The organism is Spirillospora sp. NPDC049024, assembly GCF_040649235.1.
Lineage (GTDB): Bacteria > Actinomycetota > Actinomycetes > Streptosporangiales > Streptosporangiaceae > Spirillospora.
This window is the reverse complement of sequence record NZ_JBEZFD010000013.1, coordinates 223,707-274,563: the sequence shown is the minus strand read 5'-3', so window position 1 is coordinate 274,563 and position 50,857 is coordinate 223,707. Positions and strand designations below refer to the sequence as shown.

Annotated in this window: 52 protein-coding genes (1 of these 52 running past the window's edge); 20 read left to right on the top strand and 32 right to left on the bottom strand. The window is 71.9% G+C overall.

Going from position 1 to position 50,857, the window contains the following annotated elements:
• Window positions 1-124: 124 nt before the first annotated feature.
• Together AB0C21_RS25055 and AB0C21_RS25050 are read right to left on the bottom strand one after the other, a co-directional pair.
• On the bottom strand, window positions 125-922 hold the full coding sequence (locus AB0C21_RS25055) for an enoyl-CoA hydratase/isomerase family protein (RefSeq protein ID WP_500207340.1): 798 nt from the start codon (window positions 920-922) through the stop codon (window positions 125-127).
• Window positions 923-926: 4 nt separating this feature from the next.
• Entirely contained in the window at window positions 927-1,829 is a 903-nt protein-coding gene (locus AB0C21_RS25050; protein ID WP_500207338.1) for an SDR family oxidoreductase, read from the bottom strand.
• 245 nt (window positions 1,830-2,074) lie between these two features.
• Here AB0C21_RS25050 and AB0C21_RS25045 point away from each other — a divergent pair, with 245 nt between their 5' ends.
• The gene (locus AB0C21_RS25045; protein WP_353820915.1) at window positions 2,075-3,139 is read left to right on the top strand and encodes an NAD(P)H-dependent amine dehydrogenase family protein; all 1,065 of its coding nucleotides are present in this window, start codon (window positions 2,075-2,077) and stop codon (window positions 3,137-3,139) included.
• 25 nt (window positions 3,140-3,164) lie between these two features.
• Here the strand turns inward: AB0C21_RS25045 and AB0C21_RS25040 are convergent, their stop codons facing one another.
• On the bottom strand, window positions 3,165-3,860 hold the full coding sequence (locus AB0C21_RS25040) for a DedA family protein (protein ID WP_500207336.1): 696 nt from the start codon (window positions 3,858-3,860) through the stop codon (window positions 3,165-3,167).
• Window positions 3,861-4,013: 153 nt separating this feature from the next.
• Between AB0C21_RS25040 and AB0C21_RS25035 the strand changes: the two genes are divergently transcribed.
• The 6 genes from AB0C21_RS25035 (at window position 4,014) to AB0C21_RS25010 (ending at window position 11,425) form a co-directional block, all read left to right on the top strand.
• Window positions 4,014-4,922: a glutathione S-transferase family protein gene (locus AB0C21_RS25035; protein WP_500207334.1), complete on the top strand. Its 909-nt coding sequence runs from the start codon at window positions 4,014-4,016 to the stop codon at window positions 4,920-4,922.
• A gap of 62 nt (window positions 4,923-4,984) precedes the next feature.
• Window positions 4,985-5,656 carry an AIM24 family protein gene (locus AB0C21_RS25030; RefSeq protein WP_149264174.1) on the top strand — a complete coding sequence of 224 codons (672 nt, stop codon included), beginning with the start codon at window positions 4,985-4,987 and terminating at the stop codon, window positions 5,654-5,656.
• A gap of 183 nt (window positions 5,657-5,839) precedes the next feature.
• Window positions 5,840-9,550 carry a multifunctional oxoglutarate decarboxylase/oxoglutarate dehydrogenase thiamine pyrophosphate-binding subunit/dihydrolipoyllysine-residue succinyltransferase subunit gene (locus tag AB0C21_RS25025; protein WP_500207332.1) on the top strand — a complete coding sequence of 1,237 codons (3,711 nt, stop codon included), beginning with the start codon at window positions 5,840-5,842 and terminating at the stop codon, window positions 9,548-9,550.
• 71 nt (window positions 9,551-9,621) lie between these two features.
• Window positions 9,622-9,798 carry a DUF6104 family protein gene (locus AB0C21_RS25020; RefSeq protein ID WP_168221026.1) on the top strand — a complete coding sequence of 59 codons (177 nt, stop codon included), beginning with the start codon at window positions 9,622-9,624 and terminating at the stop codon, window positions 9,796-9,798.
• A 48-nt stretch (window positions 9,799-9,846) separates the two neighbouring features.
• Entirely contained in the window at window positions 9,847-10,698 is an 852-nt protein-coding gene (locus tag AB0C21_RS25015) for a DUF4097 family beta strand repeat-containing protein (RefSeq protein WP_500207331.1), read from the top strand.
• A 4-nt stretch (window positions 10,699-10,702) separates the two neighbouring features.
• The gene (locus AB0C21_RS25010; protein WP_500207329.1) at window positions 10,703-11,425 is read left to right on the top strand and encodes a PadR family transcriptional regulator; all 723 of its coding nucleotides are present in this window, start codon (window positions 10,703-10,705) and stop codon (window positions 11,423-11,425) included.
• Window positions 11,426-11,473: 48 nt separating this feature from the next.
• Here AB0C21_RS25010 and AB0C21_RS25005 read toward each other — a convergent pair whose 3' ends face one another.
• The 4 genes from AB0C21_RS25005 to AB0C21_RS24990 all read right to left on the bottom strand — a co-directional run bounded on the left by AB0C21_RS25005 (window position 11,474) and on the right by AB0C21_RS24990 (window position 15,167).
• Window positions 11,474-12,442 (bottom strand): zinc-binding dehydrogenase, encoded by a 969-nt coding sequence (locus AB0C21_RS25005; RefSeq protein ID WP_500207328.1) that lies wholly within the window; start codon window positions 12,440-12,442, stop codon window positions 11,474-11,476.
• A 76-nt stretch (window positions 12,443-12,518) separates the two neighbouring features.
• On the bottom strand, window positions 12,519-13,271 hold the full coding sequence (locus AB0C21_RS25000) for an amino acid ABC transporter ATP-binding protein (protein ID WP_500207352.1): 753 nt from the start codon (window positions 13,269-13,271) through the stop codon (window positions 12,519-12,521).
• 68 nt (window positions 13,272-13,339) lie between these two features.
• Window positions 13,340-14,251, bottom strand: a complete 912-nt coding sequence (locus AB0C21_RS24995) for an amino acid ABC transporter permease (RefSeq protein WP_500207326.1) — start codon at window positions 14,249-14,251, stop codon at window positions 13,340-13,342.
• 4 nt (window positions 14,252-14,255) lie between these two features.
• Entirely contained in the window at window positions 14,256-15,167 is a 912-nt protein-coding gene (locus AB0C21_RS24990) for an ABC transporter substrate-binding protein (RefSeq protein ID WP_500207324.1), read from the bottom strand.
• A gap of 359 nt (window positions 15,168-15,526) precedes the next feature.
• Between AB0C21_RS24990 and AB0C21_RS24985 the strand changes: the two genes are divergently transcribed.
• Complete coding sequence (locus tag AB0C21_RS24985; protein WP_500207323.1) at window positions 15,527-16,717, top strand: NAD(P)-dependent malic enzyme; 1,191 nt, start codon at window positions 15,527-15,529, stop codon at window positions 16,715-16,717.
• 54 nt (window positions 16,718-16,771) lie between these two features.
• Here the strand turns inward: AB0C21_RS24985 and AB0C21_RS24980 are convergent, their stop codons facing one another.
• The 6 genes from AB0C21_RS24980 to sodX form a co-directional block, all read right to left on the bottom strand.
• Window positions 16,772-17,428 carry a response regulator transcription factor gene (locus tag AB0C21_RS24980; RefSeq protein WP_500207321.1) on the bottom strand — a complete coding sequence of 219 codons (657 nt, stop codon included), beginning with the start codon at window positions 17,426-17,428 and terminating at the stop codon, window positions 16,772-16,774.
• On the bottom strand, window positions 17,425-18,576 hold the full coding sequence (locus AB0C21_RS24975) for a sensor histidine kinase (protein WP_500207319.1): 1,152 nt from the start codon (window positions 18,574-18,576) through the stop codon (window positions 17,425-17,427). Before AB0C21_RS24975 ends, AB0C21_RS24980 begins: the two co-directional genes overlap by 4 nt.
• 80 nt (window positions 18,577-18,656) lie before the next feature.
• Window positions 18,657-19,160 carry a hypothetical protein gene (locus AB0C21_RS24970; RefSeq protein ID WP_500207317.1) on the bottom strand — a complete coding sequence of 168 codons (504 nt, stop codon included), beginning with the start codon at window positions 19,158-19,160 and terminating at the stop codon, window positions 18,657-18,659.
• Between the two features lie 92 nt (window positions 19,161-19,252).
• The gene (locus AB0C21_RS24965) at window positions 19,253-20,272 is read right to left on the bottom strand and encodes an ABC-2 membrane transporter-related protein (protein ID WP_500207315.1); all 1,020 of its coding nucleotides are present in this window, start codon (window positions 20,270-20,272) and stop codon (window positions 19,253-19,255) included.
• Window positions 20,269-21,159: an ABC transporter ATP-binding protein gene (locus tag AB0C21_RS24960; protein ID WP_500207313.1), complete on the bottom strand. Its 891-nt coding sequence runs from the start codon at window positions 21,157-21,159 to the stop codon at window positions 20,269-20,271. Before AB0C21_RS24960 ends, AB0C21_RS24965 begins: the two co-directional genes overlap by 4 nt.
• A 117-nt stretch (window positions 21,160-21,276) precedes the next feature.
• Window positions 21,277-21,681, bottom strand: a complete 405-nt coding sequence (sodX, locus tag AB0C21_RS24955; protein WP_500207311.1) for a nickel-type superoxide dismutase maturation protease — start codon at window positions 21,679-21,681, stop codon at window positions 21,277-21,279.
• Between the two features lie 182 nt (window positions 21,682-21,863).
• Between sodX and sodN the strand changes: the two genes are divergently transcribed.
• The gene (gene sodN, locus AB0C21_RS24950) at window positions 21,864-22,265 is read left to right on the top strand and encodes a superoxide dismutase, Ni (RefSeq protein ID WP_353820909.1); all 402 of its coding nucleotides are present in this window, start codon (window positions 21,864-21,866) and stop codon (window positions 22,263-22,265) included.
• Window positions 22,266-22,441: 176 nt separating this feature from the next.
• On the opposite strand, the gene AB0C21_RS24945 is transcribed toward sodN, so the two are convergent.
• The 13 genes from AB0C21_RS24945 to AB0C21_RS24885 all read right to left on the bottom strand — a co-directional run bounded on the left by AB0C21_RS24945 (window position 22,442) and on the right by AB0C21_RS24885 (window position 36,638).
• Window positions 22,442-22,801 carry a hypothetical protein gene (locus AB0C21_RS24945; RefSeq protein ID WP_500207310.1) on the bottom strand — a complete coding sequence of 120 codons (360 nt, stop codon included), beginning with the start codon at window positions 22,799-22,801 and terminating at the stop codon, window positions 22,442-22,444.
• A 59-nt stretch (window positions 22,802-22,860) separates the two neighbouring features.
• Window positions 22,861-23,340: a GNAT family N-acetyltransferase gene (locus AB0C21_RS24940; protein ID WP_500207309.1), complete on the bottom strand. Its 480-nt coding sequence runs from the start codon at window positions 23,338-23,340 to the stop codon at window positions 22,861-22,863.
• Window positions 23,341-23,349: 9 nt separating this feature from the next.
• On the bottom strand, window positions 23,350-24,585 hold the full coding sequence (locus tag AB0C21_RS24935) for an enolase C-terminal domain-like protein (RefSeq protein WP_500207307.1): 1,236 nt from the start codon (window positions 24,583-24,585) through the stop codon (window positions 23,350-23,352).
• Window positions 24,586-24,602: 17 nt separating this feature from the next.
• Window positions 24,603-27,689 carry a glycoside hydrolase family 38 N-terminal domain-containing protein gene (locus AB0C21_RS24930; RefSeq protein WP_500207306.1) on the bottom strand — a complete coding sequence of 1,029 codons (3,087 nt, stop codon included), beginning with the start codon at window positions 27,687-27,689 and terminating at the stop codon, window positions 24,603-24,605.
• 31 nt (window positions 27,690-27,720) lie between these two features.
• Window positions 27,721-28,551, bottom strand: a complete 831-nt coding sequence (locus tag AB0C21_RS24925) for a carbohydrate ABC transporter permease (protein ID WP_353820905.1) — start codon at window positions 28,549-28,551, stop codon at window positions 27,721-27,723.
• Window positions 28,548-29,519, bottom strand: a complete 972-nt coding sequence (locus AB0C21_RS24920; RefSeq protein ID WP_500207305.1) for a carbohydrate ABC transporter permease — start codon at window positions 29,517-29,519, stop codon at window positions 28,548-28,550. Before AB0C21_RS24920 ends, AB0C21_RS24925 begins: the two co-directional genes overlap by 4 nt.
• 3 nt (window positions 29,520-29,522) lie before the next feature.
• Window positions 29,523-30,782: an ABC transporter substrate-binding protein gene (locus AB0C21_RS24915; RefSeq protein ID WP_149264193.1), complete on the bottom strand. Its 1,260-nt coding sequence runs from the start codon at window positions 30,780-30,782 to the stop codon at window positions 29,523-29,525.
• Window positions 30,783-30,894: 112 nt separating this feature from the next.
• The gene (locus AB0C21_RS24910) at window positions 30,895-31,599 is read right to left on the bottom strand and encodes a FadR/GntR family transcriptional regulator (RefSeq protein ID WP_500207303.1); all 705 of its coding nucleotides are present in this window, start codon (window positions 31,597-31,599) and stop codon (window positions 30,895-30,897) included.
• Between the two features lie 34 nt (window positions 31,600-31,633).
• Window positions 31,634-32,578, bottom strand: a complete 945-nt coding sequence (locus AB0C21_RS24905) for an alpha/beta hydrolase (protein WP_500207302.1) — start codon at window positions 32,576-32,578, stop codon at window positions 31,634-31,636.
• Window positions 32,579-32,690: 112 nt separating this feature from the next.
• The gene (locus tag AB0C21_RS24900) at window positions 32,691-33,962 is read right to left on the bottom strand and encodes a DUF5005 domain-containing protein (RefSeq protein ID WP_500207300.1); all 1,272 of its coding nucleotides are present in this window, start codon (window positions 33,960-33,962) and stop codon (window positions 32,691-32,693) included.
• Window positions 33,963-34,045: 83 nt separating this feature from the next.
• A complete protein-coding gene (locus AB0C21_RS24895) occupies window positions 34,046-34,843 on the bottom strand; it encodes an SDR family NAD(P)-dependent oxidoreductase (protein WP_500207298.1) in 798 nt (265 codons plus the stop codon).
• Complete coding sequence (locus AB0C21_RS24890; protein ID WP_500207297.1) at window positions 34,840-35,880, bottom strand: DUF4432 family protein; 1,041 nt, start codon at window positions 35,878-35,880, stop codon at window positions 34,840-34,842. The genes AB0C21_RS24895 and AB0C21_RS24890 overlap by 4 nt, the downstream gene beginning before the upstream one ends.
• Window positions 35,880-36,638 (bottom strand): phytanoyl-CoA dioxygenase family protein, encoded by a 759-nt coding sequence (locus AB0C21_RS24885; RefSeq protein WP_500207295.1) that lies wholly within the window; start codon window positions 36,636-36,638, stop codon window positions 35,880-35,882. The genes AB0C21_RS24890 and AB0C21_RS24885 overlap by 1 nt, the downstream gene beginning before the upstream one ends.
• Before the next feature lie 104 nt (window positions 36,639-36,742).
• Here AB0C21_RS24885 and AB0C21_RS24880 point away from each other — a divergent pair, with 104 nt between their 5' ends.
• The 3 genes from AB0C21_RS24880 (at window position 36,743) to AB0C21_RS24870 (ending at window position 39,514) form a co-directional block, all read left to right on the top strand.
• On the top strand, window positions 36,743-37,660 hold the full coding sequence (locus AB0C21_RS24880; protein WP_500207294.1) for a sugar kinase: 918 nt from the start codon (window positions 36,743-36,745) through the stop codon (window positions 37,658-37,660).
• 601 nt (window positions 37,661-38,261) lie between these two features.
• A complete protein-coding gene (locus AB0C21_RS24875; RefSeq protein WP_149264894.1) occupies window positions 38,262-38,690 on the top strand; it encodes an ATP-binding protein in 429 nt (142 codons plus the stop codon).
• Entirely contained in the window at window positions 38,687-39,514 is an 828-nt protein-coding gene (locus AB0C21_RS24870) for an RNA polymerase sigma factor SigF (RefSeq protein WP_200842459.1), read from the top strand. The genes AB0C21_RS24875 and AB0C21_RS24870 overlap by 4 nt, the downstream gene beginning before the upstream one ends.
• A gap of 58 nt (window positions 39,515-39,572) precedes the next feature.
• Here AB0C21_RS24870 and AB0C21_RS24865 read toward each other — a convergent pair whose 3' ends face one another.
• A complete protein-coding gene (locus AB0C21_RS24865) occupies window positions 39,573-40,103 on the bottom strand; it encodes a hypothetical protein (RefSeq protein ID WP_500207291.1) in 531 nt (176 codons plus the stop codon).
• An 89-nt stretch (window positions 40,104-40,192) separates the two neighbouring features.
• On the opposite strand from AB0C21_RS24865, the gene AB0C21_RS24860 reads away from it, so the two are divergent.
• Window positions 40,193-41,134, top strand: a complete 942-nt coding sequence (locus tag AB0C21_RS24860) for a diacylglycerol/lipid kinase family protein (RefSeq protein WP_500207290.1) — start codon at window positions 40,193-40,195, stop codon at window positions 41,132-41,134.
• A 290-nt stretch (window positions 41,135-41,424) separates the two neighbouring features.
• Complete coding sequence (locus AB0C21_RS24855) at window positions 41,425-41,685, top strand: WhiB family transcriptional regulator (protein WP_149264896.1); 261 nt, start codon at window positions 41,425-41,427, stop codon at window positions 41,683-41,685.
• Between the two features lie 185 nt (window positions 41,686-41,870).
• Here the strand turns inward: AB0C21_RS24855 and AB0C21_RS24850 are convergent, their stop codons facing one another.
• A complete protein-coding gene (locus AB0C21_RS24850; protein WP_500207288.1) occupies window positions 41,871-43,535 on the bottom strand; it encodes a GAF domain-containing sensor histidine kinase in 1,665 nt (554 codons plus the stop codon).
• A gap of 68 nt (window positions 43,536-43,603) precedes the next feature.
• Here AB0C21_RS24850 and AB0C21_RS24845 point away from each other — a divergent pair, with 68 nt between their 5' ends.
• Both AB0C21_RS24845 and AB0C21_RS24840 read left to right on the top strand, forming a co-directional pair.
• Entirely contained in the window at window positions 43,604-44,776 is a 1,173-nt protein-coding gene (locus AB0C21_RS24845; protein ID WP_500207286.1) for an 8-amino-7-oxononanoate synthase, read from the top strand.
• 36 nt (window positions 44,777-44,812) lie between these two features.
• Window positions 44,813-45,616: a GntR family transcriptional regulator gene (locus tag AB0C21_RS24840; RefSeq protein ID WP_500207285.1), complete on the top strand. Its 804-nt coding sequence runs from the start codon at window positions 44,813-44,815 to the stop codon at window positions 45,614-45,616.
• Window positions 45,617-45,634: 18 nt separating this feature from the next.
• Here the strand turns inward: AB0C21_RS24840 and bioB are convergent, their stop codons facing one another.
• Both bioB and bioD read right to left on the bottom strand, forming a co-directional pair.
• Window positions 45,635-46,630, bottom strand: coding sequence for a biotin synthase BioB (gene bioB, locus AB0C21_RS24835; protein ID WP_500207283.1), 996 nt, complete (start codon window positions 46,628-46,630; stop codon window positions 45,635-45,637).
• Window positions 46,627-47,358 carry a dethiobiotin synthase gene (gene bioD / locus AB0C21_RS24830; RefSeq protein WP_149264900.1) on the bottom strand — a complete coding sequence of 244 codons (732 nt, stop codon included), beginning with the start codon at window positions 47,356-47,358 and terminating at the stop codon, window positions 46,627-46,629. The genes bioB and bioD overlap by 4 nt, the downstream gene beginning before the upstream one ends.
• A gap of 144 nt (window positions 47,359-47,502) precedes the next feature.
• Between bioD and AB0C21_RS24825 the strand changes: the two genes are divergently transcribed.
• The 3 genes from AB0C21_RS24825 to AB0C21_RS24815 are packed head-to-tail and all read left to right on the top strand — an operon-like array spanning window position 47,503 to window position 48,823.
• A complete protein-coding gene (locus AB0C21_RS24825) occupies window positions 47,503-48,255 on the top strand; it encodes a hypothetical protein (RefSeq protein WP_500207281.1) in 753 nt (250 codons plus the stop codon).
• A gap of 59 nt (window positions 48,256-48,314) precedes the next feature.
• Window positions 48,315-48,566, top strand: coding sequence for a type II toxin-antitoxin system Phd/YefM family antitoxin (locus AB0C21_RS24820; RefSeq protein ID WP_179833131.1), 252 nt, complete (start codon window positions 48,315-48,317; stop codon window positions 48,564-48,566).
• Window positions 48,563-48,823, top strand: coding sequence for a Txe/YoeB family addiction module toxin (locus AB0C21_RS24815; RefSeq protein WP_500207279.1), 261 nt, complete (start codon window positions 48,563-48,565; stop codon window positions 48,821-48,823). Before AB0C21_RS24820 ends, AB0C21_RS24815 begins: the two co-directional genes overlap by 4 nt.
• Here AB0C21_RS24815 and bsaP read toward each other — a convergent pair.
• Together bsaP and AB0C21_RS24805 are read right to left on the bottom strand one after the other, a co-directional pair.
• Window positions 48,820-48,999 carry a biotin synthase auxiliary protein BsaP gene (bsaP, locus tag AB0C21_RS24810; protein ID WP_500207277.1) on the bottom strand — a complete coding sequence of 60 codons (180 nt, stop codon included), beginning with the start codon at window positions 48,997-48,999 and terminating at the stop codon, window positions 48,820-48,822. The genes AB0C21_RS24815 and bsaP overlap by 4 nt on opposite strands.
• A gap of 53 nt (window positions 49,000-49,052) precedes the next feature.
• Window positions 49,053-50,414, bottom strand: a complete 1,362-nt coding sequence (locus AB0C21_RS24805) for an acetyl-CoA carboxylase biotin carboxylase subunit (protein ID WP_500207275.1) — start codon at window positions 50,412-50,414, stop codon at window positions 49,053-49,055.
• A 393-nt stretch (window positions 50,415-50,807) separates the two neighbouring features.
• On the opposite strand from AB0C21_RS24805, the gene AB0C21_RS24800 reads away from it, so the two are divergent.
• Window positions 50,808-50,857, top strand: partial view of a hypothetical protein gene (locus AB0C21_RS24800; RefSeq protein WP_500207274.1) — the 5' end (the start) only. Its footprint extends 904 nt past the window's final position; the window shows 50 of its 954 coding nt (coding positions 1-50); it begins with the start codon at window positions 50,808-50,810; its stop codon lies beyond the right edge, outside the window.

Sequence of the window (50,857 nt, the reverse complement as noted above, 5' to 3'; positions counted from 1 at the left end):
TGTCCCCCCGCCCCCCCCCCCCGCCCCTCCGCGGGCGGCCCCGGGGGGGGGGGGCGCTGGGTGCGTGTTGGCCTTTGGGGGGGGGGGGTTAGGGGCAACACGCCGCAAGTCGACGCGGGGATCCTCAGCGGTTCTTGAACTCCGGGCGGCGTTTCTCCAGGGTGGCCGTCATGCCTTCGGCGAGGTCCTCGCTGAAGAAGGCGAGGGTCTGGACGGCCGTCTCCGCCATGAGCTGCTGCCGCAGGCCGGGGACGTCCAAGGACGCGTTGAGCAGTTCCTTCGTACGGCTCAGGCCGTAGGGGGACCTGGTGAGCAGCTCGTCGGCGAGGGCCTGCGCGGCCGCCAGGTCCCCGCCCTCGGGGGCGATCTCGGTGATGAGGCCGAGGGCGTCGGCGCGGGCCGCGTCCAGGCGCTGCGCCCGGTAGGTGATCTCGGCGGCCTTCGCCGGGCCCACGAGGCGCGGCAGCAGCCAGGACAGGCCGCAGTCGCCGGCCGACAGCCCGAGGTCGACGAACGGGACGACGAAGCGGGTCGTCGGGTCGGCCACCCGCAGGTCGCAGGCCAGCGCCCAGGACACGCCCATGCCCGCGACGGGGCCGTGCAGCGCCGCGATCACCGGTTGCGGGATCTCCCGCAACCGCGCGGTGACCTCGCCGCCGCGGGCGATGCCCCGGTAGAGCCGCTGGACGCGCCCCTCCCCGGTCGGCTCGCCCGGGTCGCCGCCCTGGATGTCCATCCCCGAGCAGAACCCGCGGCCCGCGCCGGTGAGCACGACCACGCGGGTGGACGGGTCGCGCGCCAGCCCGTGGAGGACGTCGAGCATCTCCTCGGTCAGCGCGCCGTCGACCGCGTTCAGGCGCTCCGGACGGGACAGGGTGATCGTGAGCACCCCGTCCCGCCGGTCGAGCTCGATCCCGGCCAACGGCTCAGGACGTGAGCTGCTGGATCAGCGGGCCCATCTGCTCGCCCACGTTCCCGAACACGGTCAGCGGCTCGTTGGCGCTGATGGCCGCCCAGTTGTCCCGGACGTCCTCGACCGACAGCGTCGCCTTCTGCCCGTAGCCGGGGCCCTCCGCCACGAAGATCTTCGCGATCCGGCCGCCGCCGACCGTGTAGACCTGGCCGGAGTCCTCGACCGAGTCGTGGACGAGGTAGGCGACGAGCGGCGTCACCTGCTCGACGCCGAGCTTGTCGGCGAAATCGGCGGGCAGCAGGTCCTCGGTCATGCGGGTCCAGGCCACCGGGGCGATCGCGTTGGCCTTGATGTTGTACTTCGCGCCCTCCTGGGCGAGGGTCTTGGTGAACCCGACGAGGCCCATCTTGGCCGTGGAGTAGTTGGCCTGGCCGAAGTTGCCGAACAGGCCCGCGGGCGACGAGGTGTTCACGATCCGGCCGTAGCCCTGCTCGCGCAGGTGCGGCCAGGCGGCGCTGGAGACCAGGAACGAGCCGCGCAGGTGGACGGCGATGACCGCGTCGAACTCCTCGACCGACATGTTCTTGAACGACTTGTCGCGCAGGATGCCCGCGTTGTTGACGACGATGTCGACCTTGCCGAACGCGTCCAGCGCGGTCTTGACGATCGCCTGGGCGCCCTCGGGGGTGGCGACGTTGTCGGGGTTCGCGACGGCCTCGCCGCCGTTCTTCTTGATCTCGTCCACGACCTCCTGGGCGGGGCCGGCGGAGGCGCCGGTACCGGTCCGGTCACCGCCGAGGTCGTTGACGACGACCTTGGCGCCGCGCGCGGCGAGCTCCAGCGCGTGCTGGCGGCCGAGGCCGTGGCCAGCCCCGGTCACGACCGCCACACGGCCGTCGTAGCGCAGTTCCGACATCTCGTGTCTCCTCACATCGCACCGACTACGCCCCCAGGTAATCATCGGGGGGTTACCAGTGGTACCACTGAACCGAATCGCGCTCGGCCGCGACCCCCGGGGTTCCTTCCCGGCCGTGCGCCGGATCAGTCCCGCGTAGGGTGGGACGAGGGAGGAAGTTGCGGAGATCGCCGCAATTCTCCCGTGCCTGCCGCGTAGTCTCCTCACTCATCGACGCCGCCAGGAGCAACGGAGGTCCCGTCTCGATGAGCCTCGCCGACGCGTCCCCGTCCGGCCGCCGCCACCGCGTGGTCCAGTGGGCGACGGGCGCGCTCGGCCGCAGCGCGATCCGGGGCGTCCTCGACCGCGACGACATGGAGCTCGCCGGCGTGTGGGTGCACACCCCGGCCAAGGTGGGCGCCGACGCCGGGACGCTCGCGGGCCGCGACCCGGTCGGCGTCACCGCGACCGGCGACCTCGGCGAGATCCTCGACCTGGAGGCCGACTGCGTCGTCTACGCGCCGAGCCCCGCGCGCGACCGGTTCGCCGAGCTGGAGACGATCTGCGCGCTGCTGGCGTCCGGCAAGAACCTGATCTCCCTCAGCGGGCTGGTCTACCCGCAGGCGCACGGCCCGTTCTTCGTGAACGAGCTGGAGCAGGCCTGCAAGCGCGGCGGGGTGTCGGTGCACGGCAGCGGCGTCAGCCACGGCTTCATGGCCGACGTGATGCCGCTGGTGCTGTCGCGGCTGTCCCGCCGGATCACCCACGTCTACGCCCGCGAGTGCACCGACTTCGCCCGGCACCCGTCCTGGCGGATGGTCCACCGCGTGCTCGGGTTCGGCAAGGACGAGGAGGCGTACCTGCGCGCGCTGCGGCCCACCCGCGCCGCGATGCGCATGCTGTTCTCCGAGAGCCTGCACCTGATCGCCGCCGGGCTCGGCGTCGAGCTCGACGAGATCGACGTGGACGTCGACCACCGGCTGGCCGGCGCCGACCTCTCCACCGCCGCCGGACCGATCCCGCGCGGCACGGTCGCCGCCGCCCGCTGGACGTTCAGCGGCATCGCCGCCGGCCGGCCCGTCATCACCGTCGAGGTCGTGCACAAGGCCGACGCCGCGCGGATGCCCGACGAGTGGGGCCGGCCCGGGTACTCGCTGCGCGTGGACGGCCGGCCCTCGCTCACGCTGTCGGCCGGCGAGGAGTGGGTCTCCGACGCGGTCTCCGCGGCGTCCGCGCACGCGCTGAACTCCGTCCCGGCCGTGTGCGCCGCCGACCCCGGCATCCGCACCTACCTCGACCTGCCGATGATCACTGGCCGGATGCACCTCTGAGCGCTCCCGGCCTCGGGACGGCCGGTCAGGACGGCAGCGTCGACGCCGACTCGTCCGCTTCCTCTTCCTCGTCCTCGGCGGCCTCCTCGGCGGCCTGCGCCTCGGCCTCCTCGCGCGCCTCCCGGCGGTGCTTGCGGACGCTCCAGACCACCAGCGCGACGACGGCCGCGGCCGCCAGCCCGATCGCCAGGCCGCGCCCCGCGAGCTTGGCCGCGTGCTCGAACGCCGTGCCCGCGAAGAAGCCGCCGAGCGTGAACGTCACCACCCAGACGACGCCGCCGATGACGTTGAAGAGCAGGAACTTCGGATACGGCAGCCGCGAACTGCCCGCGAGGGCCGGCATGAGCGCCCGCAGCAGCGCCGTGAACCGTCCGATGAACACCGCGAACGCGCCGCGCCGGCGGATCAGGTCCTGCGCGGCCGCGACCTTCGCACGGTGTCTTCGCATCATCTTGACGTCCAGCAGCCGCGGCCCGTACTTGCGGCCGATCTCGTAGCCGACCGAGTCTCCCGTCACGGCGGCGAAGACCGCGATGACCAGCAGCAGCGGCAGCGACAGGACGTGCTGGCTGGCGAGGACGCCGCCGACCACGATCGCAGTCTCGCCGGGGAACACGAACCCGACGAACAGCGCTGCCTCGGCGAACACCAGCGCCGCGATGATCAGGTAGACCATCGCGGGCGGCAGGCCGTCCACCAGGGCGTTGAATTGCTCGAGCATGGACCCCCGCCACCTCGTCGATCCGCCGGGCCGGCCTCGCGGCCGTTTCACACTGGATACCGACGGTTATGGTAGCCGCGGGGTTCCCGGACCCGGATCGCCCGCAGGGGTCGGTCTCCGGGTCGTCCTCACCTACTCGAGAGGGAGACGGGCATGAGCGTGCAGGAGGTCGAGGGAGGCCGTTTCGTCCGGCAGGCGAACCGGTTCACCGAGCGGATCACCGCGGACGGGTCGAGCGGTCTGCCCGCCGAGCCCGGCAGGTACCGGCTCTTCGTCTCCTACGCCTGCCCGTGGGCCCACCGGACGCTCATCGTCCGGCGGCTGCTCGGCCTGGAGGACGTCATCGGCGTCGGGGTCGTCGACCCCATCCGGGACGAGAAGGGCTGGCGGTTCCCCGACCGCGACCCCGTGACCGGCGCCGTCTTCCTTTCGGAGCTGTACCTGTCCACGGACCCGGCGTTCCAGGGCCGCTACACCGTGCCCTGCGTCTGGGACACCGAGACCGAGCGCCTCGTCACCAACGACTTCCCGAACATCACCACGATGTTCGAGACCGAGTTCACCGCCCACCACCGCCCCGGCGCGCCCGACCTGTACCCCGAGGCGCTGCGCCCCGAGATCGACGAGCTGAACGACCTCGTCTACCACACCGTGAACAACGGCGTTTACAAGGCCGGCTTCGCCACCTCGCAGGGCGCCTACGAGGAGGCCTTCGACGCCCTCTTCGACACCCTCGACCGGCTGGAGGAGCGCCTGGGCACCCGCCGCTACCTGTTCGGGGACGAGATCACCGAGGCCGACGTCCGGCTCTACCCGACGCTCGCCCGCTTCGACGCCGTCTACCACGGCCACTTCAAGTGCAACCTGCGGCGCCTCGCCGACTACGGCAACCTCTGGGGCTACGCCCGCGACCTGTACTCGATCCCGGCGTTCGGCGAGACCACGAACTTCGACCACATCAAGCGGCACTACTACGTGACGCAGCGGAACATCAACCCGTCCGGCGTCGTCGCCAAGGGCCCGCTCGTGGACTGGACGTCCCCGCACGACCGGGGACGTTGACGGCCTCTGCCTCGTTATGCTGGCGCACCTCCTGTAATCCGCACGAGAGGCACGACCCGACCATGCGCAGCCAGTTCTTCGGCAACCTCGAGCAGGGCCAGCAACTCCCCGGCCACTTCGCCCTCCAGAACTCCAAGATGCTCCGGATCCACCTGAACGGCGACGTCCTCGCCCGCCAGGGGTCCATGGTCGCCTTCCAGGGCCAGATGGAGTTCGACTACGAGGGCGCGGGCGGCATCGGCAAGTTCATGAAGAAGGCCCTGACCGGCGAGGGCGTCCCCCTCATGCGCGTCAAGGGCCAGGGACTGCTGTTCGTCGCCAACGACGCCGACGACATCCACCTGTTCTACCTGGAGAACGAGGGGATCACCGTCAACGGCAAGAACATCCTCGCCTACGACTCGCACCTGCAGTCCGACATCCAGCGCGTCCAGGGCGCCGGCATCGCCGCGGGCGGCCTGTTCAACACCACCCTCCAGGGCACCGGCTGGGTGGCGCTGACCACGCACGGGACGCCCGTGATGCTCGACTGCGGCCGCGCCCCCACGTTCGCCGACGGCCAGTCCGCCGTCGCGTGGAGCACCAGCCTCCAGGTCGGCGTGAACCGGACCTTCAAGGCCGGCGCCCTCATCGGCCGCGGCAGCGGCGAGGCGATGCAGCTCGCCTACCAGGGCCAGGGCTTCGTCCTCATCCAGGCTTCCGAGGGCCCCACGGTCGCCCCGCACACGCACTGACCCTCAAGAGATCGCCTGGTAGATCTTGCCGAAGGCACGGCCCTGCCTTCGGCGGGTTCGGCCAACGCGGGGGGACGGCGGGGGCGGGCTTGCGACACGCTGGCATGGTTCGGGGGCAAGTGCGAGTAGCCTTGTTGCGTCTCAGAACTTACCTGCGAGCTGCGGAAGAGGGCGATCTCCGCCGTGTCGACAGAGTCGTCGCAAACAAGTGCCGACCCGAACATGACCGATTTCGGCGCCAACGAGTGGCTGGTCGACGAGCTGTACCAGAAGTACCTCGACGACCCGAACTCCGTTGACGAAGCCTGGTGGAACTTCTTCGCGGACTACCAGCCGGACAGCCGGCCCGCGTCCGCCACCCCCCAGGCCCCCGCCGACGGCGCGGCCCCGAGGGCCGCGAACGGCACCGCGGCCGCTCCGCCGACACCGCAGCCGCCGGTCGCGCCGCCGAAGGCCCCGGCCAAGCAGGCCGCCAAGGCGCCGGCCCCCAAGGCCGAGAAGCCGGCCCCCCCGCCGGTGCCGGCGGGGGCCGAGGAGGTCAGGCTGCGCGGCGTCGCCGCCCGGACGGCCACCAACATGGAGGCCAGCCTCGCGGTGCCGACGGCGACGAGCGTGCGCGCCGTCCCGGCCAAGCTGCTGATCGACAACCGCATCGTCATCAACAACCACCTCAAGCGCGGGCGCGGCGGCAAGGTCTCCTTCACGCACCTCATCGGGTACGCGATCGTCAGGGCGCTGACCGCGATGCCCGAGATGAACGCCGCGTTCACCGAGGTGGACGGCAAGCCGGTGCTGATCAGGCCCGAGCACGTCAACTTCGGGCTGGCCATCGACCTGCAGAAGGACGACGGCTCGCGGCAGCTGGTCGTGCCGAGCATCAAGGCCGCCGAGACGCTGGACTTCCGCCAGTTCTGGGCCTCCTACGAGGAGATCGTCCGCAAGGCCCGCGGCGGCAAGCTCACCCTTGAGGACTTCCAGGGCACCACGATCAGCCTGACGAACCCGGGCACGATCGGCACCGTCCACTCGGTGCCGCGGCTGATGCCCGGCCAGGGCACGATCATCGGCGTCGGCGCCATGGAGTACCCGGCCGAGTTCGCGGGCGCGTCCAGCGACACCCTGGCCCGCATGGGGATCAGCAAGGTGATGACGCTGACCTCCACCTACGACCACCGCATCATCCAGGGCGCGCAGTCCGGCGACTTCCTGCGCCGCATCCACCAGCTGCTGCTCGGCGAGGACGGCTTCTACGACGAGATCTTCGAGGCGCTGCGCATCCCGTACGAGCCGGTGCGCTGGGTCAAGGACATCTCCGCCACCCACGAGGACGACGTCGCCAAGATCGCCCGGGTGCACGAACTGATCCACGCCTACCGGGTCCGCGGCCACCTGATGGCCGACACCGACCCGCTGGAGTACAAGCAGCGCCGCCACCCCGACCTCGACATCCTCAAGCACGGCCTCACCCTGTGGGACCTGGAGCGCGAGTTCGCGACCGGCGGGTTCGGCGGCAAGCCGACGATGAAGCTGCGCGACATCCTCGGCGTGCTGCGGATGGCGTACTGCCGCACGGTCGGCATCGAGTACATGCACATCCAGGATCCGGAGGAGCGCGCCTGGATCCAGGAGCGCGTGGAGATCCCGCACGACAAGCCCTCGCGCGAGGAGCAGCTGCACGTCCTGCGCCGGCTGAACAGCGCCGAGGCGTTCGAGACGTTCCTGCAGACGAAGTTCGTCGGGCAGAAGCGGTTCTCCCTCGAGGGCGGCGAGTCGGTCATCCCGCTGCTCGACTCGGTGATCTCGGCGGCGGCGAAGGCCAGCCTGGACGAGGTCGTGATCGGCATGGCGCACCGCGGCCGGCTGAACGTCCTCGCCAACATCGTCGGCAAGTCCTACGGGCAGATCTTCGGCGAGTTCGAGGGCAACCTCGACCCGCGCAGCGCGCAGGGCTCCGGCGACGTGAAGTACCACCTCGGGGCGTCCGGCGACTTCGTCGCGAGCGACGGCTCGAAGATCCACACCGAGCTGGTCGCGAACCCCTCCCACCTGGAGACGGTCGACCCGGTGCTGGAGGGCGTCGTCCGCGCCAAGCAGGACCTCCTGGACGTCGGCGAGGCCGGCTTCACCGTCCTGCCGATCCTGATCCACGGCGACGCGGCGTTCGCCGGGCAGGGCGTGGTGGCCGAGACGCTGAACCTGTCGCAGCTGCGCGGCTACCGCACCGGCGGCACCGTGCACGTGATCATCAACAACCAGGTGGGCTTCACCACGGCGCCGGAGTACTCGCGCTCCAGCGTCTACGCCACCGACGTCGCGCGGATGATCCAGGCGCCGATCTTCCACGTGAACGGCGACGACCCCGAGGCGTGCGCCCGGGTGGCGCGGCTGGCGTTCGAGTACCGGCAGACGTTCAAGAAGGACGTCGTCATCGACATGGTCTGCTACCGGCGGCGCGGCCACAACGAGGGCGAGAACCCCTCGTTCACGCAGCCGCTCATGTACGACCTGATCGACGCCAAGCGGTCCGTCCGCAAGCTCTACACCGAGGCCCTGATCGGCCGCGGCGACATCACGGTGGAGGAGGCCGAGCAGGCCCTCCGCGACTACCAGGAGCAGCTGGAGCGGGCCTTCACCGAGACCCGCGAGGCCGTGAAGAAGCCCCTCGAACCGGGCTCGGTGGTGAAGCCGGACGTCGAGGAGCGCATCCCGATCGACCACGGCAAGGCCGGTTCGGCGATCCCGCAGGAGACCGTGAAGCGGATCATCGAGTCGCAGGTCAGCCTGCCCGAGGGCTTCACCCCGCACCCGCGGCTCCAGCCGATCCTGCAGCGCCGCGCCCAGATGATCGAGGACGACGCGATCGACTGGGCGACCGGCGAGCTGCTGGCGATGGGCTCGCTGCTGATCGACGGCCACCCCGTGCGGCTCGTCGGGCAGGACACCCGGCGCGGCACGTTCGGCCAGCGGCACGCGGTGCTGGTCGACCGCAGGACGGGCGAGGAGTACACGCCGCTCAAGCAGTTCGGGCAGGGCGTGTCGAAGTTCTACGTGCACGACTCGCTGCTCAGCGAGTACGCGGCGATGGGCTTCGAGTACGGCTACTCGATGACCCGCCCCGACGCGCTCGTCTGCTGGGAGGCCCAGTTCGGCGACTTCGCCAACGGCGCCCAGTCGGTGGTGGACGAGTACATCTCCTCCGGCGAGCAGAAGTGGGGCCAGCACTCGGGCGTCGTGCTGCTGCTGCCGCACGGCTACGAGGGCCAGGGGCCCGACCACTCGTCCGCGCGGATCGAGCGGTACCTGCAGCTGTGCGCGCAGGACAACATGACGGTCGTCTACCCGACGACGCCGGCGAACTACTTCCACCTGCTGCGCTGGCAGGTCCTGTCGAACCGGCACAAGCCGCTGGTCGTGTTCACGCCGAAGTCGCTGCTGCGGCTGAAGGCGGCCACGTCCCCGGTCGAGCAGATCACCGCCGGCGCGTTCCAGCCGGTCATCCCGGAGAGCGACCCGGCGATCGACCCGGCGGGCGTGCGGCGGGTGCTGCTCACCACCGGCAAGATCTACTACGACGTGGTGAAGGCCCGGCAGGCGGCCGGCGCGAACGACACCGCGGTCGTGCGGGTCGAGCGGCTCTACCCGCCGCCGGTCGACGAGATCAAGGCGGAGCTGGCCAAGTACCCGGCCGGCGTCGAGATCGTCTTCGTGCAGGACGAGCCCGCCAACATGGGCGCCTGGCCGTTCATGGCGCTGAAGCTGCCGCACCACATCGAGGGGCTGAAGATGTCGCGGGTGTCGCGCCCGGCGTCCTCGTCCCCCGCGGTGGGGTCGGCGAAGCTGCACCAGGCGGAGCAGGACGCGCTGCTCGCGCGCCTGTTCGGCGAGCAGAAGTAGCGGTACGGATTCGACCCGAGGGCTCCGGTGCACCGCGCCGGGGCCCTCGGGCTTCCATGGGGAGAGACGGCATGTACTTCACCGACCGGGGCATCGAGGAGCTGGTCGACCGGCGCGGCGCGGAGGAGGTCAGCCTGGAGTGGCTGGCCGGCCGGCTGCGCGAGTTCGTCGACCTGAACCCCGAGTTCGAGACCCCCGTCGACCGCCTCGCCACCTGGCTGGCCAGGCTGGACGACGAGGAGGACTAACGCGATATGTCTTGACATCCGGCAAACGCGACATATCGTGTTTACTGGATGCAAGCCTCGGACGAAGGGCACATCGCGATGTCGCGCTGGACGATCGACGAACCGACCACCCTCGACTTCGACGGCGTGGTCGCGCTGCGGGTCACGCTGATCGCGGGCAGCGTGTCGGTGCTCGCCTCCGACGAGCGCCCTTCCATCATGGTCGGGAGCGTCGAGGGCCCGCCGCTGGTGGTCACGCACGAGGCGGGGATGCTGGCCGTCACCCACGAGAAGCTCTGGGAGGGCGTGCTCGGCTGGCTGCGCAACCAGAAGGTCCGCGCGTCGATCACCGTGACCGTCCCGCGCGACTGCCCCGTCAGCCTCAACCTGGTGTCGGCGGACGCGGTGGTGACCGGAACGACGGCCCGCACGTCCATCAAGAGCGCCTCCGGCGATGTGACGCTCGACGGGGTGGCGGGCGCCATCGACGCCAACACGGTCTCCGGCGCGATCGAGGCGCAGGGGCTCGACGGGACCATGTCGTTCACGTCCGTGTCCGGCGACCTGACCCTGGCCGGCGCGTCCGTCGAGCGGCTGGCGGCCCGCACGGTGAGCGGCCGCATCGCCGCCGACGTCGACCTGGCCCGGGACGGCGCCGTCGAGGTCAACACGGTCTCGGGCGAGGTGGCGCTGCGCGTCCCCGCGTCCACCGGCGCGCAGGTCGCGCTCAACTCGGCCGCCGGGCGGATCGAGACGTCCTTCGCGCTCGACCGGCAGGAGCGCACCGTCTCGCGCGCCGTCACCGGCAAGACGGGGGACGGCTCGGGCCGCATCTCGGTCAACACGGTGTCCGGCGCGATCGCCCTCCTCGGCCGCGACGACGACGCGCCGGAGATCACCACACCCCGAATGGAGAAGTGACGACGTGAGCCCCGTCTTCGGCCACGGTCGCCTGCGGCTGTACCTGCTCAAACTGCTGGAGGAGAGCCCGCGGCACGGCTACGAGGTGATCCGGCTCCTGCAGGACCGGTTCCTCGGGGTCTACTCCCCCTCCCCCGGCACGATCTATCCGCGGCTGGCCCGGCTGGAGGCCGAGGGCCTGGTCACCCACGAGGTGGTCAAGGGCAAGAAGGTGTACTCGCTGACCGACAAGGGCCGCGAGGAGCTGGAGCGCCGGATGGACGAGCTGGCCGATCTGGAGGAGGAGATCGCCGCCTCCGCGCAGGAGTTCGCCCGCGGCGTGCAGGAGGACGTCCGGCAGACCGTCCGGACGCTGCGCGAGGAGCTGACCCAGGCCGCCCGGACGATGCGCGACCAGGGCAAGACGACGTCCAAGGACGCGTGGAAGGAGACCACCGAGCGCCAGAAGGACGAGTGGCGCCGGCAGAAGGAGCACTGGCGGGAGCAGAAGCAGGCGTGGAAGGAGGAGTGGCGGCAGAACTGGGACGACGCCTGGAAGACGGCGACCGGTACCCGCGAGGACGTCGCCCGCCTCAAGCTGGAGCGCCTGCTCCGCCGGTTCGTCGAGGACGTCCGCAAGTCGGCGAAGAAGGCCCGGCTGGACGACGACGACCTCGCCGCCGCGCAGGCCCTCCTCGACGAGACCCGCGAGCGGCTGCGGAACGAGATCTTCGACCGGAGGCCGTGACCGGCCTCCCGGCCACGGCCCGCCCTACGGCGTCAGGGCGTCACGTCGTCACGGCGTGAAGACGATCTTGCCGAAGAGGTCGCCCTCCGCCATCGCGGCGAAGCCCTCCTTCGCCCGGCTCAGCGGCAGCGCCCGGTCGACGTGCGGCCGCACGCCGGTCTTGACCAGGAAGCGGGCGAGCCGCTCCAGCTGGTCGCGGGTGCCCATGGTGGAGCCGACGATCTGGAGCTGGAGGAAGAACACCCGGTTCAGCTCGGCGGGCGGCACCTGCCCGCTCGTCGCGCCCGACACCACGATCCGGCCGCCGGGCCGCAGCGACTTCAGCGAGTGCGACCAGGTCGCCTGCCCCACCGTCTCGATCACGGCGTCGACGCGCTCGGGCAGCCGCGCGCCCGTCTCGAAGGCGGCGTCCGCCCCGAGCTCCTCGGCCCGCTTGCGCTTGGCCTCGCTGCGGCTGGTGGCGTAGACGCGGTAGCCGGCGGCGGCCGCCAGCGCGATCGCCGCGGTCGCGACGCCGCCGCCCGCGCCCTGCACCAGCACGGACGCGCCGGGCTGGAGCCCGGCCTTGTCGAACAGCATGCGGTACGCGGTGAGCCACGCGGTCGGCAGGCAGGCCGCCTCCTCGAACGACAGCTCCGCGGGCTTGGGGACGAGGTTGCGGCGCGGCACCGCGACCTTCTCCGCGAGCGTCCCGGGGTGGGTCTCCGACAGCAGCGACCGCTTCGGGTCGAGGGTCTCGTCGCCGCCGCCCCGGGCCGGGTCGCCGATCACCGAGTGGACGATGACCTCGTTGCCGTCCTCGTCCACCCCGGCCGCGTCGCAGCCGAGGATCATGGGGAGCCGGTCGGCGGACATCCCGACGCCCTTCAGGGACCACAGGTCGTGGTGGTTGAGCGCGGCGGCCTTCACCGTGACGGTCGTCCACCCGTCCGGTACCTCGGGATCGGGCCGCTCCCCCAGCGTGAGCCCGTTCAGCGGATTGTCTGCGTCGATCTGTGTGGCCGTGACAGCGAACATGAACCGACACTAACCGCCGGCCGCCCGCGCAAACGGCCCGCCCCCGCCTGTCGGGGACGGGCCGCGTGCTCGGACGTCACAGGACCTTGGAGAGGAAGTCCTGGGTGCGGGGGTGTTTCGGGTTGGTCAGGACCTCCCGGGGGGTGCCCTCCTCGACCACGACGCCGCCGTCCATGAAGACCAGCGAGTCGCCGACCTCGCGGGCGAAGCCCATCTCGTGGGTGACCACGACCATGGTCATGCCGTCGAGGGCGAGCTGCTTCATGACCTCCAGGACCTCGCCGACGAGCTCGGGGTCCAGGGCGGAGGTCGGCTCGTCGAACAGCATCAGCGCGGGCTCCATGGCGAGGGCCCGCGCGATCGCCACCCGCTGCTGCTGCCCGCCGGACAGCTGCGCCGGGTAGCTGCTCACCTTGTCGCCGAGCCCGACCCGGGTCAGCAGGGCGACGGCCCGTTCCCGGACCTGCGCCTTCGGCTGCCTCTTCACCCGGCAGGGCGCCTCCATGACGTTCTCCAGGGCCGTCATGTGCGGGAAGAGGTTGAACCGCTGGAACACCATGCCGATCTCGCGGCGCTGGGCGGCGACCTCCCGGTCGCGCAGCTCGTAGAGCTTGCCGCCCTTCTCCCGGTAGCCGACGAGGTGGCCGTTCACCCACAGCCGCCCCGCGTTGATCTTCTCCAGGTGGTTGATGCAGCGCAGGAACGTCGACTTGCCGGACCCGGACGGCCCGACGACGCACATCACCTCGCCGGGCTTGACCTCCAGGTTGATGCCCTTGAGCACCTCCAGGCGGCCGAACGACTTGTGCACCTCCTCGGCCTTGACCATCAGCCCGCCGCTCTCGACCGCCGGCTCAGGGACGCCGGGGGCGGCGCCCACGATGTCCTCGCCTCCGCTCACTGGCCGCCTCCTCCGCCGCGGAAGCGGAGCCGCTGCCTGGCCTCCGCCCCCTTGCTGGTGCCCCTGCTGTAGTACCGCTCCAGGTAGTGCTGCCCGATCATCATGAGCGAGGAGATGAGCAGGTACCACAGGCAGGCCATCACCAGCATTGGAATGATCTTGTAGGTGCTGGCGTAGATGGTCTGCGCGGTGAAGGTCAGCTCCGAGTACGGGACGGCCACGACGAGCGAGGTGTTCTTCAGCATCGAGATCGCCTCGTTGCCCGTCGGCGGGACGATGACGCGCATCGCCTGCGGCAGCACGATCCGCCGCATCGTCTGCATCCGGGACATGCCGAGCGCGCTCGCGGCCTCCTGCTGGCCCTCGTCCACCGACAGGATGCCGGCCCGGACGATCTCGGCCATGTACGCGGCCTCGTTGAGGATCAGCCCCAGCGACGCCGCTATCGCGGCGTTGACCAGCTCCTGCGTCTTCCACGTCTCGAACTCGGGACCGAACGGGATGCCGATCCCGACCGTCGGGAACAGCGTGCCGATCGCGCCCCAGATGAGCAGCTGCGTGTAGAGCGGCGTACCGCGGAAGAACCACAGGTACACCCAGGCCGCGCCGCTGAGCAGGGGGTTGGCCGACAGCCGCATCAGCGCGAGCACGATGCCGAGCACGACGCCGCCGACCATGGCGGCCAGGGTGAGCCAGACGGTGTTCCGGACGCCCTTGAGCACCGGGTCCGAGAACAGGTACTTCCACTGCTCCGCCCAGTCCAGCGCCTTGCTGGTCAGCAGGAAGTGGATGAACATGGCGACCAGCACGAGGACGACCGCCGCCCCGAGCCAGCGGCCCGGATGCCGGACCGGGACGGCCTTGATCGCCTCAGGCCGTCCCTTCTCGACGTCGTTGTCGACCGTCATGCGATCAGCTCTGCGCCCCGTTGATCTTGGGTTCGGTGATCGCACCGGTCTCCACACCGGCATCGGTGAGGATCTTCTTGTAGGTGCCGTCCGCGATCAGCGCCTTCAGCGCGCCCTGGATGGCCTCCTTGAGCTGGCCGGAGTTCTTGCCGATCGCGTAGCCGTAGGGGGCGGTGTCGTAGGTCTGGCCGATGATCTGCAGCTTGCCGCCGGTCTTCTTCACCGCGTCGCCGACGATGGGCGAGTCGGCGGCCATGCCGTCGACCTTGCCCGCCACCAGGTCGTTGTTGACCTCGGTCTGCTGCTTGCGGACGACGGGCTTGATGGCCGGCTTGCCCGCGTCGGTGCACTTCTTGCTGCGCGCCTTGAGGTCGTCGACCTGCACGGTGCCCTGCTGGACGCCGATGGACTTGCCGCAGGCGTCGTCGGGGTTGACGCCCTTCGGGTTGCCCTTCAGCACGGCCCAGGTGGTCCCGGCCGAGTAGTAGGTGACGAAGTCGACGGCCCCCTCCCGCTCCTTGGTGTCGGTGAAGGAGGAGACGCCGGCCTCGTACTTGCCGGACTGGACGCCCGGGATGATGGTGTCGAAGCCCGCGTTGCTGTACTCGGTCTTCAGGCCGAGCTTGGCCGCGACCGCGTTGAAGAGGTCGACGTCCCAGCCGACGATCTTCTGCGAGGCCGGGTCGACGGACTCGTTGGGCGGGTACGAGGCGTCGGTGCCGATCGAGATCTTCCCGTCGCTCTTGATGGCGGCCGGGACCATCGCCGCGAGCTTGCTGTCCACGCTCGTGTTCGAGGCCGCGGAGCCCGAGTCGCCCGAGTCGTTGCTGTCGCCGCATGCGGACAGCGCGAGCGCGCCCGTCAGTACGAGCGCGCTCACCGCGACGGCGCGGCGGCGCAGAGAACCGGTGATCACTGGTCCCCCTCCAGGTGGTTTCGTCGGATCCGCGTAGATCCGAAGGTCAGGTGCACAGTTTGGCGTACAACGTCCCTGATCTGGATAAAGGGTGCGAAACAATCACGCAACGAGGCAGCCCCAGATCAATATGCGTTGACCGGGGTATGCCTAACGCAACGCGACGGACCGGACACGGTGTGGGCACGGTCACGTGACGGTCACCACCCACCCCGGCCTGGGGAGGGGCACCACCCCGTGTGGCACAATCAGACAACGGGTGACCCCCGTGCGTCGCGAGACACCACCAGGTGACCGGCCACCACACCACCACCGCGGCGGGATCGCAAGAAAGCCAACTTTCACTGACAGGGGTCGCTGTGGCTGCTGAGCCCATTCCCACCGAACCGCCCTCACTGGACGACGATCCGGCCTTCCCGCTGCACCGCGGCGGCAAGCTCGAGATGCGCTCGACCATCCCCGTCCGCAACAAGGACGATCTCTCGCTGGCCTACACGCCGGGCGTCGCCCGCGTGTGCACCGCGATCGCCGACAACCCCGAACTGGCCTACGACTACACCTGGACCTCCAAGGTCGTCGCGGTCGTGACCGACGGCACCGCCGTGCTCGGCCTCGGCGACATCGGCCCGGCCGCGTCCATGCCGGTCATGGAGGGCAAGTCCCTGCTGTTCAAGGAGTTCGCGAACGTCGACTCGGTGCCGATCGCGCTGAACTGCACCGGCGTCGACGAGATCGTCGACACCGTGATCCGGATGGCCCCGAGCTTCGGCGGCATCAACCTGGAGGACATCAGCGCCCCCCGCTGCTTCGAGATCGAGGACCGGCTGCGCGCCGCCCTCGACATCCCCGTCTTCCACGACGACCAGCACGGCACCGCCATCGTCGCGCTCGCCGCCCTCACCAACGCGGCGCGCTACGTCGGCAAGCCGCTGTCGGAGCTGCGCGCGGTCGTGGCGGGCGCGGGCGCGTCCGGCATCGCGGTCTCGCAGATCCTGATCGAGGCGGGCATCGGCGACATCGCCCTGTCCGACAGCAAGGGCATCATCCACGAGGGGCGCGACGGCCTGAACCCCGTCAAGGAGCGCATCGCGGCGATCACCAACCGCTCGCACCTGAAGGGCTCCACGGAGGAGGCGCTGCGCGGCGCCGACGTGTTCATCGGCCTGTCCGGCAGCACCGTCCACGAGTCGTGCGTCGCCACGATGTCGGAGAACGCGATCGTCTTCGCGCTCTCCAACCCCACTCCGGAGGTCCACCCGGAGGTCGCCCGGCGGCACGCCAAGGTCGTCGCGACCGGCCGCAGCGACTTCCCGAACCAGATCAACAACGTGCTGGCGTTCCCGGGCATCTTCCGCGGCGCGCTGGACGTCCGGGCCCACACCATCACCGAGGGGATGAAGCTGGCCGCGGCGAACGCCCTGGCCGACATCGTCGGCGACGACCTGACCGCCGACTACGTCATCCCCGGCCCCTTCGACGACCGGGTGGCCCCCGCCGTCACGGCCGCGGTCGCCGCGAAGGCCCGCGAAGAGGGCGTCGCCCGCATCTGACCCTTCGACGGCCCGTGTCCCGCCCGGGGCACGGGCCGTCGGACACGGGCCGTGTCAGGGCGGTTCGACATGGTTGTTCTCCCACGCCCAGGTGACGATGCCGACCCGGTTGCGCACCCCCAGTTTGGTCTGGATGCCCGACAGGTGGCTCTTGACGGTGCTGAGCGAGATGAACAGCTCGGCGGCGATCTCCTGGTTGGTGCGGCCGCGCGCCAGGGCCCGGACGACTTCGAGTTCGCGGTCCGACAGGGGCGGGGGCCGCACGGCGCGCGGCGGGGCCGAGGCGGCCGCCAGGTGCCGCAGCAACCGGACGGTGACGGCGGGCGAGACCAGCGCCTCGCCGTTGTGGGCGGCGCGGACCGCCTCGACGAGCAGCGCGGGCCCGGCGTCCTTGAGGACGAAGCCGACCGCGCCGCCGCGCAGCGCCCCGTACACGTACTCGTCCAGGTCGAAGGTGGTGACCACGACGACCCGCATCGGGTCGGGCACCCCCGGGCCCGCCAGCGCGCGGGTCACCGCGATGCCGTCGAGCCGGGGCATCCTGATGTCGACCAGGCACACGTCCGGGCGCAGCCGCCGCGCCAGGTCGACCGCCTCGGCCCCGTCGGCCGCCTCCGCGACGACGCTGATGTCGGGCTGGTCCTCCAGGATCAGCCGCAGCCCGCGGCGGATCATCGCCTGGTCGTCGGCGAGCAGGACCGAGATCGTCATTTGGGCTCCCCCGCGGGGACGGGCAGCTCCGCCCGCACGGACCAGCCGCCGCCGGGCCGCGGTCCGGCGCACAGCGAGCCGCCGAGCGATTCGACGCGTTCACGCATGCCGATCAATCCGTAACCGCCGCGATGGGGGTGCCGGGCCGGCACCGCCGGGGCGTCGTCGGCGACTTCGACGCAGACGCCGTCCGGGCCCTGCTGGACGGTGACCGTGACGGACCGGGCCCCGGGCGCGTGCCGCAGCACGTTCGTCAGCGCCTCCCGGGCGACGCGGTACACGGTGGTGGTCACCTCCGGCGGCCACTGGGCGTCCGCGGGCCCGTCCGGCATGCTCAGCCGCACCTCCGGGCCCTGCCGGCGGAAGCGCTCCACCAGAGCGCCCAGGCGCTCCGTCCCCGGCGACGCCGGCGCCGCGTCGTCGGCGTCGCGCAGCAGCCCGACGACCCGCCGCATCGCGGCCAGCGCCTCGGTGCCCGCCGCCTCCATCTCGCCGAGGTACTCGCCCACCCGCTCCGGGTTCCGCCGCGCGACCACCTGGGCGCCCTGAGCCTGGACCACCATGCCCGTGATGTGGTGGGCCACGACGTCGTGCAGCTCCCGGGCCAGCTCCAGCCGCTCGTCCCGGCGGACGTCCTCGACCACCCGGCGCGCCCGCGCGTCCAGGAGCCGCAGCGGGAGCCCGGCGCCGACGGCGGCCAGCCAGACCAGGCCGTCCAGCGCCGTCAGCGCCGCGAGGCCGTCGGACGGCGTGCCGGCGGCGAGCTGACCGGCGATGATCAGCACGGGTCCGGCGGCCGCGACGGCGGCGGCCCGCGCCGGCGCGAGGGTCCGGAGGGCGGAGCCGGTCAGCACCGCCAGCCCCAGGGTCATCGCCGGGCTGGGCTCGGCGGGAAGGTCGGGGCCGGCCAGGCGGACGAGGACGGCCGCCGCCGCGAGGCCGAACCCGGCGACCGCCGGCCAGAGCGGCCTGCGCAGCCCCAGCAGCGCGGGGACGCACACCACCGCCGCGGAGACGGCGCCCGGCGCCCAGTACCAGCCGCCCCAGGTCTGCGCGATGGCGGCGGCCTGCACGGCGATCGCCGCGAGGAACACGGCGGCGAGCCCCGCCACGGAGGCGCCCCGGCCCCATCCACCCGGAACGGTCACGCCGACGAGGCTATCCCCGCTCCGACCGGTGCCGCATGCGGACGGATCGCCGCCGGGGGCGTCCCGGGCGCGGCCCGCCCCTACCACCGCGGCCGGCCGGTCGGCGGCGACCCGGCGTCCGGCGCACCGGACCGCCGGAGGAGGTCGAACGCGCGGAGCGCCGACCCCGCGACGAACCCGCCGGCCACCAGCAGCGTGGCCAGGGCCATCGGGGCGGTGGGCCCGGCGGACCAGCCGAGCGCGGTGACCGCGGCGCCGCCCGCGGCGACGGCGAGCGCCGACGGCACCGGCAGCGACCTGAGCGAGGAGCCGACGAGCACGGCGAGGGCCAGGGCCGTCGTGGGCGACGGCTCCCGCGGCAGGTCGGCCGCGAGGGACCCCGCCACGGCACCGGCCGCCACGACCACGCCCGCGACCGGGGGCCACGCCCTTCGCCGCCCGCGCAGCAGCGCCAGCCCGCACACCACCGCGGAGACGGCGGTGGTGTAGAGCCAGTAGGCACCGCCCCAGCTGCGGATGAGCATGTACGCCGTGAAGGCGGCGCCCAAGGCGAACACCATGCCCAGCCCCGCGTTGACCAGCACGTCCGTTTTCGCCGGAGGCCCGCCGGCACCATCCTGATGACCGTTCGTATGCGACATGGGAGACCTGGTTTCGCTGTCGGGGATCGGTCGCTTCACGCGCGCCGGACGCGCCGCAGGGCGACCGCGGTGAGGAGCGCGCCGAGCACCAGGTACAGCCCGGTCTCGGCCAGCTGGAAGCCCCAGTAGCGGTCACTGGGCTGGTACTCGACGTCGACGTGCAGGTCGAGTGCGGCCAGGCACACGGCGGCGTCGCCGAACGTGCCGCCGGCGCCGGTCTTCGGCGGGGTGTCGAGGCACGCGTTGAACTTGCTCCCGCTGAGCGTCCGCCCGTCCGCGGTGCGCAGCGGGCTGGTCTCGCTGATCCACGCGTCCGGGGCGCCGGGCACCTGCAGGCCGCCGATGACGGGGGCGCCGGTGATGCTGCCCAGGTTCTTGGCCTGGTTGATGGCCTGCGCGGTCATCGGCAGGGCCGTCCTCTCGGACGGCATGAGGTGCGGGCGCACCAGGTTCGGCACCGCGAACTGGACGGCGATGAAGACGACGCCCGTGATGGCCATAGCCGGAAGCGTCCGGCGGACGAGCAGACCGATGGTGGTGCCGAGGGCGAAGGAGAGGAGGGCGTAGCCGACCGGGGCGATGTTGCGGGCGCCGAACTCGATCGTCCCGAACCGGTCGGCGGCGACCTCGTCGTAGGGGGCGGCGGCCCAGGTGAGCAGCAGGGCGGCCAGGCCGGCCACGACCAGCGCGGCCAGGCCGACGAACGCCATCCTGCCGATCAGCCAGCGGCGGCGCGTCACGCTCTGGTTCCACACCAGCCGGTGGGTGCCGAGTTCCAGTTCCCGGGCGACCAGCGGCGCCCCCCAGAACGCGCCGATGACGACGGCGATCAGCTGGAGCCCGGCGGCGAGGAACAGCAGCGTGTTCCGGTAGGCCCCCTGGAACTGGACGGCGGCCTGCGCGCAGCCGGCGGGGTCGGTGCACCGGGACCGGTAGGCGTCGTGCGCGTCCCGGATGTCCATGCCCAGGTAGAGCAGATAGGCGGCGATCACGACGAGCCCGGCCGCACCGGCGATCGCCTGGAGGCGGAACTGCCGCCAGTTCAACCAGATCATCGCGCTCCCTCCCGTTCCCGGCCGGCGGGCGCGTTCGCCCGCGACATGTACGCGAGCACCAGCTCTTCGAGCCTGACGGGCTCGGCCCGGAGCGGCAGCCCCGCCGGCGGGAGGCCGGTGCGCACGATCGCGCCGCCGTGCTCCGCCCGGACGACCTCGACGCCGTCGGGCAGCGGGCCGAGGTCGCCGCCGGGCGCGACCAGCCGGTGGTGGCCGGCCAGCAGGTCCCGGACGTCGCCGGCCACCTGGACCCGCGAGTCGCACAGCACGATGAGGTAGTCGCAGACCTGCTCGATGTCGCCGAGCAGGTGCGACGACAGCACGGCGCTCGCGCCCAGCTCCGCGACGAACTCCATCAGGTTCGCCAGGAACCCCTGGCGCGCCAGCGGGTCGAGCGCCGCGGCCGGCTCGTCGAAGATCAGCAGTTCGGGCCGCTTGGCGGCGGCGACGGTCAGCGCCAGCTGCGCGCGCTGTCCGCCCGACAGCCGTCCCGCCTTCTGCTCCGGGTTCAGCCCGACCTGCCCGATGCGCCGTTCGGCCAGCCCCCGGTCCCAGGACGGGTTCAGGCGCGCCCCCATGCGCAGGTGGTCGGCCACGCTGAACGACGGGTACACGGGCGTGTTCTGGGCCACGAACCCGACCCTGGCCAGGTGCGCGGCGCTCGCCGCCGGACGGGACCCCAGGACGCGCAGCGAGCCCGACGTCGGCTCCAGAAGCCCGCAGGCCAGGTTCAGCAGCGTCGACTTGCCGGCCCCGTTCGGGCCCACCAGGCCCACGACGCGACCGGCCGGAACGCGCAGGTCGACGTCGCTCAGCGCCGCCCTGCGTCCGTATCTCTTCGTCAGTCCCTCGGCGTGCAGCATCGGGACCGGATCTTCAAGTGGCATGCCGGAATCGTCGGCGACGGCGCCGCCTCGGATCACCGGCCCAAAGCACGGTTCACGCCCGCGGCGGTCGTACTTTCGGCTGGTTCGACGCCGTGGCTCAGCGGGACGGGGGTCCGGTCACCGCGCCGGCCGCCGGGCCATGTGCACGCGCGGGCGGGGCCAGTAGCGGCCCACGACCCGCCCCACGACGAGGTCGTCGGGGACGGGGCCGAAGTCCCAGCTGTCGCGGCGCCCACGGGCGCGCTGGTTGTCGCTCTCCAGCCACCATCCGTCCCCGGAGCGGTGCGAGACGCGTTTGACGATGAGCAGCTCGCGCCGTTCCGGGTGCTCGGCCACGACCACGTCGCCCGGGGCTGGGCGGGCTCCGGTCCGGACGACGAGCCAGTCCCCCGGGCGCAGGCCCGGGAGCATCGAGTCGCCGGTGACCTCCACGGTCGCCAGCCTGCGCGCGGCGGCGACGGCGAGCGCCGCGGCTCCTGCGAGGGCCCACAGCGGACGGTGGCGGGGGGTCCGGAGCCGCATGGTCCTCCTCGTCGGCCCGCATACTTCGGCGGGCGGCGGTCACAACACTGCTGGAGAGGTTCCGGGCCGGACGGCCCGGGTCTTAGGCCGAATTACCGAGCGCCCTGCCCGGACGGGCCCCGGGGCACAAGGGTAATGTCGGGGACCTGAGCATGATCCGCAACGAGGGAAGGGAATCGCAGGTGTTGCTCAAGCTTCTGCGCCCGAAGACCACGGTGTCTGCGCACTGCGACCTGCCGTGCGGCGTCTACGACCCGGCGCAGGCCCGGATCGAGGCCGAGTCCGTGAAGGCGATCATTGAGAAGTACGCCGCCAACGAGGACCCGGAGTTCCGCGCCCGGGCGATCCTGATCAAGGAGCAGCGCTCGCAGCTGGTCAAGGAGCACCTCTGGGTGCTGTGGACCGACTACTTCAAGCCGCCGCACTTCGAGAAGTACCCGCAGCTCCACCAGCTGTTCAACGAGGCGACCAAGCTCGCCGGCGCCTCGGGCACCAAGGGCAGCATGGACGCCAAGGCGGCCGACGACCTGCTCGCGAAGATCGCCGAGATCGACAAGATCTTCTGGGAGACCAAGCAGGCCTGACCGCCTCCAGGTCATCGCGAGGGCCGTCCGCCTCCGGACGGCCCTCGCGGCATGCCAGGGGCTCGCGGCACATCAGGGCCCGCAGCACATCAGGGCCCGCAGCACATCAGGGCCCGCAGCACGCCAGGGCCCGCAGCACGCCAGGGCCCGCAGCATGCCAGGGGCCGCGGCGATGTTCAGGAGGCCGTCATGTGGGCGGCGCGGGCCGCCAGGGCGTCCAGGACCTCGGTGTGGCGGTCGTCGACGCTGATCTCCATGGTGAGCGCGCCGTCGGCGGCGGTCACGGCGAAGGTGAAGAACGAGCAGCAGCCCGTCTCCCGGGCGGCGAGTTCGGCGGCCCGCGCGGCCAGCCGCGGTTCGGGGCGCAGGTCCATCCGCACCCGGCCCGGCCCGGCGGACCGCACGGCGGTCACCGCCTCGGCGAACAGCGCGTCGAACTCGGCCACCCGCAGCGGCCGCTCGGCGGTCGGCAGCGCGCACGCCTGCGGCGCCCATCCCTGGTCGTCCGGCCGGGCCGGCACCTGCTGAAGTTCCATGGCCCGAACGTAAGCCCGTACCTCGGTACCGGATGCAACCCCGGCCTGGGCGCCGCTCCTCAGCCGGCGGAGGGGCGGGCGGCGCGGGTGAGGGCGTCGCCGGTGAGCCGGTAGACCGTCCACTCTCCCTGAGGGGTGGCGTCGAGGGCCTCGTAGAACCCGATCGCCGGCTCGTTCCAGTTCAGGACGGACCATTCGACGCGACCGTAGCCGCGGTCGTCGGCGATGCGGGCCAGCTCGGTGAGGAGCGTCTTGCCGTAGCCGTGGCCGCGGTACTCCGGCTCGACGAACAGGTCTTCGAGGTAGATGCCGTGCGTGCCGTTCCACGTGGAGAACGTGAGGAACCACACGGCGAACCCGACGACCCGGCCGTCATGCTCGGCGACGTGGGCGAAGACCTTGGGGTCGTCGCCGAACAGGCGGTCGTGCAGCTGCTCCTCGGTCGCCTTCACCTCGTGGAGGGCCCGTTCGTAGTCCGCCAGCTCGCGGATCAGCCGCAGGATGTCCGGGACGTCGCCGGGTGTCGCGTAACGAATCACAGGGGCAGGCTATTCGAGCGGCGGCAGTGCGGCGGCGGGGTCGGCCCACCGGTCGTTGGGGACGAGCGGGTACCAGCCGGGCCGCCCGGGGTCGCGGTCGTAGGCGTAGCCGCCGAGCTCCCTGTACAGCTCCGCGTACTCGGCCAGCTTGTCGCGGTCCAGGCCGACGCCGAGGCCGGGGCCCGACGGGACCGGGATCCTGCCGCCCTCGTAGCGCATCGGGCCGCCCTCGATCACGTCGTCGGCGAGGTGGTGGTAGTGCGCGTCGGCGGCGTAGGTGAGGTTGGGCAGGACGGCGCCGAGGTGCAGCATGGTGGCGAGCTGGATGCCGAGCTCGCCGGAGGAGTGGACGGCGACGCCGATCTGGAACGTCTCGCACACGCCGGCGGCCTTCACGCACGGCCGGATGCCGCCCCAGAACGTGGTGTCGAGCAGGACGACGTCCGCGCTGCGGCGCAGCACGTTCGCGGCGAGCTGCTCGAAGTTGACGACGACGGTGTTGGTGGCGAGCGGGACGTTCACGCGCTCGCGGACGAGCCGCAGCCCCTCCAGCCCGAGGACGGGGTCCTCCAGGTAGTCGTTGGGGAGGTCCTCGATGGCCTTGCCGAAGCGGAGGCCCTCCTCCAGGCTCAGCACGGAGTTCGGGTCGTAGCGGAACCGGTCGCCCGGGAACGCCTCGGCGAGCGCCTTGTAGCACTCCAGCTCGTGGCCCGGCGGGAACACGCCGCCCTTCAGCTTGTGGACGGTGAAGCCGTGCGCGTCCTTGAGCGCGCGGGCGTGCTCGACGAGCTGCTCGGGGGTGCGGACCTCCGGCGAACCCCCGGCGCCCGGGTAGCGGTAGAACAGGTAGGACGCGAACGGGACGGAGTCGCGGATGCGGCCGCCGAGCAGGTCGTGCACCGGTACGCCGAGATGCTTGCCGACGAGGTCGAGGCAGGCGAACTCGATGGCGGCGAGCATCTGGGTGCGGTTGTTGTAGAGGCTCGCCGTCGGATTTGCGATCTTGAAGCGGAGCGTCTCCAGCTCGAACGGGTCGTGGCCCTCCAGGTGCGGGGCGAGGGCCTGGAACGCGGCCTCGGCGCTCTGCCCGCCGCCGCCCATCTCGCCGAGCCCGACCAGGCCGTTGTCGGCCTCGACCTCGACGATCGTCCGGACGAAGCGGCCCCAGTGGGCGCCGTTGCTGTGCAGGAGGGGCGCCTCCAGCGGCACGGTGACCGTGGTGGCGCGGATGCCTGTGATCTTCATGTGTCCCCGATCCGTACTCAACGCCGAACCGTGACGGTGGCGACGCCGCAGGCGGGCAGCCGCACCGTCATGGTGCCGTCCCGGACGGGCAGCTCCGCCGGGTCACGCTCCAGACCGCCGCTCAGCAGGGCGCTCGCGGCGCCCGGCACGTGCAGGCCCGTCTCGACCGGGCCGGCGGCGAGCGACTGGAGCCGGACGGCCAGGCCGTCGCCGTCGCGCGCGCGGCCGACGGAGGTGACGAGCACGTCCGGGTCGTCCACGCGCAGGAAGGTTCCCGAGTCGGCCGCGGGCATGTCGCCGGTGGCGAGGGTGGCGACGAACGGGTCGGTGATCCCGGCGGCCGTGCGGGCGCCGAGCCGGCGGCCCGAGCCCGCCGCGCCGGACGCGAACGCGTACCGGAAGGTGGTCTCGCCCTGCTGCTGGGACGGGAAGTTGGTGTCCCAGATGTTGTTCAGCGCCCACGAGTAGACGGTGCCGTCCTCGTTGTCGAGCGTGGGCGGGAACGGCGCGTAGGGCATGTGGATGGAGCCGAACTGGACGAGCGGCGCCTCCAGCGTCGCCCACGCGACGGTCAGGTCGGGGTCCTCGAACGCGACCCAGTGCCGGATCGGGCGCATGTGCTCCGCCGATCCCGGCACGCTCGGGACGCCGGTGCCGCCGACGCCGCCGGTCAGCTCCCAGGCGGCGGGCGGGCCGTCCACGGCGAACGGGAAGGCGAAGAAGACCGCCTCCTTGGCCGCGGTGGGCTGCTTGCCGAGCTGGTAGCGGACGTCCACGCGCGGCACCCCGGCGTAGAGGTCGATGGTCGTGCGCAGCCAGTCGACGCCCTTTCCGTGCAGCTCGACGACGAGCCGCTCCCCGGCGGGGGTGCGGGTGCACTCGGTGACGGTGGCGTGGGTGGCGACGGCCCGGTCGCCGAGCATCGTCTTGTCGTGCACGAGCATGTGCCCGGACATGTGGTTGAAGTGCGGCGCGGTCGCGTACCGGTCGTAGACGTACTGCCCGAACCCGGCGACGGAGTCGGCGTTCACCAGCTCGCGGCCCGCGGTCTTGTCGAAGACGGAGCCGATGTGCCCTTCGCGGACGTCGTAGGACACCCGGTAGAACTCGTTCTCGATCGTCCCGCCGAGGCCGAGGTCCACCGGCTCCGGCGCCGCCGCCCCGGCCCGGACGACGTCCACGCGGACGTACCCGTGGCCGGGGACGTCCGGGACCACCGCCTCCAGGTGGCGGCCGATGGGGCGGGTGGGCCACTCGTCCGGGTCGACCTCCTCCTCGCGGTGCGGGACGGGTTCGCCGGTGCGGGCGTCCACGAGCGCGATGGGCACGTCCACGGCGACGATGTCGCGAGGCAGGAACGCGCGGGCCGCGTCGGTGCGGGCGGCGGTGCCGGGGTTGACGACGAGGAACGAGGCGAGCGCGCCGGGCGCGGCGCCGAACGTCGCGCCGATCCGCCGCGCGCCGGCCTGGAGGAGGTCGAGCGCGTCGTCGTGGGCCTGGTAGCCGACCTGGGACTTTCGGGTCCACTGGAGGCCGCCGGAGTCGCCGCCCTCCTCTGCGTCCTCCCACGGGTTGGCGGCGCCCCAGGTGTGCTCGTCGAACAGCGCGGCCCGGTCGTAGGCCTCGTCGATCGCCCTGGTGGCCGAGAGGGAGGCGCCGGTGCGCTCGCCGCTGCGCTCGTCGGCGAGGGCGTGCAGCGTCTCGGCGGCCCGCAGGACGTTCTGTGCCCGCCGGACGTAGCCGAGCGGCCGGGCGCCTGAGCCGAGGCCGTCGGCCCACCAGTCCGTCCAGTCGCCCTCGTGGGTCTGGAGCCGGTCGCCGTGGTGCTCCTCGACGTACTCGAAGAAGTCGGCGTTGGTCGCCATCCGCAGCCGCGGGTACGCCCAGGTCTCGTTCCAGCGGTGCGCGATGTCGGCGGGGACGATCGACGGCCCGGCGTTGTCGGCGTGCGCGCCCTGGACGCGCAGGTGGACGGCGTCCAGGAAGTCGGGGTCCTTGGCGGCGCCGACCTGGCCGGGCGCGGCGTACCAGCCGAACGTCCCGGGCCCGTAGGGGTAGGGCCGGTCGGCGAGGGAGCCGAGGTAGCGGGGCAGCAGGTCCTCGGCGAGGTCGTAGCCGTCGACGAGCCCGACCGTGTTGCCCTCCATGTAGGCCATGCCGTGCGGGGTGTCGGTGAACCAGACGATCAGCTCGCCGCCGCCCGGCGACCGCCACCGGAACGGGCGGGCGAGCCGGTCGCCGCCCGTGATGTACGGGACGGAGCGCCCGGCCCAGTTGTGCGCGGCGGCGAGGTACCGGACGCCCGCCGCGTTCAGGGCGTCCACCGTCCCGACGACCGCGCCCGGGATGTCGGTGTGCATCGCCGACCGGACCTCGATGCCGTGCTCGCGCCGCAACTGCTCCACGAAGCGGAGCTGCCGGTACAGCTCCTCCGTCGAGCAGGCCTCCGTGTGCAGCTGCATTGGGAACGCGGTGACCTCGATCTGGCCCGCGCGGGCCCGCTCGGCGAACTCGGCCACCTGGTCCTCGGGACGAGTGGCGAGCCAACGCAGGGCGGGCATGGACGACTCGACCGACCAGCGGAACCGCGCGTCGTCCGGGCGCCCGTCGGTCTCCCGCGCCAGCCGCAGCGCCGCGTCGAGGTAGTCGAGGTGGTGCCGCAGGACGGTGCCCTGCGTGTCGGTGTAGCCGATGTCGAGATGCGAGTGGTGGACGACGAAGACGTTCCACTTGCGCTGCGGGGTGACGTCGACCGGCGCCGCCCCGACGAGCCCGCCGGAGTCGCGCACCTCCAGGGTGAGCCGGCGGGGCCCGTCCACCTCGGGGACGAGCAGCGTGACGACCCCACCCTCGACCGCCGCCGAGGCGACCTCGGCGTCACCGTCCTTGAGGGCCACCTCCACAGGGCCGCCCCCGGACAGCGCCAGCCGGACGGCCTGGAGGAGCGCGCCGCCCTCGTCCCGCTTGAACAGCGGCAGCACGGCGGCGCGCACCGACAGCCCCCGCACCGCGAGCACCTCCGCGGAGGTGTCCTGGCGCAGCGCGTCACGGATCCCGTCATAGTCGGGCGAGCCGAGGCTCGCCTGAAGCAGGCGACTCGTCATCGTTATGCGTCAATCTCTCTTTCGGGAGCCTTCAGAACTGGGCGAGGGTTAGGCCGCGGGTGAATAGGCGTTGGGTCGCCAGGAAGAGCACGACGGTCGGTAGGGAGACCACCAGGCCGGCGGCCAGTGCGATCGGCACGGGGGTTCCGGCGTAGACGTCGGTGGTCAGCGCGGACAGTTCGGCCCACACGGGCCGGACGGTCTCCGACTGCGAGAGCGTCAGGCCGAACAGCAGGTCGTTCCAGACGAAGGTGAACTCCAGGATGAACACGGCGGCGAGGGCCGCCGCCGACAGCGGCAGGTAGATCCGCCAGAAGATCCGGAAGGTGGACGCGCCGTCCAGCCGGGCCGCCTCGAAGATCGACACGGCGACGTTGCCGAAGAAGTTGCGCATCACCAGGGCGGCCAGCGGCACGTTGACCGCCGAGTAGATGATGATCAGCCCGAGGTGGCCGTCGTACAGCGCCACCTTGCTGTAGCCGACGAACAGCGGCACCAGGAGCATCTGGAACGGCACCACCGTCCCGGCGAAGATCACCACGAACCAGGCGAAGCCGTGCCGGAGCCGCAGCACCACGATCGCGTATCCGGCGAGCGCGCCCATCAGGACGGCCAGCGCGGGCGAGACGACGCTGTACAGCAGCGTGCTGAGCAGGGTGTCGCCCACGGCGGTCCGGTCCCAGGCCTGCGCGATGTTGTCGAGCAGGCCGATGGAGGACGGCGGCCTCACCGCGTCCGACGGGTCGTAGTCGCGGGCCGGCCGGAGCGCGTTGGCGACGATCAGGTAGGTCGGAAAGAGCCACACCAGGCCCAGCACCGCCAGCACGGCCCGGCGCACGTGGACCAGTTTCGCTCCGTTCATCGCGGCGTCTCCTCCCTGCTCGCCTGGCGGCGCAGGTACACGTACGAGGCGAGTCCCGTGACGGTGGTGAGCAGCACCGCGACCGCGGACCCGTAGCCGTACTCGTTGGCGACGAACACGTCCCGGTACATGGTCACGGCGAGGGTCTCGGACGAGCGTCCGGGCCCGCCCTGCGTCATCACCCACACGATGTCGAAGTTCTTCAGCCCGGCGACGAGCGCGAGGCCGAACACGACGGTGGTGATGGGGCGCATCAGCGGCCAGACGACGTGCCGGAACATCGACCATCCGGACGCGCCGTCGATGCGGGCGGCCTCGATCGGCCCCTTCGGGATCGACTGGAGGCCGACGACGAACAGCAGCATGTTGACGCCGAGCTGCTGCCACGTCCACACCACGATCATCGCGATGGTGTTGCGGGGGCCGTCCTGCAGGAACGCGGTGTCGCCGCCCGGCATGCCGAGCAGGGTCAGGATCTGGTTCGCCATCCCGTCCGGCTGCAGGATGAAGCCCCAGATCACGCCGAGACCGGCGCCGGACATCGCGTACGGCAGCAGGAACGGCAGCCGGAACCACGCGCCGCGCTTGAGGTCGTAGGAGAGGACGGCGACGAGCAGTCCGAGCCCCACCGGCAGGACGACGGTGCCGACGACCCACAGCAGCGTGTTGCGGATCGACGTGACGAGCGCGTCGTCCTCAAGGAGCCGCTTGTAGTTGTCCAGGCCGGTGAACTCGGGTGAGGCGAGCCCGTCGTAGGTGGTGAAGCTCAGGTACGCCGTCCACAGGAACGGCAGGTAGAGCAGGACGGCGACGAACAGCACGGCGGGCGAGATGTAGACGTGCCGGAACCGGCCGTGCAGCGCGAACCCCTTGCCGGGGCGGGCGCCGGACGCCTTGCGGGGGCCGCCGCCCGCGGGGGGCGCCACCGCCGGCCCGGGACGGTCGGCGGTGGCCTTGTTCGTGCTCATTGATCAGTGCGACTTCCAGTAGTCCTCGTTCACCTTCTGGATGCTCTTGAGGACGTCCATGTAGGTCTCCGGCTTGTTGAGGAACTTGTCGAAGCCGCTGAGCGCCTCGGTGAGCACGGGGGCGGGCGCGGCCTCGAAGTAGCGCAGGACCAGCCGGTTGCCGTCGGAGGCGGCCTCCTTGGTGACCTTGTCCAGCTCGGGGTCGGCGACCTTGACCTTCGGGTTGCCGGACACGTCGCCGCGCGCGTTCGCCCACTTCTCCTGCGCGGCGGGCGTGATCCACCACTTGAGGTACTTGGTGCTCGCGGCGGGGTCGGGGGCCTTGCGCAGCGAGCACAGCGGGCCGCTCTCGAACACCAGCGACCGCTTCGGCAGCGCCGGGTCCACGTTCGGGATGAAGAAGAACCCGTAGTCCGTCCCCTGCTTGAGGCCGCGCTGGGTCATGCTCGTGTTGAACCACGTCCCGTTGATGACCATGGCCGCGTCGCCGGACTTGAAGTGGTCGGCGGGGTCGGCCTTGTCGCCGGGCTTGCTGAACCACCCGGCGTCGATCATCGACTTCCAGCGCTCCATCGCCTTCACGACGCCGGGGTCGGTGTAGGACGCCTGGCCCTTCGACAGCCGCTCGTACAGGTCGGGGTCGGTGCCGGCGAGGATCTGCTCGAACCAGGCGAAGGAGAACAGCGACGTGGGGGTGGTCTGGTTGAAGGGCACCTGCCCCTTCGACTTGAGCGTCTGCGCGGTCTTCTCCAGCTCCGCCCACGTCGTCGGCGGCTTCAGGTCGTACTTCGCGAAGACCTTCTTGTTGTAGAACATGCCCCAGTAGGCGGTGTTCAGCGGGACGCAGTACTGCTTGCCGTCGACGGTGTAGTACTTCTTCAGGTCCTCGGTGAGGTCGCCGCTGCCGATGGCGTCCTGCCAGATCTTCGTGGTCTCGGCGACCTGGTTCTGCTTGACGATCTCTTCGAGGCGCCCGCCGGTCGTCCAGGTGAACAGGTCGGGCTTGACGTTGGTGCGGAACGAGGTCTTGATGAACGCCGTGTAGGTCGGCTCGTCGGTGTAGCCGACCGGCGTCATGCCGAGGCCGGTCTGCTGCTTGCCGAGGGCGCCCATCTGCTCGAAGAAGGGCTTCCACGCGCCCTTGTCGTTGTAGAGCTTGAGCTCGGACTTGCTCCCGCCCGAGTCGCCGGACCCGCAGCCGACGGCGAGTAGCAGCGCGCCCGCGGCGAGCGCGGTCACCTGGAGTCGCTTGGACGGCACCATGGTGAGCCTCCTTCATCGGGCGGCGATGCCCGATCGGGGTGGTCGAAGGATGGAATCAGGGAAGGGTGAACCGGCCGCACGGCACGGGCGCCGGCGGCGGCGGGGCGGCCGCTCAGGCGAGCCGCTGCTCGATCACGTGCTTGATGTCGGCGAGGTGGGACCGCATGAGGGACTCCGCCTCCCGCTCCTCGCCCGCCTCGATGGCGGCGAGGATCGCGGTGTGCTCGTCGAAGTCGCGGACGCGGTCGTCGAAGATCCGCTGTATCGCCCGCTGCTCGGAGGCGTGCACCGACAGCAGGGAGTCGATGACCTCGCAGAGCACGGAGTTGCCCGCGACGCCGGCGACCTCCCGGTGGAAGGACATGTTGGCCTTGTGCAGGCGGGTCTCCGCCTCCTGCCCGGTGCCGCCGAGGTCCGCGCCCGCCTGGTCGAGGATGGCGCGGAGCAGCTCGATGTCGGCGGGCCGCGACCGCCGGGCGGCGCGGCCGGCCAGCGGCGGCTCGATGAGCAGCCGCGCGTCCAGCAGCTGGAGCAGCCGGTCGGCCTCCAGCTCCCGGACGTTGGGGTTGGGGATGACCACGCGTTCGAGGTCGGCGCCCACGTAGATGCCCGAGCCGTGCCGGAGCTGGATCGCCCCGGTGGCCTCCAGCCGGCGCAGCGCCTCGCGCAGCGTCGGCGTCGTCACCGCGAAGCGCTGGGACAGCTCCCGCGCGGACGGCAGCCGGTCGCCGGCGCGCAGGCCGCCGGCCCTGATCAGCTCCAGCATGCGCTCGGTGAGGGCGTCCGCCAGGCTCGGCCGGGCCACATCCTGTGACATCGCCACCTCGTTCCCAAGAAGTAAAGTCATCTAATCACTTAGCGACTGCGCTGTCCAGCCTCCCGAAAAGACATCGCCGCAGGACGGCGCGCTGCTCCTCGAACGCGAGCCGCCCCGGCCGCGCCGACATGATGCCGTCGAAACCGTGGCAGGCGCCCGGCACATGGTGAAGCTCCGTGGGAACCCCGGAGACGATCAACCGGTGCGCGTAGGCGAACCCCTCGTCCCGGAGCGGGTCGAGCTGGGGCAGGAGCACGTAGGCGCGCGGGAGCCCGCTCAGGTCGCCGGCCCGCGCGGGGGCCGCGTAGGCGGGGACGTCCGCCCGCCCGCCGAGGTAGTGGCGCCACATGTGCCGGACGTCGCCGCTGTTGAACAGGGGCGGCTCGGTGAACGTCCGCATGGACGGCGTCGCCATCCGGTCGTCCAGGGCGGGGTACAGGAGCATCTGGAACACCAGCGGCGGACCGCCCTCGTCCCGCGCCCGCAGCGCCACGGCGGCGGCCAGCGCCCCGCCCGCGCTCCCGCCTCCGACCGCGACCCGCCCGGGGTCCCCTCCGAACTCCTCCGCGTGCTCGTGGGCCCAGGCGGTCGCGGCGTAGCAGTCCTCGAACCCGGCCGGGAAGGGATGCTCCGGCGCGAGCCGGTAGTCGACCGACACGACCGCGATCCCGTCCTCCCCGGCGAACTCCAGGCACCGCTCGTGCTCGTTCTCCAGGCCGCCGGTCACGAAGCCGCCGCCGTGGAAGTACACGAGCACGGGAGCGGGCGTCTCGCGCGGCCGGTAGATCCGCACCGGGACCGGCGGCGCGCCGGGCGGCCCGGGGATCGCCCGGTCCTCCACCTCGGCCCACCCGTCGGACGCGGGCCGGGCCAGCGCGCGGACCAGGTCGTTCATGGCGGCGCGGGCCTGGACGGGGTCCGCGAGGCCGACGTAGGGCATGCCGTCGAGCGCGGCGGCGAGTTCGGGGTCGAGGTGCATGGGCCGGACCTCCAGGAGTGGGAAAGGGGACGCGCCCCCGGGCGGGAGGTCACCCGGGGGCGCGGGGAGCGGTACCGCCGTGGACGGAACGGCGGCGCCGCGGCTTGGGGGGTCAGCCCGTGACGGGGAGGTTGACGTAGCGCGCCCGGTAGATGCTGACGTCCCGGTAGTTGTCGTTGGCCGGGCCCTTGGTGGCGTCCAGGCTGTTGACGTTGTAGGAGATCACCAGGCTGCCGCTGGACGAGAGCGCCGCGTGCTGGTGGGCGTTGTAGGTGAAGATGTCCGGGTCGCCGTAGGAGCCGTACGGGCCGGTCTCCGGCGTCTGGTAGACGGTCTGCTCACCGCTGAACGGCCCGGCCGCCGAGCACGACAGCAGGACGTCGATCTCGCCGCCGAACGCGATGCTCGAATCCTGGTTGACCATGATGTAGTGCGTCCCGCGCCTGGTGACGCTGAACTCGTTCGAGACGCCGCTCATCAGCCGCGCCGAGTCCGCCTCGGCGGACGACCAGCCGCTCGCCGTGCGGTGCTGCCAGGCGCCGCGCAGGTCCGTGCCGGCGACCCGCGCGATGTGCAGGTACTTGGTGTTCGCCTGCGTCTGGGGGTCGGTGTAGTCCTCGGTGCCGTAGACGTAGGTGTAGCCGCCGTCCTTGAGCAGGGCGGACCCCCACTGCACGCCCGAGGCCGAGGGCATCGCCTGGACGGTCGGCGCGGCCAGGTTCCCGGTGGAGAAGCGGGCGAGGACGTTGTCCTTGAACTTCATGTCCCACCCGGTGCCGTTGTTCGGATCGGGGTCGTAGTACTCGCGGTAGAGCTGCTGGACCTCCGAGCCGCTCTGGGTGAGGTCGCCCGCCCAGTACCAGTGGGCGGGCTGCGCGGGCGGCATGACCGCCTTGGGGGCGGCGGCCGTCCCGCCGTGCACGGTGGTGAGGCCCCCGCCCGTCCCCTGGACGACGAACGAGTTGTTGATGAAGGGCGTCGTCCCGCCCTCCTCGACGACCACCGGCCGCGATCCGTCCGCGTTGACCTGCCCGAGGAAGGTGTCGGAGTAGGCGTAGACGATGCGTCCGTCCGAGAGCTTCAGCGAGTACGTCGTGTCCGCGCCGGTCCAGTCGTCCAGCAGCGTGTTGCTGTTGCCGTAGGCCGTGAACTTGCCGTTGAGGGCGGTGTTCGGCGAAGCGGTGCCGAAGCTGGGCGCGGCCTGCCCGGAACAGGTGGGCCCGGCGGCGGCGTGACCGCGGCCGTGCGAGTCGGCGCCCGCCGGGACGGCGGGCGCGACCGCGAGCAGCAGGGCGGACGCGACGACGCCGGCTCGGCGGCGCCACGCGTGAACGGAAGAGGGCCGATCGGGAGAGAAGAGACGAGGAGGGACGGACTCCTGCATGGGAAACCTCCGCGAGGTCGCTGCCGCACGCTCGTGCGCCCCACATCATGAGTCATCAAATGACTTGGTGTCTAGATCTTTACTCAGATTTCCGGAAGCGCCGCCGGATTGCGCGCCAGCAGCCCCCCGTCGACCCGGTATTCGGCACCGGTCACGAACGACGAGCGGGGCCCGGCGAGGAACGCCACGACCTCCGCGACCTCGGCCGGGGCCGCGACTCGGCCCAGCGGATGCGTCCGCCCCCACTCGGCGACCTGCGCGTCCTGGTCCTTCTCACCGCGGAAGAGGTCGGCGGCCCAGCGCAGCATCGGCGTGTCGACCGACCCCGGGCACACCGCGTTCGCGCGGATGCCGTCCGCCGCGTGGTCGAGCGCCACCGACCGCGTCAGCGCGTTGATCGCGGCCTTGCTGGCGCTGTAGGCGGCGACCCGGTCCTGCGAGACGAACGCCTGCACCGACGACACCGTGACGATCGTCCCGCCGCCCCTCCGCCGCAGCTCGGGCACGGCCGCGCGGCAGGCGAGGAAGACCCCCTTGGCGTTGACGCCGAGCACCTCGTCCCACAGCTCCTCGGACGTCTCCTCGACCGTCCCGTACCGCTGCACGCCCGCACACGTCACCAGCACGTCCAGGCCGCCGTGCCGGGACACCGCCTCCCCGACAAGCCACTCCATCCGCGCGGCGTCCGTCACGTCGGCCACGGCGCCGGTGACCTCCAGCCCCTCACGCCGCAGCTCGTCCTCCGCCCGGCGGACCTCGTCCTCGCCGATGCCGCAGAACACCACGGCGGCGCCGTCGCGCGCGAGCCGCTCCACCACGGCCCGGCCGATCCCCAGCGACCCGCCGGTCACCACGGCGACCCTGCCCTCGAACTCCCTCACGTGCCCTCCTCGATGACCGCCGCGCGCAGCCACAGGCTCCGCCGCGCGTGCGGCCCCAGCGTCAACGCGGTGCCGTTCGCGACGGCGGCGGCCAGCCCGTCCGTCGGGTAGCCGGCGAACGGCTCCAGACCCATCACGTAGGCGCGGCCCCACCACGGATGCCCCGTGGTGGCCCCGAACTCCTGCCACAGCCACAGGTGCGGCAGGACGTCCGCGTCCCAGCGCACCCGCATCCCGAAACCGGCCGGATCGACGACCTCGTAGCGCCCCTCGTCCAGCCCGGTGAGGTAGACGATCTCACTCGGCACCCCCGCCTCGGGCACCACATCGAGATCGACAACTCCACCGCCTTCAGCCGGAACACGCGGCCACTCATGCGGCCCACCGGCCCGCACCCGCCGCCCGCCGGGAGCGATCGCCGTCTCGTGCGGCACGACCCGGGCCCCCTCGGCCACCCTGATCCGGTGCCCAGGCCGCAGGAAGGGCGCCCCGAACACGATGTGGTGCCCCCACATCGCCTCCAGCGCCACCCCCGACTCGTTGACCAGCTCTTCCTCGATGGCGAGCTCGGCCTCCCCAGCCCTCAGCCGCAGCGTCTTGGCGACCCGGAGCGGCATCCGCCGCCCCCGGACGGTGAGCCGGACGGCGACCTCCCGAGCCTCGTCGACCACGATCTCGGCGTCCCACGGCAGCCCGGCCACCTCCCCGTGCTGCGCGAACGCCGCCCCCCGGTACCTGCTCGGCGCACCCCCGTTCGGCAGCACCTCCTGCCAGCCGCCCTCGTAGCCGTCGAGGAACAGGGCGACGTCGTCACCCGCTCCCCCTGCCACGTCCCGCGGATCGCGCAGCCCGCCAGGCGACAGCCACACGAAGTCCATGTCGCGCGGCTTGTAGCAGAACTCGGCGATGTCACCGCCCTTGCCGACCAGAACCGTCACCCGCAACAGCTCGTTCTCCAGGACCACGGCCTCAAGCCCGGCCCAGGTGATCTCGTGGACGCGAGCGCCCCAGTTGCGGGACGGCCGGTGCCGCCCCATCAGCCCCAGTTCTCCGCACCGCTGAACGGGAAGCGCTCCCCCGCCACGTACCGGGGCCGCGGCTGGTACACGTTCACCCCCGGATCTCCACGCAGCAGCAGCGCAGAGGGGAACGGCAGCGGCTCCGCCGTGATCCGGGTCGAGGTCGGGATGTACCGGATGGTCAACCCGCACCGCCGGTGAGGCGACTCGTTCGCGTTGCTGCCGTGCATGATGTTCGGGTGGTGGACCTCGACGTCCCCGGGCTCCAGGACGAGATCCACCGCGCGGGACTCGTCCACGCCCACGGCGCTCTCCACCCCGAACACCGCGTCGGCGTCGTCCCGCTCCCGCACCTCGTGCAGGCCCTCCCTATGGGTGCCTGGAATGACCCGCAGGCACCCGTTCTCCGGCGTGGACCGGTCGATGGCGAGCCACAGCGTTACCACGCGCATCGGGTCGAGCGGCCAGAACGCCCCGTCCTGGTGCCACAGGACGGCCTTCCCCGTGTAGGGCGGCTTGGAGATGTAGGCGGAGGCGAACAGCGCGATATCGGGCCCGATGAACTGCTCCGCGACATCGAGCAGCCGGTCGTCGGAGACCAGCCGCACCCAGAAGGGGTCCTTGGCGACCAGCTCCGTCGAGAGGTCCTCTCCGGTCCGGTCGGGATACCGCTCCTGCAACCAGCGGACGTGCTGATCCGCCTCGGCGACCAGCCCCGGATCCAGCACGTTCCGGAAGATCGCGTACCCGTCCTCGTCATAACCCCGCAGCGGCATGGGCGTCCCCTTCTCACTCAGGTGCGACACCCCGAAGTCTGAGTCATCAGATCACTTGCTGTCTAGATGTATCGTCGCCTCTGCCGCCCGAGAGAGGAAGCGCCATGCCGACCGTCGCCCTGATCGGCGAATGCATGATCGAACTGAGCCACCTCACCCCCGACCGCCTCGCCCTCGGCTACGCCGGCGACGTCTTCAACACCGCCGCCTACCTGGCCCGCACCGCCCCCACGGCCGACGTCCAGTTCGTCACCCTCATAGGCGACGACCCCTACAGCACCCAGATGCGCGAATCCTGGACCGCCCACGGCGTCAACTCAGACCTCACCCGCACCGTCCCCGGCGGCCAAGCAGGCCTCTACCTGATCCGCACGGACGAAGCGGGCGAGCGGACGTTCCACTACTACAGATCCCAGTCAGCCGCCCGCGCCCTGTTCGGTCCGACCCACCCCCCGGAGATCGACGACGCGATAGCGGCCCACGACCTCGTCTACCTCTCGGGCATCACCCTGTCGATCCTCACCACCGACGCCCGCGCAAGGCTCCTGAACGTCCTGGACGAGACCCGCCGCCGCGGCGGCCTGGTCGCCTTCGACGGCAACTACCGCCCCGCCGGCTGGCCCTCCCCCAAGGCCGCCGCCGAAGCCATGTCCGCCGTCCTGACCCGGACCGACATAGCCCTCCCCACCCACACCGACGACCAGGCCGTCTTCGGCGACCGAACCCCCACAGACACGATCAGACGCCTAAGAGAGGCAGGAGTCCAAGAGATCGCCGTAAAACAGGGCGCCCAGGGCTGCGTGATCGCCGACACCACCACCCAGACCTCGATCCCCGCCGTCCAAGACGTACAAGTGAGAGACACCACAGCCGCCGGCGACGCCTTCAACGGCGCCTACCTGGCCTCCCGCCTAACAGGCACACCCCAAAAGCAATCAGCCGAAACAGCCACGACCCTGGCCGCCGAGGTAATAACCCACCGAGGCGCCCTACTCCCCCCACCCCACCCAGCAAGAACCTAAGCCCCCCACGCACGGCACGAGCGCAGCGAGAGCCAACCGCGAAGCGAGCCGCCAGGCGAGCCGAAGCGCCAGAGCAACCCCCACAGACCCGCACCCAACCCCACACACGGCACGAGCGCAGCGAGAGCCAGTCCGCGAAGCGAGCCGCAAGGCGAGCCGAAGCGCCAGAGCAACCCCCACGAACCCGCACCCAACCCCACGCACGGCACGAGCGAAGCGAGAGCCAGTCCGCGAAGCGAGCCGCCAGGCGAGCCGAAGCGCCAGAGCAACCCCCCACAAGCCGCGGTAGACCCCCGCACCACCGCGCCGACCGCACCCCCCGCTCCGCACACATCACCCGCCACTGCAGCAACCACGCGCCGACCTCAGGCACCGCGATCGCGTCCGAAGGCAGTTTCGAGCGAAGCAAGAAACTGATCGCGCAGCGAGCCGCAAGGCGAGTCGGAGCGATGCAGCGATCGCACGCGTTGCGTTGGGGGCGGGGCGCCCCAGGCGCCCCGCCCCCAACGCAACGCAAATAAACACAGCGCGCCGAAGTCTCGCAGCACGGCTCACAGGCGGTAGTTTCGATGTCAGCGGGACCATCCTGCGAGGGAGTGACGTGACCGAGGAAACCGCTGCAATGCCGACCAGTACGAAGTTGTCCGTCCGTGACGTGGTCACGGTGAAGCTGCCTGCCGCGAGTGCCTACCTGTCCGTGCTGCGGACCGCCACCGCGGGTCTGGCGGCCAGGTTGGACTTCACGCTGGACGAGATAGAAGACCTGCGCATCGCCGTGGACGAGGCGTGCGCGATGCTGCTCGCCCAGGCCGTGCCCGGCACCGACCTGACGTGCGAGTTCGAGCTGACGGGAGACGCCATGCGCATCTCCGTTTCGGTCCTGACGGTGGACGGCGAGGAGCCGAGCCGCGACACGTTCGCCTGGACGGTCCTGTCGTCCCTGGCGGGCGAGGTGGACGCCCGGGTGGGCGCCGACGACCGGGTCATCGTGACGCTGCAGAAGCGGCGCGGTGCGGCGGGGGCGCCGTGACGGAGAAGACGACGACGGAGCAGACCGCGGTCGCCGGTGCGGCGACCGAGCGGACGGAGAGCGCCGTACCCGACCGGGCCCGGGCGCGCGCGCTGTTCGAGCGTCTCGCCGAGCTGCCGGAGGGCGACCCGGAGCGCCAGCGCATCCGCGACCAGCTCGTGGAGCTGCATCTGCCGCTGGTGGAGTATCTCGCCCGCCGCTTCCGCAACCGCGGCGAGTGGCTGGACGACCTGATCCAGGTCGCCACGATCGGGTTGATCAAGTCGATCGACCGGTTCGACCTGGAACGCGGGGTGGAGTTCTCCACCTATGCCACGCCGACGATCGTCGGTGAGATCAAGCGGCACTTCCGCGACAAGGGCTGGGCGGTGCGGGTGCCGCGGCGGCTCCAGGAGCTGAAGCTGTCGCTGACGAAGGCGATCAGCGATCTCGCGCAGCGGGAGGGCCGGGCCCCGACCGTCAGCGAGCTGGCCGCGCACCTGCAGATGAGCGAGGAGGAGGTGCTGGAGGGCCTGGAGTCGGCGAACGCCTACTCCACGGTGTCCCTCGACGCCCCCGACTCCGGCGACGAGGACGCCCCCGCGGTGGCCGACTCGCTCGGCATGGTGGACGAGTCGCTGGAGGGCGTGGAGTACCGCGAGTCCCTCAAGCCGCTGCTGGAGAAGCTCCCGGCGCGGGAGAAGAAGATCCTGCTGCTGCGCTTCTTCGGCAACATGACGCAGTCGCAGATCGCCGCCGAGCTGGGGATCTCCCAGATGCACGTGTCCCGGCTGCTGGCCCGGACCCTCGCACAGCTCCGCGAGGGCCTGACGGCCGACGAGTAGCGGGTGATGAGCCGAAAGGGCCCCGAGGACGGTTCCTCAGGGCTCTTTCGGCGTCCGGTCAGCTCTTGGTGTTCTTGGCGGGCTGCTCGTTGAGGCGGTCTTTGAGGCGCTGTCCGAGGGAGCGCGGCTCCGTGCTCGGCGGGGCGCCGCCCGTCTTCGCGGGTTCGGCGTCCTCCCGCGGCTCCTCGCCGCCGTCGTCGCCGTCCTCGTCGTGGTCTTCGATGAGCCAGGCGGTGGTCGGGGGGCTCAGGACGGCGATCAGCGCGAGGACCGCGACCACGCCGAGCGGGACCGCGATCGCGGGCTGGTCGCTCTGCCACAGCGACCACGCGACCGGCAGGGCGAACAGCTGGGTCAGCACCGAGGGGGCGCGGCTCCACTGGGCGGCGCGCAGCAGCCCGCGGGCGCAGCCGAGCATGCCGAGGCCGCCGGCGAGGGCGAGGACGGTGACTCCGATCCCGCTGGCCGGGTCGACGGCGGCGCCCGCGGCGGTCTCGACTCCGGTGAAGACGCCGAACCCGACGGCGGCGGCGCCCTCCACGGCCTCGAGGGCGGCGGCGGCCTGCACGGTGAAGGGACGCTTGGTCACATCCCGAAACACTACTCGCCCGGTGCCGCGGCTCGTCCTCAGGGGAAACCGCGGGCGAACGGGTCCGGAACGATCGATACCCTGACGCCGTGCGCGCCATGCTCATCGCCAACCCCAAGGCGACCTCCACCTCCCGGCGGGCCCGCGGCATCCTCATGCGGGCCTTCACCGGCGACCTCGACCTCGTCCTGGCCGAGACGGGCCACCGCGGCCACGCGACCGAGCTGGCCCGGCAGGCGGCGGTCGAGGGCTACGACGTCGTGATCGCCCTGGGCGGGGACGGCACGGTGAACGAGGCCGTCAACGGCGTGCTCGCGGAGGGGCCGTCGCCCGGCCTTCCGGCGCTCGCGGTGCTCCCGTGCGGGAGCGCGAACGTCTTCGCCCGCGCGCTGGGCCTGCCGAACGACCCGATCGGCGCGACGCGCGCCGTCCTGGAGGCGCTGCGGGCGGGCCGGCACCGGACGGTGGGGCTCGGCGCGGCGAGCCATCCCGGCGCCCCGGAGCGCTATTTCACGTTCTGCGCGGGGGTGGGGCTGGACGCGGAGGTCGTCCGGGAGGTGGAGCGGCGGCGCGCGGCCGGCCTCCGGGCCGACCCGTCGCTGTACGCGCGGACCGCGATACGGCATTTCTTCTCCGGCACTGATCGGCGCCGTCCGGCGCTCACTTTGGAACGGCCCGGACGGCCGCCGAAATCGGGGCTGTTCCTGGCGTTCATCTCCAATACGTCCCCGTGGACTTTCATGGGGAGGCTGCCGATGAATCCGAGTCCGAAGGCGAACTTCGCGCGCGGCCTGGACGTGTTCGGGATGCGTTCCCTGGAACTCGGCCCGACGCTGGGGGCGCTGGCCCAGATGCTGACCACGCGCTCGCATCCCGTTCAGGGGCGGCACGTGCTGAACCTGCACGATGAGGCCGAGGTCACAGTGCGCGCGGACCGGCCCGTGGCGTTCCAGCTGGACGGCGACTACCTCGGCGAACACCGGACGGTCACGTTCCGCTCCGTCCCGAAAGCGATACGCATCGTGATTTGAGGCGGGCGGCCCCGCCGTGAGAGCCACGTAACACGCCCGACCGATGGGTGTGACACATGCGACACCCATACTTTGAGAATCCTTTCTCAAAGGTCTTGCGTCTGCCCGCACCCGCCTGAAACGCTCAAAGTGCGCCTGCTGACAGGGACCCCAACGCCGCTGGTCACCTGCTCGCGGCGCCGCCGAACGACGACCCCTGGACCTGGCCATCGCCACCCCGGGCGTCCGCAACATGTGAACCCGTTCACAAACGTGGAGTTACTCCACCACCCGACGAAGGAGTGGACCGCATGGACTGGCGCCACCGCGCAGCCTGCCGTGACGTGGACCCCGAGCTCTTCTTCCCCATCGGCAACACCGGCCCCGCGATCCTGCAGATCGAGGAGGCCAAGCAGGTGTGCCGCCGCTGCGACGTCAGCGACGCCTGCCTGCGCTGGGCCCTGGAGTCCGGCCAGGAGTCGGGCGTCTGGGGCGGCATGGGCGAAGACGAACGCAGAGCCCTCCGCCGCCGGGCGCGTGTTAATCGCAGCGCCCTTAGCGTCAGGCGCTAGAGCGCCTTCCTTGCGGGCACTGCTGCGATCGCTGGCATCGCTCCGGCTCGCCTTGCGGCTCGCTGCGCGATCAGTTTCTTGCTTCGCTCGAAACTGGCTTCGCACGCGATCGCACACCTTCAGGTTTTTGACGGCTGAGGCGCCAGCTGCTCGCAGTGCGCACGGACCAGAGTAAACGGCCGTGATCAGGGGCGGCTTGGGCGGTGGTGGTCTAGGGGGATGTCTACTACCACCTCGGTGCCTCCGCCTTCTCTTGGGCGGAAGTCCAGGTGGCCGCCCAGTTCGCCGACGATGAGGGTGCGGACGATCTGGAGGCCGAGGCTCTCGGTGCTCTCCATGTCGAAGTCGGGGGGCAGGCCGACGCCGTCGTCCGCGACGACCGTGACCAGGCGGCGGCCGGACGGGGGCTCGGCCTCGCCTCCCAGGGTCCGGGGCTCGTTCGCGCCGGGAGCGGTCCACTCGCCCCAGACCGAGACGCCGCCCGGATCGCGGGAGACCTCGCCCTCTCCGTAGCGGTGCGCGACGACCTCCAGGGTTCCGAACCGGTTCGCCAGGCCGTGCTCCAGGGCGTTCTGCAGCAGTTCGGTGAGCGCCATCGCCAGCGGTGTCGCGACCTCGGCGGGCAGGACGCCGAAACTGCCGGTCCGCTTGGGCGTGACCTTGGTCTCCGGGGTGGACACCTCCCCCGCCATCGTGATGACCCGGTCGGCGATGTCGTCGAAGTCGATCAGCTCGTCGGGGGTGTGCGACAGCGTCTCGTGCACGATCGCGATCGATCCGACGCGCCGGACGGCCTCGTCCAGCGCGGCCCGGCCCTCCGGGATCCGCAGCCGCCGCGCCTGGAGCCGCAGCAGCGCCGCGACCGTCTGCAGGTTGTTCTTCACCCGGTGGTGGATCTCCCGGATGGTGGCGTCCTTGGTCATCAGCTCGCGGTCGCGCCAGCGCAGCTCGGTCACGTCCCGGCACAGCACGATCGCGCCGATCCGGGTCCCGCCGACGACGAGCGGGATCGTGCGCAGCTGCATGATCGACCCGCGCGACTCGACCTCGACCTCGCGGGGCGCGCGGCCGGACAGCACGACGCTCAGCGCCTCCTCCATCGGCTCGCCGGTGTCGCACAGGTCCGCGGTGATCTGCCCGAGCGCCTCGCCGACGAGGTCGGTGGGGTAGCCGAGCCGCCGGTACGCCGACTGGGCGTTCGGGCTGGCGTAGGTGACCTTGCCGGAGCGGTCCAGCCGCATGAGGCCGTCGCCGACGCGCGGCGAGCGGACCATGTTCGGCTCCTCGCCCGGCACCGGGAACCGGCCCTCGGAGATCATCGTGGCGAGGTCGCTGGCGCTCTGCAGGTAGGTCAGCTCCAGCCGGGACGGGGTGCGCGCCGAGCTCAGGTTCGTGCTGCGCTGGATCACCCCGAGGATCTTGGCGCCGCGGCGCACCGGGATCGACTCCTCCCGGACGGGGATGCCGCTGCCCCACTCCGGGTCGCCCTCGCGGACGATCCGGCGCTCCCGCCACGCCACGTCGATCAGCCCGCGCCGCCCCGTCCGGACGACCTTGCCGACGAGGTCCTCGGGGTAGGCGGTCGGTCCCGTCGTCGGCCGCATCTGCGCGATCGCGACCCAGCCGGGGACGGCCGCGCCGGTGTCGAGCGGGCCCGTCCTGCCCCGGCCCGCGCGGGACGACCCGTCGGCGGGCAGCGCGTCCGCCGACCGCAGCGGCACCCACAGCAGCAGGTCCGCGAACGACAGGTCGGCCAGCAGCTGCCAGTCCGAGACCAGTGCGTGGAGCCACTCCAGATCGGTGTCGGTGAGGTCGGTGTGGTCGCGGACCAAATCGGTCAAGGTAGGCACACCACCATCATCGCCGATGGTTTTCGGTGTCGGGGCAGGTGGTCCCGCCTCCGGGGCCACCTGGCAGGATGCCCGGCATGACCGCAGGACGAGACCCCCTCGCGAGGCTCCGGGACGCGGCCGGGCGGCGCGCCGCCGCCGGGCTGCGCCGGACGCTGCGCCCCCGCCGGGACGGGTTCACCGACCTGGCCTCCAACGACTACCTCGGGCTGTCCGGCGACCCGCGGCTCGTCGAGGGCGCCGTCGCCGCGGCGCGCGAGTGGGGCACCGGCTCCACCGGCTCGCGCCTGGTCACCGGGACGACGGAGCTGCACGCCGAGCTGGACCGGCGGCTCGCCGCGTTCACCGGCAGCGCCGCCGGCCTGGTGTTCTCCTCCGGCTTCCTCGCCAACCTCGGCGCCGTCACCGCGCTCGCCGGGCCCGACACGCTCGTGGTGTCCGACCAGGTCAACCACGCCTCGATCGTGGACGCGTGCCGGCTGTCGCGGTCCCGCGTCGTGATCGTCCCGCACCGGGACGCCGCCGCGGTCGAGCAGGCCCTTGCCGAGCGCGAGGAGGACCACGCCCTCGTCGTCACCGACGCGGTGTTCTCCGTGGACGGCGACCTGGCGCCGCTGGGCGCGCTGCACGCCGCCGTCCGGGCGCACGGCGCGCTGCTGGTGGTCGACGAGGCGCACGCGCTCGGCGTGGTCGGCGACGGGGGCCGGGGCGCCGCGCACGCCGCCGGCCTCGCGGGCGAGCCGGACGTCGTCCTCACCCTCACGCTGTCGAAGTCCCTGGCGTCGCAGGGCGGGGCGGTCCTCGGCGCCCCGGAGGTGATCGACGCCCTGGTGGACACCGGGCGGTCGTTCATCTTCGACACCGGCCTGAACCCGCCCGCCGTGGGGGCCGCCCTCGCCGCGCTGGACGTCCTCGCGTCCGACCCCGGACTGCCGGGCCGCGCCCGCGAACGGGCCGTCGCGATCTCAAACCTGGCGGCCGGTTCCGGCCTGGAAACGGCCGAGCCCGCGGCCGCCGTGGTCCCGGTGTTCCTGGGCGAGCCGCGGGCCGCGCTGCGGGCCGCCGAGATCTGCGCTGAGCACGGCCTCCGCGTCGGCTGCTTCCGTCCGCCGTCGGTCCCGAAGGGGCGCGCGTGCCTGCGCCTCACCGCACGCGCCACGCTGGACGAGTCCGACCTCACACGATTGCGGGCGGCCCTGGCGGAAACGGCATCCTCTACCGGCCGTAGTCTTCACCCATAACATCGGGGAAACCGGTGATGAACGTGAGGAGATGCCGTGACGGAGGTCAGGGGCGGGCCCCGGCACGGGGGCGGGTACGAGCACGGCTTCGACCGGGTCTCCCTCGGCGACCTCGGTAAGCGCCACCCGAACCAGGCGCCCCGCATCCCCAAGTACTACAAGCTCAAGGAGCTGCTGGTCGAGTTGATCCAGTCGCTTCCGGCGGGCAGCCCGCTGCCGCCCGAGCGGACCCTCGCCGAGAAGTACGAGACGTCCCGCACCACCGTGCGGCAGGCCCTCGCCGAACTCGTCGTCGAGGGGCGCCTCCAGCGCATCCAGGGCAAGGGCACCTTCGTCGCCAAGCCGAAGGTCGCCCAGGAGCTCCAGCTCGTCAGCTACACCGAGGACATGCGGCACCACGGGCTGCGCCCCGAGACCCGCATCCTGGAGGCCGGCTACGTCAGCGCCGACGAGCGCCTCGCCACCCTCCTGTGCATCCGCCCGGGCGGCCGGGTGCTGCGAATCCACCGCCTCCGGCTGGCCGACGGCGAGCCGATGTCGATCGACACCTCCCACCTCCCGGCCCGCCGGTTCCCCGGCCTGCGCCGCGAGCTGCCCCGCCACCACTCCCTGTACGAGACGCTCGCCACCGCCTACGACGTCCACCTGACCGAGGCGGAGGAGACGATCGAGACCGTCCTCGCGACCCCGCACGACGCCCAGCTCCTGGGCGTGGACGTCGGCCTCCCGATGCTGCTGCTCTCCCGGCACGCGTTCGACACGACGGGCCAGCCGGTCGAGTGGGCGCAGTCCCTGTACCGGGGCGACCGGTACAAGTTCATCACCCGCCTGAGCCGCTGACCCGCCGCGCGGCGCGGCTCAGAGCGTCTTGCCGAGGGCCTTGATCGGCATCTGGAGCTCGGTGAGCAGGTCCAGGTCCTGCTGCGCCGGACGGCCCAGCGTGGTCAGGTAGTTGCCGACGATGACGGCGTTGATGCCGCCGAGCATGCCCTCGCGCGTGCCGAGGTCGCCGAGGGTGAGCTCGCGCCCCCCGGCGTAGCGCAGGATGGTGCGGGGCAGGGCGAGCCGGAACGCGGCGATCGTCTTCAGCGCCTCGGTGCCCTCGACCAGCGGGTAGTCGGCGAACGGGGTGCCGGGGCGCGGCGCGAGGAAGTTCAGCGGGACCTCGTCGGGCTCCAGCTCCGCGAGCTGCCCGGCGAACTCGGCGCGCTGCTCGACGCTCTCCCCCATGCCGACGATGCCGCCGCAGCAGACCTCCATGCCGGCGTCCTTGACCATGCGGAGGGTGTCCCAGCGCTCCTCCCACGAGTGCGTGGTGACCACGTTCGGGAAGTGGGAGCGGGCCGTCTCCAGGTTGTGGTTGTAGCGGTGGACGCCCATCGCGGCCAGCTCGTCCACCTGCTCCTGGGTGAGCATGCCGAGCGAGCACGCGATGTTGATCTCGACGGCGTCGTTGATGGCCTTGACGCCCTCGCGGACCTGCGACATCAGCCGCTCGTCCGGCCCGCGCACGGCGGCCACGATGCAGAACTCGGTGGCGCCCGTCTCGGCGGTCTCCTTCGCCGCCTCCACCAGCTCGGGGATGTTCAGCCACACCGACCGGACGGGCGACTCGAACTTGCCGGACTGCGAGCAGAAGTGGCAGTCCTCCGGGCAGCCGCCGGTCTTCAGCGAGACGATCCCCTCGACCTCGACCTCCGGCCCGCACCACCGCATCCGGACGTCGTGGGCGAGCGCGAGGAGGTCCTGCAGCCGGTCGTCCGGGAGGTTCAGCACCTCCAGGACCTGCTGCTCCGACAGGCCCCGGCCCTCGTCCAGTACCTGGCGGCGCGCGATGTCGAGGATGTCCGTCACGTGTTCTCCTTGTCGAGGCCGTAGGCGGCGCGGAAGGCGGCGGCGTCGAACGCGCCGCCGAACGTGGGGGCCAGGCCGCGGTGCGCGGCCACGAGGAACTCCGCCGGGTCCAGGGCGCCGGCGCCGGCGGGGAGGGCCCCCGACAGCGGGCGGGCCGCGATGGTCTCCAGGTCGCGGATGTTGCTGCGCATGGCGAGGTCGGGCTCGTCCGGCCACGCGCCGATCACCACCCCGGCGAGCTGCACCCCGCGGTGCGCCATCGCCTCCAGGGTGAGCGCGGTGTGGTTGAGCGTGCCGAGGTCCGGCCGGGCGACCACCACGACTGCGGCGCCGAGCCAGCGCGCGAGGTCGGCGATGGTGGAGCCCTCGTCGTCGTAGCGGACGAGCAGGCCGCCCGCCCCCTCGACCAGCACGAGCCGCCGGTCGGCCGCCAGCTCCCGGACGCACTCGGCGACGTCCGGCATCCGCACGGGCGGCATTCCGGCGCGGCGGGCCGCCGCGGCCGGGGACAGCGGGTCGGGGAACCGCGCGCACTCGTGCACGTCGTCGATCCCGGCGAGCCTGCGGACCTCGGCGAGGTCGCCGGGCTCCCCGCCGCCGACGCCGGTCTGGCCGGGCTTGACGACGGCGACCGACGCGCCGCGCGCGGCGGCGAGCGCCGCCAGCGCCGCGGTGACGACGGTCTTCCCCACGCCCGTGCAGGTCCCGGTCACAACGAGCACACTCACAGTTCGGCACACTAGCGAAGGCGCGGATCCGGCCCGTGGCCGGACCCCACAGACTTCCGGCGGAAGTTCTTGTATCGGACGGAACCGGGGCGGTCCGCCGAGCGTCCAACCGTCATGGCCGGTCCGTACACACGCTCCCGCCGGGTGCCGGCACTCGCCTGCGCGGCCCTGACCGCCTGCACCGCGCTGGCCGCCTGCGGCGACGACCCCGTCACCACCGGGCCCGCACCGCTCTCCCCCGCACCCTCCACGTCCTCGTCCCCCGCGGGCGACACCCCCGCGGGCGAGAAGCTCGTCCTGCGCCGGCGCAAGACCGGCGGCATCGCCGGGCTCGGCGGCCCCGGAAGCCTGCCCGACTTCTCCCTCTACTCCACGGGCCTCGCGGTGGCCCCGGCCCAGGGCGTGCCGACCGAGTACCGCCTGAAGCCCGACGCGCTGCGGCGCCTCCTCGACGAGGCCCGCGCCGCCGGTCTCGGCCGCTCGCACACGGTCGGCGCCGGGAACGTCGCGGACGCGATCACGGTCGTCGTCACGATGGACGGCGCGACGACCCGGATCGTCCAGCCCGAGTCGCAGGCGGGCCCGGAGGCGCGGTTCCTGAAGCGGCTCGACCCCGCCGCCTGGCCGGCGTCCGACCTGGCCGGGAAGCCAAAGCAATACAAACCGGACAAGACCGCCGTGCTCGCCGGGCCCCCGACGGGAGGCGCCGTCAAGACGTGGCCGCTGGAACCGCTAGGCAAGGGCGTCCAGGTGGCCGGGGCGGTCTGCACCGAGGCCCCTACCGATAAGGTCCCCGCCATGAGTCCGGACACCGCGTGGCGCAGCGGCGGCCAGACCTACTCCGTCCGCCTGCGCCCCCTCCTCCCCGACGAGTCCTCCTGCCAGGACGTCGCCTGACCAGTTGCCGAACCATCCGAACCAGGCGTACAATTTCCTGTACGTATGGAGGTGGCGACATGAAGACGATGACGTACTCGGAGTCCCGCGCGCATTACGCCGAGACTCTCAACGCGGTCGTCGACGATCGCGAGGAAGTGATCATCACCCGCGCCGGTCACGAGCCGGTGGTCATCGTGGCACTCGACGACTACGAGTCGCTGAAGGAGACCGCCTACCTGCTCAGGAGCCCCGAGAACGCCCGGCGCCTGCTGGCTTCCATCGACCGTCTGGAGCACGGAGCCGGAGTCGAGCGGCCTCTCGCCGAATGAAACTGGTCTGGGACGAGAGCGCCTGGGACGACTACGTCTGGTGGCAGACCGAAGATCGCAAAGTTCTCAAACGGATCAACAACCTGCTCAAGGACATCCAGCGCAACGGCAATGAGGGCATCGGCAAGCCGGAGCCGCTGAAGCACGGATTCCACGGTTACTGGTCGCGCCGCATCACCGAAGAGCATCGCCTCGTCTACAAACTGGTCGAAGGCGAGATCCGCATCGCCGCTTGCCGGTACCACTACGGGGCTTAGTCCGCGGGGGCGAGGGGGCCGTGCTGGGAGCAGCGGGCCGTCCAGCCCGTCGGGGTCACCTGGACGATCAGGCGGCGGCGGCAGTGGGCGCAGTAGCGGGGCGGTTCCATCCGGCGGGCGGTTCGGCAGGCGGCGTGGTCGCCCTCGGCGGGCTCGCCGCAGCGGTCGCAGTACACGGCGTCACTCTACGACGGGCGCCGGGGCTGTGCTCAGGGGGCCTGCGCGGTGCTCAGGGGGCCTGCGGGCGGCGCATGCGCGCCACGAGCCCGGTGTCGTAGGTGCCGTCCGCGAACTCGGGGCGGTCGAGCAGTTCGCGTAGGAACGGCAGGTTCGTCGGCGGGCCCTCGATGCGGAGCGCGTCGAGGGCGGCGCGGGCGCGGGCCAGCGCGTGGCCGCGGTCGTCGCCGTGGACGCACAGCTTGGCCAGCAGCGGGTCGTAGTGGCGGGTGACCGTGGTGCCCTCGGCGTACCCGGCGTCGATGCGGATGCCGTCCCCGACGGGCTCCTCCCACACCGTGATCTTGCCGGTGCCGGACAGGAAGCGCTGCGGGTCCTCCGCGTGGACGCCGAACTCGATGGCGTGGCCGCGCGGGGAGGCGGCGCTGAACGAGGTCGCGCCGAACGAGGCCGGTTCTCCGGCGGCGATGAGGAACTGCTGCTCGACGAGGTCGATGCCGGTGACCATCTCGGTCAGCGGGTGCTCGACCTGGAGGCGGGGGTCCATCTCCAGGAAGTGGAAGGCCTGCGCGGCGGGGTCGACCAGGAACTCGACGGTGCCCGCGCCTCGGTAGTCCACGGCCTCGCCCGCGCGGACGGCGGAGGCCAGCATCCGCTCGCGCAGCGCCGGGCCGACGGCGGGCGACGGGGACTCCTCCACGACTTTCTGGTAGCGGCGCTGGACGGAGCAGTCGCGCTCGCCCAGCGCGACCACGGTGCCGTCGGCGAGGCCGAGGATCTGCACCTCGACGTGCCGGGCGCCCTCCACGTACCGCTCCAGCAGGATGTCGCCCCGGCCGAAGAGCCGCTCGGCGGCGGCGCGGGCCTCCTCGTAGGCCTTGCGCAGCGACGCCTCGTCGTAGGCCGCCGCCAGGCCGATGCCGCCGCCGCCCGCGGCGGGCTTGACCATGACCGGGTAGCCGATGCGCTCGGCTTCCTCGACCGCCGTGGCCGCGTCCGGGACGGGCTCCCAGACCCCCGGCGCGACGGGGACGCCCGCCTCCTTCATCAGGTTCCGGGCGTTGATCTTGTCGCCCGTCCGGGCGATGGCGAGCGGCGGCGGGCCGACCCAGACCAGGCCGCGCTCGGCGACCCGCCGGGCGAACGCGGGGCTGGCGGAGAGGAACCCGTAGCCGGGGTGGACGGCCTGCGCGTTCGTCCGGTGCGCGGCCTCCAGGATCGCGGCGGCGTTCAGGTAGCTGCCGGACGGCTCGGCGGGCCCGATCAGGACGGCCTCGTCCGCCTCGGCGACGAAGGGCAGCCCCTCGTCGGCCGCGGAGTACACCGCGATGGCCTTGAGCCCCATCGCGCGGGCGGTGTGCACGATCCGGCCTGCGATCTCGCCGCGGTTCGCCACGAGCACCGACTCGAACACCTGCGTACTCCTCCTCATGGACGGCGGGGCCCGGCACCCCGCCCCGGCTGAGACTAGTGGGGCCGGGGGCCCCGCGTGCGGGCGTCGGCCCACATGCCCGGGTTCGCGGGTTCCACACCCGCGCGGCGCGCCTCGGCGGAAGGGTCGGCAAGGGTATCGGCGAAATCGCCGGTCTCCATTCCGGCCGCCCGGCGAAATCACAGCTCATCACGCCGGCCGTCGCGGTTGTGTCCCGGCACAATTGACTTCACCTGTGGCGGAGTTCACTGTGTGGGCGTCGCGGACGGCCTTTCCCGCAAGGACGCGGAATCTCTTTCCTCACCGATCGGCCGCCGCATGCAGAAAAGTGCGCCGAAGTTCCCGCTCGGCGCGGCTCCCCAAGGAGGACCCCCCTTGTCCCGAAGAACGCTGCTCGCGCTTCTCGGCGCGTTCGCGCTGCTCAC

Coding starts and splice junctions, on each gene's coding strand:
- AB0C21_RS25050 (WP_500207338.1), bottom strand. CDS start 1,829: ATGTCGGAACTGCGCTACGACGGCCGTGTGGCGGTCGTGACCGGGGCT.
- AB0C21_RS25045 (WP_353820915.1), top strand. CDS start 2,075: ATGAGCCTCGCCGACGCGTCCCCGTCCGGCCGCCGCCACCGCGTGGTC.
- AB0C21_RS25040 (WP_500207336.1), bottom strand. CDS start 3,860: ATGCTCGAGCAATTCAACGCCCTGGTGGACGGCCTGCCGCCCGCGATG.
- AB0C21_RS25035 (WP_500207334.1), top strand. CDS start 4,014: ATGAGCGTGCAGGAGGTCGAGGGAGGCCGTTTCGTCCGGCAGGCGAAC.
- AB0C21_RS25030 (WP_149264174.1), top strand. CDS start 4,985: ATGCGCAGCCAGTTCTTCGGCAACCTCGAGCAGGGCCAGCAACTCCCC.
- AB0C21_RS25020 (WP_168221026.1), top strand. CDS start 9,622: ATGTACTTCACCGACCGGGGCATCGAGGAGCTGGTCGACCGGCGCGGC.
- AB0C21_RS25015 (WP_500207331.1), top strand. CDS start 9,847: ATGCAAGCCTCGGACGAAGGGCACATCGCGATGTCGCGCTGGACGATC.
- AB0C21_RS25005 (WP_500207328.1), bottom strand. CDS start 12,442: ATGTTCGCTGTCACGGCCACACAGATCGACGCAGACAATCCGCTGAAC.
- AB0C21_RS25000 (WP_500207352.1), bottom strand. CDS start 13,271: ATGGTCAAGGCCGAGGAGGTGCACAAGTCGTTCGGCCGCCTGGAGGTG.
- AB0C21_RS24995 (WP_500207326.1), bottom strand. CDS start 14,251: ATGACGGTCGACAACGACGTCGAGAAGGGACGGCCTGAGGCGATCAAG.
- AB0C21_RS24980 (WP_500207321.1), bottom strand. CDS start 17,428: ATGACGATCTCGGTCCTGCTCGCCGACGACCAGGCGATGATCCGCCGC.
- AB0C21_RS24965 (WP_500207315.1), bottom strand. CDS start 20,272: ATGATCTGGTTGAACTGGCGGCAGTTCCGCCTCCAGGCGATCGCCGGT.
- AB0C21_RS24960 (WP_500207313.1), bottom strand. CDS start 21,159: ATGCCACTTGAAGATCCGGTCCCGATGCTGCACGCCGAGGGACTGACG.
- sodX (WP_500207311.1), bottom strand. CDS start 21,681: ATGCGGCTCCGGACCCCCCGCCACCGTCCGCTGTGGGCCCTCGCAGGA.
- AB0C21_RS24945 (WP_500207310.1), bottom strand. CDS start 22,801: ATGGAACTTCAGCAGGTGCCGGCCCGGCCGGACGACCAGGGATGGGCG.
- AB0C21_RS24935 (WP_500207307.1), bottom strand. CDS start 24,585: ATGAAGATCACAGGCATCCGCGCCACCACGGTCACCGTGCCGCTGGAG.
- AB0C21_RS24930 (WP_500207306.1), bottom strand. CDS start 27,689: ATGACGAGTCGCCTGCTTCAGGCGAGCCTCGGCTCGCCCGACTATGAC.
- AB0C21_RS24925 (WP_353820905.1), bottom strand. CDS start 28,551: ATGAACGGAGCGAAACTGGTCCACGTGCGCCGGGCCGTGCTGGCGGTG.
- AB0C21_RS24920 (WP_500207305.1), bottom strand. CDS start 29,519: ATGAGCACGAACAAGGCCACCGCCGACCGTCCCGGGCCGGCGGTGGCG.
- AB0C21_RS24915 (WP_149264193.1), bottom strand. CDS start 30,782: ATGGTGCCGTCCAAGCGACTCCAGGTGACCGCGCTCGCCGCGGGCGCG.
- AB0C21_RS24910 (WP_500207303.1), bottom strand. CDS start 31,599: ATGTCACAGGATGTGGCCCGGCCGAGCCTGGCGGACGCCCTCACCGAG.
- AB0C21_RS24905 (WP_500207302.1), bottom strand. CDS start 32,578: ATGCACCTCGACCCCGAACTCGCCGCCGCGCTCGACGGCATGCCCTAC.
- AB0C21_RS24900 (WP_500207300.1), bottom strand. CDS start 33,962: ATGCAGGAGTCCGTCCCTCCTCGTCTCTTCTCTCCCGATCGGCCCTCT.
- AB0C21_RS24890 (WP_500207297.1), bottom strand. CDS start 35,880: ATGGGGCGGCACCGGCCGTCCCGCAACTGGGGCGCTCGCGTCCACGAG.
- AB0C21_RS24885 (WP_500207295.1), bottom strand. CDS start 36,638: ATGCCGCTGCGGGGTTATGACGAGGACGGGTACGCGATCTTCCGGAAC.
- AB0C21_RS24880 (WP_500207294.1), top strand. CDS start 36,743: ATGCCGACCGTCGCCCTGATCGGCGAATGCATGATCGAACTGAGCCAC.
- AB0C21_RS24855 (WP_149264896.1), top strand. CDS start 41,425: ATGGACTGGCGCCACCGCGCAGCCTGCCGTGACGTGGACCCCGAGCTC.
- AB0C21_RS24845 (WP_500207286.1), top strand. CDS start 43,604: ATGCCCGGCATGACCGCAGGACGAGACCCCCTCGCGAGGCTCCGGGAC.
- AB0C21_RS24820 (WP_179833131.1), top strand. CDS start 48,315: ATGAAGACGATGACGTACTCGGAGTCCCGCGCGCATTACGCCGAGACT.
- AB0C21_RS24815 (WP_500207279.1), top strand. CDS start 48,563: ATGAAACTGGTCTGGGACGAGAGCGCCTGGGACGACTACGTCTGGTGG.